Origin of the sequence: Streptomyces marokkonensis (assembly GCF_039539045.1) — a bacterium.
Taxonomy (GTDB): domain Bacteria; phylum Actinomycetota; class Actinomycetes; order Streptomycetales; family Streptomycetaceae; genus Streptomyces; species Streptomyces marokkonensis.
The window spans coordinates 1-43914 of sequence record NZ_BAABCQ010000050.1 but is presented as its reverse complement, the minus strand read 5'-3'; the positions used below and the strand labels follow the sequence as shown (position 1 = coordinate 43914).

At 72.7% G+C, this 43914-nt stretch carries 38 protein-coding genes and 1 pseudogene; 12 read left to right on the top strand and 27 right to left on the bottom strand.

Features of this window, described 5'->3' with window-relative positions; translation table 11 throughout:
• Positions 1 to 278: 278 nt before the first annotated feature.
• Positions 279 to 1157 (top strand): DUF2637 domain-containing protein, encoded by an 879-nt coding sequence (locus ABEA26_RS15085; protein ID WP_345592705.1) that lies wholly within the window; start codon positions 279 to 281, stop codon positions 1155 to 1157.
• Between the two features lie 6 nt (positions 1158 to 1163).
• On the opposite strand, the gene ABEA26_RS15080 is transcribed toward ABEA26_RS15085, so the two are convergent.
• The 4 genes from ABEA26_RS15080 to ABEA26_RS15065 form a co-directional block, all read right to left on the bottom strand.
• Positions 1164 to 1661: a DUF6299 family protein gene (locus ABEA26_RS15080; RefSeq protein ID WP_345592704.1), complete on the bottom strand. Its 498-nt coding sequence runs from the start codon at positions 1659 to 1661 to the stop codon at positions 1164 to 1166.
• Positions 1662 to 2115: 454 nt separating this feature from the next.
• Positions 2116 to 2943 (bottom strand): alpha/beta fold hydrolase, encoded by an 828-nt coding sequence (locus ABEA26_RS15075; RefSeq protein ID WP_345592703.1) that lies wholly within the window; start codon positions 2941 to 2943, stop codon positions 2116 to 2118.
• Positions 2944 to 2970: 27 nt separating this feature from the next.
• Positions 2971 to 3369, bottom strand: coding sequence for a RidA family protein (locus tag ABEA26_RS15070; RefSeq protein WP_345592702.1), 399 nt, complete (start codon positions 3367 to 3369; stop codon positions 2971 to 2973).
• A complete protein-coding gene (locus tag ABEA26_RS15065; RefSeq protein ID WP_345592700.1) occupies positions 3366 to 4526 on the bottom strand; it encodes an acyl-CoA dehydrogenase family protein in 1161 nt (386 codons plus the stop codon). Before ABEA26_RS15065 ends, ABEA26_RS15070 begins: the two co-directional genes overlap by 4 nt.
• Before the next feature lie 140 nt (positions 4527 to 4666).
• On the opposite strand from ABEA26_RS15065, the gene ABEA26_RS15060 reads away from it, so the two are divergent.
• The 3 genes from ABEA26_RS15060 (at position 4667) to ABEA26_RS15050 (ending at position 8232) form a co-directional block, all read left to right on the top strand.
• Positions 4667 to 6382, top strand: a complete 1716-nt coding sequence (locus ABEA26_RS15060; protein ID WP_425587842.1) for an AMP-binding protein — start codon at positions 4667 to 4669, stop codon at positions 6380 to 6382.
• Between the two features lie 12 nt (positions 6383 to 6394).
• Positions 6395 to 7216, top strand: a complete 822-nt coding sequence (locus tag ABEA26_RS15055) for a PaaX family transcriptional regulator (protein ID WP_345592698.1) — start codon at positions 6395 to 6397, stop codon at positions 7214 to 7216.
• Positions 7217 to 7320: 104 nt separating this feature from the next.
• Positions 7321 to 8232, top strand: a complete 912-nt coding sequence (locus ABEA26_RS15050; protein ID WP_345592696.1) for a sulfotransferase family protein — start codon at positions 7321 to 7323, stop codon at positions 8230 to 8232.
• Here the strand turns inward: ABEA26_RS15050 and ABEA26_RS15045 are convergent.
• Both ABEA26_RS15045 and ABEA26_RS15040 read right to left on the bottom strand, forming a co-directional pair.
• Positions 8199 to 10649, bottom strand: a complete 2451-nt coding sequence (locus ABEA26_RS15045; RefSeq protein WP_345592694.1) for a bifunctional salicylyl-CoA 5-hydroxylase/oxidoreductase — start codon at positions 10647 to 10649, stop codon at positions 8199 to 8201. The genes ABEA26_RS15050 and ABEA26_RS15045 overlap by 34 nt on opposite strands.
• Positions 10637 to 11479 (bottom strand): enoyl-CoA hydratase family protein, encoded by an 843-nt coding sequence (locus ABEA26_RS15040; protein ID WP_345592692.1) that lies wholly within the window; start codon positions 11477 to 11479, stop codon positions 10637 to 10639. Before ABEA26_RS15040 ends, ABEA26_RS15045 begins: the two co-directional genes overlap by 13 nt.
• Before the next feature lie 318 nt (positions 11480 to 11797).
• Between ABEA26_RS15040 and ABEA26_RS15035 the strand changes: the two genes are divergently transcribed.
• Positions 11798 to 12232: an ATP-binding protein gene (locus ABEA26_RS15035; RefSeq protein WP_345592691.1), complete on the top strand. Its 435-nt coding sequence runs from the start codon at positions 11798 to 11800 to the stop codon at positions 12230 to 12232.
• Here ABEA26_RS15035 and ABEA26_RS15030 read toward each other — a convergent pair.
• The 11 genes from ABEA26_RS15030 to ABEA26_RS14980 all read right to left on the bottom strand — a co-directional run bounded on the left by ABEA26_RS15030 (position 12189) and on the right by ABEA26_RS14980 (position 25191).
• Positions 12189 to 13637, bottom strand: a complete 1449-nt coding sequence (locus ABEA26_RS15030; RefSeq protein ID WP_345592690.1) for an amino acid permease — start codon at positions 13635 to 13637, stop codon at positions 12189 to 12191. The two genes, ABEA26_RS15035 and ABEA26_RS15030, sit on opposite strands and share 44 nt — an antisense overlap.
• A 213-nt stretch (positions 13638 to 13850) precedes the next feature.
• Positions 13851 to 14858, bottom strand: a complete 1008-nt coding sequence (argF, locus tag ABEA26_RS15025; RefSeq protein WP_345592689.1) for an ornithine carbamoyltransferase — start codon at positions 14856 to 14858, stop codon at positions 13851 to 13853.
• 61 nt (positions 14859 to 14919) lie between these two features.
• Positions 14920 to 16143, bottom strand: coding sequence for an arginine deiminase (locus tag ABEA26_RS15020; protein WP_345592688.1), 1224 nt, complete (start codon positions 16141 to 16143; stop codon positions 14920 to 14922).
• A 105-nt stretch (positions 16144 to 16248) separates the two neighbouring features.
• The gene (locus tag ABEA26_RS15015; protein ID WP_345592687.1) at positions 16249 to 17007 is read right to left on the bottom strand and encodes an effector-associated domain 2-containing protein; all 759 of its coding nucleotides are present in this window, start codon (positions 17005 to 17007) and stop codon (positions 16249 to 16251) included.
• Between the two features lie 115 nt (positions 17008 to 17122).
• The gene (locus ABEA26_RS15010) at positions 17123 to 19693 is read right to left on the bottom strand and encodes a polynucleotide kinase-phosphatase (protein ID WP_345592685.1); all 2571 of its coding nucleotides are present in this window, start codon (positions 19691 to 19693) and stop codon (positions 17123 to 17125) included.
• On the bottom strand, positions 19690 to 21192 hold the full coding sequence (locus tag ABEA26_RS15005) for a 3' terminal RNA ribose 2'-O-methyltransferase Hen1 (protein WP_345592684.1): 1503 nt from the start codon (positions 21190 to 21192) through the stop codon (positions 19690 to 19692). Before ABEA26_RS15005 ends, ABEA26_RS15010 begins: the two co-directional genes overlap by 4 nt.
• Before the next feature lie 158 nt (positions 21193 to 21350).
• Positions 21351 to 22274 (bottom strand): LLM class F420-dependent oxidoreductase, encoded by a 924-nt coding sequence (locus ABEA26_RS15000; RefSeq protein ID WP_345592683.1) that lies wholly within the window; start codon positions 22272 to 22274, stop codon positions 21351 to 21353.
• A gap of 140 nt (positions 22275 to 22414) precedes the next feature.
• Entirely contained in the window at positions 22415 to 22885 is a 471-nt protein-coding gene (locus tag ABEA26_RS14995; protein WP_345592682.1) for a DUF6099 family protein, read from the bottom strand.
• A gap of 253 nt (positions 22886 to 23138) precedes the next feature.
• Positions 23139 to 23504 carry a nucleotide pyrophosphohydrolase gene (locus ABEA26_RS14990; protein WP_345592681.1) on the bottom strand — a complete coding sequence of 122 codons (366 nt, stop codon included), beginning with the start codon at positions 23502 to 23504 and terminating at the stop codon, positions 23139 to 23141.
• Positions 23501 to 24664: an AAA family ATPase gene (locus ABEA26_RS14985; RefSeq protein WP_345592680.1), complete on the bottom strand. Its 1164-nt coding sequence runs from the start codon at positions 24662 to 24664 to the stop codon at positions 23501 to 23503. The genes ABEA26_RS14990 and ABEA26_RS14985 overlap by 4 nt, the downstream gene beginning before the upstream one ends.
• 134 nt (positions 24665 to 24798) lie before the next feature.
• Positions 24799 to 25191, bottom strand: coding sequence for a cell division protein SepF (locus tag ABEA26_RS14980; RefSeq protein ID WP_345592679.1), 393 nt, complete (start codon positions 25189 to 25191; stop codon positions 24799 to 24801).
• A 273-nt stretch (positions 25192 to 25464) separates the two neighbouring features.
• Here ABEA26_RS14980 and ABEA26_RS14975 point away from each other — a divergent pair, with 273 nt between their 5' ends.
• Positions 25465 to 28629: an FAD-binding and (Fe-S)-binding domain-containing protein gene (locus tag ABEA26_RS14975; protein ID WP_345592678.1), complete on the top strand. Its 3165-nt coding sequence runs from the start codon at positions 25465 to 25467 to the stop codon at positions 28627 to 28629.
• Positions 28630 to 28852: 223 nt separating this feature from the next.
• Here the strand turns inward: ABEA26_RS14975 and ABEA26_RS14970 are convergent, their stop codons facing one another.
• Positions 28853 to 29329: a DUF7144 family membrane protein gene (locus tag ABEA26_RS14970; RefSeq protein WP_345592677.1), complete on the bottom strand. Its 477-nt coding sequence runs from the start codon at positions 29327 to 29329 to the stop codon at positions 28853 to 28855.
• A gap of 272 nt (positions 29330 to 29601) precedes the next feature.
• Here ABEA26_RS14970 and ABEA26_RS14965 point away from each other — a divergent pair, with 272 nt between their 5' ends.
• The gene (locus ABEA26_RS14965) at positions 29602 to 30966 is read left to right on the top strand and encodes a chloride channel protein (protein ID WP_345592676.1); all 1365 of its coding nucleotides are present in this window, start codon (positions 29602 to 29604) and stop codon (positions 30964 to 30966) included.
• Positions 30967 to 31022: 56 nt separating this feature from the next.
• The gene (locus ABEA26_RS14960) at positions 31023 to 31508 is read left to right on the top strand and encodes a potassium channel family protein (RefSeq protein WP_345592706.1); all 486 of its coding nucleotides are present in this window, start codon (positions 31023 to 31025) and stop codon (positions 31506 to 31508) included.
• 219 nt (positions 31509 to 31727) lie between these two features.
• Here ABEA26_RS14960 and ABEA26_RS14955 read toward each other — a convergent pair whose 3' ends face one another.
• The 6 genes from ABEA26_RS14955 to ABEA26_RS14935 form a co-directional block, all read right to left on the bottom strand.
• Positions 31728 to 33089 (bottom strand): APC family permease, encoded by a 1362-nt coding sequence (locus ABEA26_RS14955; protein WP_345592675.1) that lies wholly within the window; start codon positions 33087 to 33089, stop codon positions 31728 to 31730.
• A gap of 119 nt (positions 33090 to 33208) precedes the next feature.
• Positions 33209 to 33286 carry a 50S ribosomal protein bL37 gene (locus ABEA26_RS36345; RefSeq protein WP_370443954.1) on the bottom strand — a complete coding sequence of 26 codons (78 nt, stop codon included), beginning with the start codon at positions 33284 to 33286 and terminating at the stop codon, positions 33209 to 33211.
• Between the two features lie 195 nt (positions 33287 to 33481).
• Positions 33482 to 34900: an Nramp family divalent metal transporter gene (locus ABEA26_RS14950; RefSeq protein WP_345592674.1), complete on the bottom strand. Its 1419-nt coding sequence runs from the start codon at positions 34898 to 34900 to the stop codon at positions 33482 to 33484.
• Positions 34901 to 35004: 104 nt separating this feature from the next.
• Positions 35005 to 35964 carry a phosphoglycerate dehydrogenase gene (locus ABEA26_RS14945; protein ID WP_345592673.1) on the bottom strand — a complete coding sequence of 320 codons (960 nt, stop codon included), beginning with the start codon at positions 35962 to 35964 and terminating at the stop codon, positions 35005 to 35007.
• Positions 35961 to 36740, bottom strand: coding sequence for an HpcH/HpaI aldolase family protein (locus tag ABEA26_RS14940; RefSeq protein WP_345592672.1), 780 nt, complete (start codon positions 36738 to 36740; stop codon positions 35961 to 35963). The genes ABEA26_RS14945 and ABEA26_RS14940 overlap by 4 nt, the downstream gene beginning before the upstream one ends.
• A gap of 161 nt (positions 36741 to 36901) precedes the next feature.
• On the bottom strand, positions 36902 to 37936 hold the full coding sequence (locus tag ABEA26_RS14935; RefSeq protein ID WP_345592671.1) for an aldo/keto reductase: 1035 nt from the start codon (positions 37934 to 37936) through the stop codon (positions 36902 to 36904).
• A gap of 231 nt (positions 37937 to 38167) precedes the next feature.
• Here ABEA26_RS14935 and ABEA26_RS14930 point away from each other — a divergent pair, with 231 nt between their 5' ends.
• From ABEA26_RS14930 to ABEA26_RS14920, 3 genes are read left to right on the top strand one after another with little or no spacing between them, the layout of a single operon-like run.
• Positions 38168 to 39790 carry a four-carbon acid sugar kinase family protein gene (locus tag ABEA26_RS14930; protein WP_345592670.1) on the top strand — a complete coding sequence of 541 codons (1623 nt, stop codon included), beginning with the start codon at positions 38168 to 38170 and terminating at the stop codon, positions 39788 to 39790.
• Positions 39787 to 40791 (top strand): 4-hydroxythreonine-4-phosphate dehydrogenase PdxA, encoded by a 1005-nt coding sequence (pdxA, locus tag ABEA26_RS14925; RefSeq protein WP_345592668.1) that lies wholly within the window; start codon positions 39787 to 39789, stop codon positions 40789 to 40791. The genes ABEA26_RS14930 and pdxA overlap by 4 nt, the downstream gene beginning before the upstream one ends.
• 25 nt (positions 40792 to 40816) lie before the next feature.
• Positions 40817 to 41599, top strand: a complete 783-nt coding sequence (locus ABEA26_RS14920; RefSeq protein ID WP_345592667.1) for a DeoR/GlpR family DNA-binding transcription regulator — start codon at positions 40817 to 40819, stop codon at positions 41597 to 41599.
• Between the two features lie 162 nt (positions 41600 to 41761).
• Here ABEA26_RS14920 and ABEA26_RS14915 read toward each other — a convergent pair whose 3' ends face one another.
• From ABEA26_RS14915 to ABEA26_RS14910, 3 genes and pseudogenes are all read right to left on the bottom strand, one after another.
• Positions 41762 to 42229 carry a GDSL-type esterase/lipase family protein gene (locus ABEA26_RS14915; RefSeq protein ID WP_425587843.1) on the bottom strand — a complete coding sequence of 156 codons (468 nt, stop codon included), beginning with the start codon at positions 42227 to 42229 and terminating at the stop codon, positions 41762 to 41764.
• Entirely contained in the window at positions 42160 to 42387 is a 228-nt protein-coding gene (locus ABEA26_RS36340; protein WP_425587841.1) for a GDSL-type esterase/lipase family protein, read from the bottom strand. The genes ABEA26_RS14915 and ABEA26_RS36340 overlap by 70 nt, the downstream gene beginning before the upstream one ends.
• Positions 42388 to 42392: 5 nt before the next feature.
• Positions 42393 to 42890, bottom strand: a pseudogene (locus tag ABEA26_RS14910) (sigma-70 family RNA polymerase sigma factor); the annotation flags it as partial.
• A 193-nt stretch (positions 42891 to 43083) separates the two neighbouring features.
• Between ABEA26_RS14910 and ABEA26_RS14905 the strand changes: the two are divergent.
• Complete coding sequence (locus ABEA26_RS14905; RefSeq protein ID WP_345592665.1) at positions 43084 to 43746, top strand: maleylpyruvate isomerase family mycothiol-dependent enzyme; 663 nt, start codon at positions 43084 to 43086, stop codon at positions 43744 to 43746.
• The last annotated feature ends 168 nt before the right edge of the window (positions 43747 to 43914 follow it).

Sequence of the window (43914 nt, the reverse complement as noted above, 5' to 3'; positions counted from 1 at the left end):
CGATATGAGCGAGGAAAACGGGGAACTGGTGACGCTTGGCCCGTATGTCTACAGGCCAGGCAGGAACCACTGTCCGTCACCGAGCGACGGAACTCTGACCAGAGGCGGGCTCCCCGTCCCACTCCGGGTGACCGAGCCTGTGCTGCAGCGCTTCCTGGACGTCATGAGCGAGCTGGAGACCGGCCTCGCCGAACGATGGGGCCGGTCCCAGGGGTCCCTGACGTACACCCGGGCGGAGTGACCCGCGCGTCGTGTACGAGGAACAGACTCACCAGCCCATGCCCTACGGCGAAGGCCCGTTCCGCTCGAGCGGGGGCGGCCGGCACCGGGCGCCCGAGAACACCTTCCAACAGAACTTCCAACAGAACTTCCAGCAGACCCTGGTCCCGCCGGAACCCGGCTGGGATCCTGCGGAAGAGCTCGCGTTTCTGCTCCAGGACGCGGTGGAACAGCAGCCCGTCGCCCCTCGCGGGATGACGACGGAAACGTCGGTGACAGCGCCCGTGCCGGGCACGCCGCTGAGCAATCTGCAGGAAATCACGGCGGAACTGCCACCGTTGAGGGAATCCCCCGCCAGTCACCGCAAGGTCCGCAAGCCGAAGGTGAGCCGGCTGCGCGCCGCGAGCCTGCTCATCGCCGCACTCGCCGCGGTCATCGCGGCCTCCGTGAGCCTCTTCGGCGGCATGGTGGCCTACGAGCCACTGCGCCTGGCCGCCGCGACCCGCACCCGCGGCAGCGTCGTGGCGTGGTGGCCGCTGCTCGTCTACGGGCCCTGGCTGGTGGCGTCGCTGGCCGTCCTGCGGTCCGCCCTGCACCAACGCCGCGCGGTCCACTCCTGGGCCGTGGTCCTGCTGTTCTCCGCCATCGCGATGCTGCTGTGCATCGCGCAGGCGCCCAGGACACTCAGCGACGCCTCGGCCGCGGCCCTGCCGGGGCTGGCCTCGCTGATCTGCTTCCAGCAGATCGTCCGCCAGATCACGCTCACCCGTCCGCCCCGGCGGGCGGTGCCGCGCCACCGGCAACGCGCCGCGTCCGCGCCCTGCGACGAGGTGAGGGGCGCGGCCGCCCCGGACCCGGTGTCCCTTCCGCAACAACGGCGGTACCCACAGCGTCCGCGCCCACCACGGCCGGGCTCCGGTCCCAGGAAACGGGCTTGAGCGGACTCAGCCCTGGACCGGCGTCATGTCCTGGACCGGCGTCACGTCCTGGACCGGCGTCACGTCCTGGACCAAGGTCACGTCCTGGACCTGACGTGCCCGGATGCTCGGCAGTGGCAGAAGGCCCATGGGACGCAGTTCCACCAGGGTGGCCTCCACCTGGGCGGCGCCCGGCTTCAGCGCCTCCGCGGAGGGCGTGTCCGTGTTGACCCAGCGGTGCTCCAGGCCGTCGCACACCGCGAGGGTGCCGCCGATGCCGTACCGGACGTTCGGGTCGCTCTGGCTCACGGAGGAGGCGACGAAGGCGGGGCCGGCGCCGGCGGTGCACCGGTAGGTGCCGGAGAGGGTCACGGAGCCGTCCGCGGCGAGGCGGCCGGTCCGGTCGACCGTCAACGACTCCGTGACGTGGCGGGCGTCGTGCGGGGCCGCCGTCGCGGTGGGGGCGGCCGACAGGAGCAGGGCGGCGCCGGCGGCCGTGGCGAGGACTGCGGATCGTACGGGCATGGGGGACCTCCCGGTTGGTCGGAATGGGGGGTTCCACTGGTACCGGGCTGACGGGCCCGGACCGGTGACCGTCACCCCTTCGGTGGCGAGTCCGCGTCGGCCGTCGTGGAACCGTCGCCGGGTTGTCCGGGTGTTGTCACGCTTCCCGTCGGGGGCCTGGCGGCGACTTACCGCCGGGCGCACGGTCTGTTCACTCGACGGTCCCGACGACGGGACGGTCTCCCGACGTGGAGGTGCTCCATGTGTACCCACCGGCCTTCCTGCCCCGCAGCCGACTCCCCCGCACCCGGCACCCTCGTGCCCGGCTCCCCCGCACCCGGCTCCCGCACCGCGGCGGGAGCCCACGGGCGCCTGGTGACGACCACGGCCGCCTGACCGCTCCCCGGCGGCGCGCTCCTCCTGCCCCGGCAGTACTCATCCCTCCCCGGCAGCGCCCATGCCTTCTCGGTAAGGCTCATCCCTTCTCGGCGATGAACTCCCGCAGCAGTGAGGAGAGCAGCTCCGGCTGGTCCTCGGCGATCAGCGTCCGGGCGTCTTCGACCTCCACCAGCCGTCCCTGCGGCAGGAGTTCGGCCAGGCGTCGACCGTGGGCTCGGGGCATCATCAGGTCCTCGGTCGCCCAGACGACGAGCGCGGGCCGGTCGAAACTCCGCAACCCCTGGGCAGCTTCGAGCAGTTCGCTGCGGCGGACGTGTGTGTTGTAGTGCCGGAAGTCGCGCCGGATCGCCGGGTCGGTGCGCAACGGGCGCAGCCAGCCGTCGACGACCGCCTCCGGCACGGGCCGCTTGGTGAGCGCGCCGATGCCGACCGGCAGCCGGCGCAGCGCTTTCAGTCCCAGGGCGCGGACCAGCAGAGACACACCGCCGGGTGCCCGGCAGGCGATCCCGATGAGCTTTCCGGGCAGTCCCGGCGGGTAGTTGTCGAACGCCTCGCACGCGACGAGCGCCAGCCGCGCGAGCCGCTCCGGGTGCCGGGCCGCCACCGTCTGCGCCCGCCCGCAGTCGTTCTCGACCAGGGTGACGTCCGTCAGGTCCAGGCGGTCGAGGAACTCCGCGATCAGCTCGTTGACGATGTCCGGGGTGGGCGGCCGGGACATCGGCCTGCGATGGGCGCCGTAGGGCAGGGTCGGCGCGATCACCCGGTGGTCGGTGCGCAGGTCGGCGACGACCTCGCGCCAGACGGTGGCGTCGTGGACGAGGCCGTGGAGGAGGACGACGACGGGCCCGTCGCCGCCGGTGTCCTCGTACTCGATGGTTCCCGCGCTCAGTTCGATGTCCGGCATATTGGAATGCTAGATGCGCCGGGTCGGCTACGGCAGTACGGCGAACCCGTCCAGTTCCACCAACGCCCGCTCGTCCCACAGGCGTACGACTTCCACGACCGCCATCGCCGGGTAGTCGCGGCCGGCCAGCTCGCGCCAGGTGCGGCCGAGGTCGGCGCCGTGGGTGCGGTAGGCGGCGACATCCGTGGCGTAGACGGTGACGCGGGCGAGGTCCGCGGGAGTGCCGCCGACGGCACGCAGGGCGGTCAGGAGATTGGTGAGAGCCAGCTCGAACTGGGCGGGGAAGGTGTCGCCGGTGACCTTGCCGTCGGTGTCGAGGGCGGTCTGGCCGGCCAGGAACACGACGCGGCTTCCGGTGGCGACGACGGCGTGGGAGAAGCCGGTGGGCGGGGAGAGCTGAGGCGGGTTCACCCGTTCGGCGGTCATGTGCCGGCCTCCTTGTTCGTTTCGGCTGCCCGCGTGCGGTACAGCTCCTTGGCGATGATGCCGCGTTGCACCTCGCTCGCGCCCTCGTAGACGCGGGGGGCGCGCACCTCGCGGTAGAGGTGTTCGAGGAGGTGGCCCCGGCGAAGGGCGCGGGCACCGTGCAGTTGGACTGCCTTGTCGACGACGTACTGGGCGGTCTCGGTGGCGAGGAGTTTCGCCATCGCGGCGCGGCGTGGGACGTCCGGGGCGCCCTCGTCGTACGCCGTCGCCGCCGCGTACACCATCAGGCGGGCAGCCTCGGTGCGCAGGGCCATCTCGGCGACCTGGTGGGCGACGGTCTGGAGGTCGCGCAGCTTGCCGCCGAAGGCGTCGCGGGCGGTGGTGTGCGTGAGGGTGGCGTCCAGGGCGGCCTGCGCCATGCCGACGGCGAAGGCGCCGACGCTGGGGCGGAACAGGTTGAGGGTGTCCATGGCGACGCGGAAGCCCCGGTCCGGCTCGCCGAGCACGTCGTCCGCCGTCACGGGTACGGCGTCGAAGTCGAGGGCGCCGATGGGGTGCTGGGAGAGCATGTCGAGGGGGGTGCCGGTGAGGCCGGGGCGGTCGGCGGGGACGAGGAAGGCGGTGACGCCGCGGGCGCCGGCGCCGGGGGCGGTACGGGCGAAGACGGTGTAGAAGTCGGCCTCGGGGGCGTTGGAGATCCAGCACTTCTCGCCGGTGAGCCGCCAGCCGGAGGGCCCGTCGGACCGCGTGTCCGGGTGGGCGGCCAGTGTCAGTGCCGCCGCGTCCGAGCCGGCGTCGGGCTCGCTGAGCGCGAAGGCGGCCACCGCGCTGCCGTCGCTCACGCGGGGCAGCCAGCGGGCGCGCTGGGCCTCGGTGCCGTGGGCGTGCACCGGGTGGGCGCCGAGGCCCTGGAGGGCGAGGGCGGTCTCCGCCTCGGTGCAGGCGTGGGCGAGGGACTCGCGCATCAGGCACAGGTCCAGCGCGCCCGAGGTGAACAGGCGGGGCAGCAGGCCGAGGGTGCCGAGCTCGGCGAGGAGGGCGCGGTCGACGCGGCCCGGTTCGCCCTTCTCCGCGAGCGGGCGCAGCCGATCGGCGGCCAGGGCGCGCAGCTCGGCACACCAGGCGAGTTGTGCCGGTTCGAGCGAGAATGCGGTCATCGCCGGTCCCTTCCCCTGCTCCCCTGCCCTGCGCCCCCGCCCGCTGGGCCACGTCCGAGACTATCGCGTGCCGTTGACTGTCGTCACCAACACGATACGCTCGGGGCGCGAGCCCACCACGACAAAGGGGGCGAACCGCCATGGCAGATCCGCACCGCGCAGAACCGCACCGCGGGGACCCGCACCGTTCCGCCCACGTCGACACCTTCGCGCGCGAGCACCTGCCGCCACCCGACCAGTGGCCCGATCTCCGCTTCGACCTCCCGGAACTGCGCTACCCCGCCCGGCTGAACTGCGCCGTCGAGCTGCTCACCGGCCCGCCCGACGACCGCCCGGTCTTCCGCACCGCGTCCGGGGACAGCTGGACCTACGGACAGCTGCGGGCCCTCGTCGACCGGCTGGCCCATCTCCTCACCGGCGACCTCGGCGTCGTACCGGGCAACCGGGTGCTGCTGCGCGGCCCCACGACCCCCTGGCTGGCGGCCTGCTGGCTCGCGGTGCTGAAGGCGGGTGCGGTGGCGGTGACCGTACTGGCCCAGCAGCGCCCGCACGAGCTGCGCGCCATCTGCGAGATCGCCCGGGTGCGGCACGCCCTGTGCGACGTCCGGGCCGTCGACGACCTCGCCAAGGCGGAGATCCCCGGGCTGCGGATCACGACGTACGGCGGGGAGGCACCCGGCGACCTGCTGATCCGTACGGAGGCCGATGCCCAGGCCCGTACCGCGGCGGGCACGGCGCCCGCCACCCCGCGCCCGGCGGTGGACACCCCGTACCCGGCGGTGGACACCGCGGCCGAGGACGTGGCACTGATCGCCTTCACCTCGGGCACCACCGGGCGCCCCAAGGGATGTATGCACTTCCACCGGGACGTGCTGGCGATCGCCGACACCTTCTCCCGGCACGTGCTCAAGCCGCGCGCGGACGACGTCTTCGCGGGCAGTCCCCCACTCGGCTTCACCTTCGGGCTCGGTGGGCTGGTGATCTTCCCGATGCGGGCCGGGGCGAGCGCGCTGCTGCTGGAACAGGCGGGCCCCGGGCAACTGCTGCCCGCCGTCGCCGAGCACCGGGTGTCGGTGCTGTTCACCGCGCCGACGGCGTACCGCGCGATGCTCGACGAGCTGGACGCGTACGACGTGACGTGCCTGCGGCGCTGCGTCTCGGCCGGCGAGAACCTGCCCGCGGCCACCTGGCGTGCCTGGCACGAGCGCACCGGCCTGCGCATCATCAACGGCATCGGCGCCACCGAGCTGCTGCACATCTTCGTCTCCGCGGCGGACGGCGACATCAGGCCGGGCACGACGGGCGTACCGGTGCCGGGATGGCACGCGCGCGTGCAGGACGGATCCGGCGCTCCCGTCCCCGACGGGGAGCCGGGGCTGCTGGCGGTGCGGGGGCCGGTGGGCTGCCGGTACCTCGCCGATCCGCGGCAGCGGGAGTACGTGCGCGGCGGCTGGAACGTCACCGGCGACACCTACGTCCGCGAACCCGACGGCTACTTCCGGTACGTGGCACGCGCCGACGACATGATCATCTCCGCCGGTTACAACATCGCCGGGCCGGAGGTGGAGGACGCGCTGCTGCGGCATCCGGACGTGGTGGAAGCGGCGGTGGTGGGCCGGCCCGACGCGAACCGCGGGCAGGTCGTGGTGGCCCACGCCGTACTGAAGGAGGGTGCCGAGCGGGACTCGGACGCCCTGCGCGCGTTCCTCAGGTCCGAGCTGGCGCCGTACAAGTGCCCGCGCGAGTTCGTCTTCCTGGACGCGCTGCCGCGCACGGCGACCGGCAAGCTCCAGCGCCACCGGCTCCTGGCGGCACCGGGCCGCGAACGCGATCCCCAGGGCGACCGGGCGGAATGACGACAACCTAAGATGATCAACGTGTCCGACCCGCACGCGCAACACACCCCGAGATCCCTGATCGTCACGCTCTACGGCGCGTACGGCCGTTTCGTGCCGGGGCCGCTCCCCGTCGCCGAACTGATCCGGCTGCTGGCCGCGGTCGGGGTGGACGCCCCCTCCGTGCGCTCCTCGGTGTCCCGGTTGAAGCGGCGCGGGCTGCTGCTGCCCGCCCGTACCGCCCGGGGCGCGGCCGGCTACGAACTCTCCGCCGAGGCCCGCGAGCTACTGAGGGACGGGGACCGGCGCATCTACGCCACGGCGCCCTACGAGGACCAGGGCTGGGTGCTCGCCGTGTTCTCCGTGCCGGAGTCGGAGCGGCAGAAGCGGCACGTGCTGCGGACCCGCCTGGCAGGCCTCGGCTTCGGCACCGCCGCCCCCGGCGTGTGGATCGCCCCGGCCCGCCTGTACGAGGAGACCCGGCACGCGCTGGGCCGGCTGGGCCTGGACTCGTACGTGGACTTCTTCCGCGGTGAGCACCTGGGCTTCACGCCGACCGCCGAGGCGGCGGCACGCTGGTGGGACCTGGCCGCGGTCGCCAAGGAGCACGAGGCGTTCCTCGACCGCCACGCGCGCGTGCTGCACGACTGGGAGCGCCGAACGGACACCCCGCCCGAGGATGCCTACCGCGACTACCTCCTCGCCCTGGACTCCTGGCGCCACCTGCCCTACGCCGACCCCGGACTGCCCCCCCGGCTGCTGCCCGGGGACTGGCCCGGTACGCGCTCGGCGGCCGTCTTCCGGGCCCTGCACGAGCGGCTGCGCGACGCGGGCGCGGCCTACGCGACGCCCTGAACCCACATCCCCGGCACGTGATGTGCATCACATTTCTCCGCGATGAGGGAACCCTCAGCCTTCTCAGACCCTCTTCTCAGGTTTCTCACCTACCGTGCGGACACATGAGTCTCGCGCGTAACTTGAACCGGGCCCTGACCGTCACGACCGGCCTCCAGGTACGGAGAGCTCCCCGGGTGGCGAGGGGGAAGACCTCCGCCGCGCCACAAGCCGCGGAGCGGCCCGCTGCCACCTACCGATGCCCGTCGACCGAGGAGCTGGCGACCGAGCGGCTGCTGCGGCAGCCCGTCTTCATCATCTCGTCCATCCGCTCCGGCTCCACCCTGCTGCGCATGATGGTGGGCGCCCACCCGCGGCTGCACACCGCGCACGAACTGCATCTCGGGCGGGTGAACGTCGACTGCGACAACTGGCACTCCGAGCAGGCCATGAGCGCCCTCGGCCTGGCCCGCGGCGATCTGGAGCACCTGCTCTGGGACCGCGTCATGCACCGCGAACTGGTCAGGGCCGGCAAGGACTTCATCGTCGAGAAGACCCCGGCCAACGCGTACATGTACCGGCGCCTGAAGGACTGCTGGCCCGACGCGCGCTTCGTCTTCCTGCTGCGCCATCCGGAGTCGATCGCCCGCTCCTGGCACGAGAGCGACCCCGTCAAGCGGCCGTACGACAAGGCCGTCACCGACGTCCTGCGCTACATGACGGCCGTCGAGGAGGCCCGCACGGCCGACGCCGACGGCTTCACCGTGCGCTACGAGGACATCACCGCCGATCCCGGGCGGGAGATGCGCCGCCTGTGCGCGTTCCTCGGCGTCGACTACGCGCCGACCATGCTGAACTACGGCAAGAAGAGCGGCGGTGAGCTGGTCAGGGGGCTCGGCGACTGGCGCGACAACATTCGCACCGGCACCGTGCAGCCGGGCCGCGCACTGCCGAAGGAGGACGAGATCCCAAAACGGCTGCGCGCGATGTGCGCGGCCTGGGGCTACACGTCGGACTCCACGGCGGACTTGGCGTAGGACTTGTCGCAGGTCTTCTCGTTGGACTTCTTGTTGGGCTTCTCGTCGGGCTCCCGATCCGACTTCTTGTCGGGCTCCAGGCCGGGCTTCTCGTCGGATCCCGGGGCCGGCTCCCCGTCCTGACGCCGGCCGCGCAGCGTGAGCCTGGGCTTGGCGGCGTCGGTGCGTCCGGTCACCGGCCGTCGGCTGCCCGCCCGGTACGGCACCGGCCATACGGCACCGGGCCCCTCGTAGCCCTGCTCGGCCGCCGCGTGCAGCGTCCAGTGCGGGTCGTAGAGGTGGGGGCGGGCGAGGGCGCACAGGTCGGTGCGGCCGGCCAGGACGAGCGAGTTGACGTCGTCCCACGAGGAGATCGCGCCGACGGCGATCACCGGGACGCCCGCCTCGTGCCGGACGCGGTCCGCGTACGGCGTCTGGTACGAGCGCCCGAACTCCGGCCGCTCGTCGGCCACGACCTGCCCCGTGGACACGTCGATGGCGTCGGCGCCGTGCGCCGCGAAGGCGCGGGCGATCGCCACGGCCTCCTCGGCGCTCGTGCCGCCCTCGGCCCAGTCGGTCGCGGAGACACGCACGGTCAGGGGCCGCTCGGGAGGCCAGACGGCGCGTACGGCGTCGAAGACCTCCAGCGGGAAGCGGAGCCGACCGTCCAGTGAGCCGCCGTAGGCATCGGTGCGGTGGTTGGTGAGCGGGGAGAGGAAGCCGGAGAGCAGGTAGCCGTGGGCGCAGTGCAGTTCGAGCAGGTCGAAACCGGCTCGGGCGGCCCGCGCGGCGGCGGTCGTGAACTGCTCCCGGATCGCCGCCAGTTCCTCCCGGGACAGCTCATGCGGCGTCTGACTGCCCGGTTTGTACGGCAGCGGGGAGGCGGCGGACAGGGGCCAGTTGCCCTCGGGGAGCGGTTCGTCCATGCCCTCCCACATCAGCCGGGTCGAGCCCTTGCGCCCGCTGTGCCCGAGCTGCACGCCGATCGCGGTGCCGGGCGCCCGGGCGTGCGCGAAGTCCGTGATCCGCCGCCACGCCTCGCCCTGCGCGTCGGTGTACAGGCCCGCGCAGCCGGGGGTGATGCGGCCCTCCTCACTGACGCACACCATCTCTGTCATCACCAGCCCGGCACCGCCGAGAGCCCTGGCTCCCAGGTGGACCAGGTGGAAGTCGCCGGGGATGCCGTCGGTGGCCGAGTACATGTCCATCGGGGAGACAACAACACGGTTGCGCAGGGTCAGGCCGCGCAGCCGGAACGGGGTGAACATCGGGGGCGTGCCGGCCGGGCAGCCGAACTCGCGCTCCACGGATCCGGTGAAGGCGGCGTCGCGCAGCCGCAGGTTCCCGTGGGTGACGCGGCGGCTGCGGGTGAGCAGGTTGAAGGCGAACTGGCGGGGCGGCTGGTCGAGGTGGCGGGACACCTCCTCGAACCACTCCAGGCTGGCCCGGGCCGCCCGCTGGGTGGAGGCGACGACGGGGCGACGCTCCTCCTCGTAGGCGGTGAGTGCCGCCCGGAGAGTGGGCTGTTCCTCCAGGCAGGCGGCGAGCGCGAGGGCGTCCTCCACGGCGAGTTTGGTGCCGGAGCCGATGGAGAAGTGGGCGGTGTGGGCGGCGTCGCCGAGGAGGACGACGTTGCCGTGCGACCAGCGTTCGTTGACGACCGTGCGGAAGGTGGTCCACGCCGACTTGCCGGACCTCGACGTGTTGGACCTCAGCGGCCGGCCGCCGAGGGCGTCGGCGAAGATCCTGGCGCAGCGGGCGGTGGACTCGGCTTCGTCCAGTTCGTCGAAACCGGCCGCCCGCCAGACCTCCTCGCGCATCTCCACGATGACGGTCGAGGCGTCGGCCGCGAACGGGTAGCCGTGCAGCTGCATCGCGCCGTGCTCGGTCTCGGCGATCTCGAAGCGGAAGGCGTCGAAGGCGAAGTCGGCGGCCAGCCAGATGTAGCGGCAGCGGTGGTTGGTGAGGGTGGGCCGGAACGCGTCGCGGTAGGCCTCGCGGGTGGTGCTGTGCACGCCGTCGGCGGCGACGACGAGGCCGTACGTCCGAGACAGCGTGGCCGGGTCCGGGGCCTCGGCGCGGAAGCGCAGCTCGACGCCGAGGGCGTGGCAGCGCTCGTGCAGGATCTCCAGGAGGCGGCGGCGGCCGAGGGCGGCGAAGCCGTGCCCCCCGGAGGTCTGGCGGGTTCCCCGGTGGACGATGTGGATGTCGTCCCAGCGGACGAAGTCGGCACCGAGGGCCGCGTAGACGACCGGGTCGGCGTGTTCGATGCCGCCGAGGGTCTCGTCGGACAGGACGACTCCGAAACCGAAGGTGTCGTCCGGGGCGTTGCGTTCCCAGACGGTGACCCGGCGGCCGGGGTCGAGGCGTTTGAGGAGGGCGGCGGTGTAGAGGCCGCCGGGGCCGCCGCCGACGATCGCCGCGCTCAGGGGGCGCATGCCTGGCGTCCGTTCCACTTCGGCGGGCGCTTCTCCGTGAACGAGGCGTGGAACTCCGCGTAGTCCTCGCCGTTCATCAGCAGGGCCTGGGTGGAGGCGTCCAGTTCCACCGATGCCGCCAGCGGCATGTCCAGTTCGGCGGTGAGGAGGGCCTTGGTCTGGGCGTGGGCCAGGGCCGGGCCGTCGGCGAGGCGGCGGGCGAGGGACCGGGCGGCCTCGTCGGCGCGGCCCTCGTCGGTCAGCTCGCTGATCAGGCCGATCCTCTCGGCCTCGGGCGTCCGCACCGGTTCGCCGAGCATCAGCAGCCGGGTGGCGTGACCGAGGCCGACGACGCGGGGCAGCAGGTAGGCGGCGCCCATGTCGCCGCCGGACAGGCCTACGCGGGTGAAGAGGAAGGCGAAGCGGGTGGACGGGTCGGCGACGCGGAAGTCCGCGGCCAGGGCGAGGACCGCGCCCGCGCCGGCCGCGACGCCGTGCAGAGCGGCGATCACCGGGAACGGACACTCCCGTACGGCCCGCACCACCTGGCCCGTCATCCGGTTGAAGTCCAGCAGCTGGGCGGTGTCCATGGACAGGGTCGCGCCGATGATCTCGTCGACGTCGCCGCCGGAGCAGAAGCCACGTCCCTCACCGGCCAGCACCAGGGCCCGTACGGACCGCTCCCGGGACAGCTCGGCGAGCAGGTCTCGCAGGTCGGCGTAGGCCTCGAAGGTCAGCGCGTTGAGTTTGTCGGGGCGGGCGAGGGTGACGGTGGCGACACCGTCGGTGAGATCGACGCGCAGGTGCCGCCACTCGGGCGTGCGCGCGGCGGAGCCGGTGAAGGGACTCATGACGGGCGGCCTCCTAGCCGGGGCGGGCGCGGCCCCAGTGAGCGCTGGGTCTCACGGTCGTCCGAAGCTATCACCCCTCTGTGACTGTCGTCACCAAGACGCGACAACGGTCGGTCGTGGCCGTAGCGGGCGGGTCTCCCGGTGCCCGGGTCGAAGGTCCCGCGTGATGCCCGTCGAACGGCTCTGCCGGGTGGCGCCGTACCATTCATAAGGTTGAAAGCAGGACAGGACGACAGCCTGCTCCGGAACGGACTCGCCGTGCACGATCGCTCCCCAGCCCACCCCCCGCCCGGCCGCGACCCCTCACGGAGGCACTTCGTGCCGCCCCGGCCTTCGGCATCCTGGCGCATCGCGCTGCCGCACTCCGCCGCGGCCGTGCCGGTGGCCCGTGCCCTGGTCCGTACGGCGCTGGCGGAGCTGGAGCACACGGCCGACGGCGACACGGCGGAGCTGCTCACGGCGGAGCTGGTCGCCAACGCCGTCGAGCACACCCTGGGCGGGGCGCCGATAGAGCTGGTGGTGGAACTGATGCCGACCGGCTGCCAGGTCGAGGTGCACGACCCGGACCCGGAGCCGCCCGCCGACCTCACCCGCCCCGGTGTCGAGCCGCCCGACCCCTGGCAGGAACACGGGCGCGGTCTACTGCTGATCCGCGCCCTGAGCTCGTCCTGTGGTCACCGGCCCACCGGATCCGGCAAGGCGGTCTGGTTCAGGCTTCCCGCGATACCCGCTCAGCGTCGCCCTCCGGCGTGACCTCCGCGCCGGCCCGGGCGAGGCGGGAGTGCCGGCGCCCGTAGGCCGTGTACACGAGCAGGCCCACCGCGAGGAACACCGCGAACTGGAGCCAGGTCGCCGCACCCGTCTCGTAGATCAGGTACAGGCAGAAGCCGACCCCGAGGAGCGGCGTCACCGGGTACAGCGGCACCCGGAAGGTGCGGGCGAGGCCCGGCTCGCGGCGGCGCAGCGCGATCACGGCGATGTTGACGGCGGCCATGGTCGCGAGGGTGCCGATGGTGCACAGGTTGACCACCGCGTCCAACGGGGCGAAGGCCGCGGGCAGCGCGAAGACCGCGCCGACGATCAGCGTGCCGGCGACGGGGGTCGCCGTACGCGGCGAGATCTTCTCGAAGACCCGCGGGATCAGTCCGTCGCGGGACATCGACATGAGGATGCGGGTCTGGCCGTACATCACGGCGAGCACCACCGAGGCGATGGCCACGACCGCGCCGAACGCGACGACACCGCCGCCGATCGTGGAGCCGGTGACCTCGTTGACGACGTACGACAGCGCGGCGGGCCGGTCGCCGACCGCGTCGCCGCCGATGGCGCCGATCGCGGCGACGGCGACCGCGCAGTACAGCAGGGTGACCAGGCCGATGCAGACCAGGATCGCGATGGGGATGTCGCGACGGGGGTTCTTGGCCTCCTCACCGGCCGTGGTGATCGCGTCGAAGCCGATGTACGAGAAGAAGGCGGCCGTGGTGCCGGCGCCGATGCCCCCGAGGCCGGCCGGGGAGAACGGGGTGAGGTTGCCGTCCTCGAAGGCGTGGAAGCCGATGGCGCAGAAGGCGACGAGGACGGCCAGCTTGAGCACGGCCATCGCGGCCGTGGCCCGGGCGCTCTCCCGCACGCCGCGCACCAGGAGCACGCACGCCAGCGCGATGACGATCACCGCGGGCAGGTTGACCGCGCCGCCGTCGCCGGGGCCCGCGGAGAGCGCGTGCGGCAGCTGGAGGCCGAGGACGCTGTCCAGCAGTTCGTTGACGTACTGGCTCCAGCCGACCGCGACCGCGGAGACAGACACGCCGTACTCCAGGAGCAGGCACCAGCCGACCAGGAAGGCGGTCCGTTCGCCGAGTCCGGCGTAGGCGAAGGAGTACGAGGAACCGGACACCGGGATCGCGCCGCCCAGCTCGGCGAAGGCGAACGCGGTGAACACGCAGGTGATCGCGGCCAGCACGAAGGAGACGACGACGGCCGGACCGGCCTCGGCGACCGAGTCGGACAGGCCGACGAAGATGCCGGTGCCGACGATCGCGCCGACGCCGAAGCAAACGAGCTGGAAGAGTCCCATCGTGCGCTTCAGGCCGTGGCCTTCGCGGTCGGCGCCGGATTCGGCGACGAGGAGGTGGGGGGACTTGACGCGGGAAGCGGGCATTGCGGGTGGTGCTCGTTTCTGGTGGTGCGGGGGGGGCGCGACGGTGGTCGCGGCCGGTGGCATCGGAAGGGGTGGCTCCGGGGCCGCCGGTCAGAATAACGGGCTGCGCGGGTCTGGCCGGTCGCCCCGTCAGAACGGCAGCGTCCGTGCCGGTCAGGACCGCGCGGCGTCGGCCGCAGGCCAGGACCGCGACGTCGGTCGCAGGGTTGCCGGTCAGGCCAGCGTGGCGACCAGGACCGCCTTGATGGTGTGCAGACGGTTCTCCGCCTCGTCGAAGACGACCGAGTGCGCGGACTCGAAGACCTCGTCCGTGACCTCCAGGGAGTCGAGGCCGTGGGCCTCGAAGATCTCCTGGCCGACCTTGGTGCCCAGGTCGTGGAAGGCGGGCAGGCAGTGCAGGAACTTGACGTCCGGGTTGCCGGTGGCGCGCAGGACGTCCATGGTCACGGCGTACGGGGCCAGAGACCTGATCCGCTCGTCCCAGACCTCCTTGGGCTCGCCCATGGAGACCCAGACGTCGGTGACGACGAAGTCGGCGCCGCGCACGCCCTCGTCCACGGTCTCGGTGAGCGTGACGCGCGCCCCGCTCGACTCGGCGAGCTCCCTCGCCCGGTCGACGACCTCCTGGGCGGGCCAGTAGGACTTCGGGGCGACGATGCGTACGTCCATGCCGAGCAGGGCGCCGGTGACCAGGTAGGAGTTGCCCATGTTGAAGCGGGCGTCACCGAGGTAGGCGAAGGCGATCTCACTCAGGGGCCGGTCGCTGTGCTCGGTCATGGTCAGGACGTCGGCGAGCATCTGGGTGGGGTGCCAGTCGTCGGTCAGGCCGTTGTAGACGGGCACCCCGGCGAAGGCTGCCAGTTCCTCGACCTTCCGCTGGCTGTCGCCCCGGTACTCGATCCCGTCGAACATGCGACCCAGCACGCGCCCGGTGTCCTTCACGGACTCCTTGTGGCCGATCTGCGAGCCGGCAGGGTCGAGGTACGTCGTCGAGGCACCCTGGTCGGCGGCGGCGACCTCGAACGCGCACCGGGTGCGCGTCGACGTCTTCTCGAAGATCAGCGCGATGTTCTTCCCCCGCAGGTACCGCGTCTCGGCCCCGGCCTTCTTGGCGGCCTTCAGTTCCGCGGCCAGCTCGACCAGGCCACGGAACTCCTCCGCGGTGAAGTCGAGCTCCTTGAGGAAGTGGCGGCCGGAGAGGGCGATCGGGACTGTCGCCATGGGGGCGCTCCAGAGGTACGGGGACGGGTCTCTGTGGAATTGTATACGAGACTTTGAATCTTTATACGGCCTGTCGTTCCACCGGGCAGCTCATGCACCGCGGCCCGCCCCTGCCCCGGCCCAGCTCACTGCCCGGGATCTCGATCACCTCGATGCCCCGCTTGCGCAGGTGGGTGTTGGTGGTGGAGTTCCGTTCGTAGGCGACGACGACGCCGGGCTCGACGGCCAGGACGTTGCAGCCGTCGTCCCACTGCTCGCGTTCCGCGGCGTGGACGTCCTGGGTCGCGGTGAGCACCCGGATCTCGTTCAGCCCCAGGGCGGCGGCCATCGCGCGGTGCATGTGCTCCGGCGGATGGTCGCTGACCTTCAGCTCCTTGTCGCCCACGCCCGGCTCGATGGTGTAGGAGCGCAGCATGCCGAGCCCGGCGTACTGGGTGAAGGTGTCGCCGTCGACCATCGTCATCACGGTGTCGAGGTGCATGAAGGCCCGCCGCTTGGGCATGTCGAGCGCCACGATGGTGCGCGCGGAGCCCGCCGCGAACAGCTTGTACGCGAGCATCTCGACGGCCTGGGGCGTGGTCCGCTCACTCATGCCGATGAGCACGGCACCGTTGCCGATGACGAGGACGTCGCCGCCCTCGATGGTGGAGGGGTAGTCGGCCTGCCCCTCGGACCAGAGGTGGAACGTCTCGTCACGGAACAGCGGGTGATGCCGGTAGATCGCCTCGAAGTGGACCGTCTCGCGCTGCCGGGCGGGCCAGCGCATGGCGTTGATGGAGACGCCGTCGTAGATCCAGGCCGAGGTGTCCCGGGTGAAGAGGTGGTTGGGCAGCGGTCCGAGCACGAAGTCGTCCAGCTCCATGGCGTGGAAGCGCACGGAGGCCGGCTCCGGGTGGGCGTCCAGGAACTCGCGCTTGGTCATGCCGCCGACGAGGACCTCGGCGAGCTCGTGGGCGGGCAGGGTCTCGAAGGCGGCCCGGAGGTGATCCGTGGCCAGCACTCCGTACTCCTTCTCGTCGAAGACCCGGTCCAGGACGAGCCGGCGGGCCGCCGGAAGACCCAGCGTCTCGGTGAGCAGGTCGCCGAAGAGGTGCACGGCGACCCCGCGGTCGCGGAGCACGTCGGCGAACCCGTCGTGCTCGGCGCGCGCCCGGCGCACCCACAGCACGTCGTCGAAGAGAAGGGCGTCCTTGTTGCTGGGGGTGAGCCTTTTGAGCTCGAGATCCGGCCGGTGCAGGATGACGCGGGTGAGCCGCCCGGCTTCGGAGTCGACTTGGAATCCCATGCCTCCATCCTGACCATTCGGGCGCCTGTTCACCCCCCGGTCGCGCAGACCCGTGCCCGGCTTGCACAGCCCCGTACCTTACGGGTCGGCCCCGCGTCCGACGGGTCAGCCGCCCGGCCGCGGCCGGAGCAGCTCCGGGCGGGCGAGGGGGCGGCGGGTGGAGCGGCCCGGGTCCAGGACCGCGCGGGCGACGATCCAGCCGGACAGTGCCTGGGGGTCGGCCGGGTCACGGGCCAGGTCCTCGGCGTAGCCGTCCAGCGCGGTGGCCGGATCGCCGGGTTTCGTACTCTTCGCCGGTCTCCCCCCGGCGGAGAATGCCCAGTGCGTCGTCGAACGTCTCCTGCCAGGCGGCGGCCTCGTCGGCGTCGAGCCGTTCGGGAGGGACGGGTTCGTCGAGGTCCCGATAGGGATCGAGGTCGTCCAGGGGAATCGCCAACGCCCCAGCCCCGTTCCCGGGAGCTGTTCCTCGACGGCCTCCAGCAGTGCCAGCGCGGAGCGCAGGTCACGCGTGGTCAGAGGACCGGGAGGCGCGGGAGGGGGGTGTGTCGTCCCCGCCTCGACAAGCAGGTGTTCGATCCCGGTGGCGATCGACTCTCCTTCGAAGACGCGGACGACTGTGACGAGCTGTCGCTCGCCCGACGGTACGCCGAGCGCCGCTCGCACCAGAGCGATCACGTCCTCGCGCCGCTTGGTGCCGCGCAGTTCCACGCGGAGTTCAAGGTGGTCCGAGAGGACGCTCGCGAAGAAGGCGCGGCCGGCCTGGTCTTCCATGCAGCTCAGACCGCACAACGTCTCTGTCAGGCGGAACAGCAGGTCCTCCCCCGGCTCGCGCCTGCCCTCGCCCCGTCCCGCCGCTGCCCTCACCGACCTTCCCCCATGAGCCGGTACCCTGACCGGCCAGCGAAAGTAGCACGTCAACTCCCGTGATTCCAGAGCGACTCGGCAACATCAGACACAAGAGCGCCGCAGTGGCCGAGGTTCACAGCCGCGGGTCCACCGGCTCCGACTCCAGCGCCAGGACTCCGAACACCGCCTCGTGCACCCGCCACAGCGGCTCGCCGTCCGCGAGGCGGTCCAGGGCCTCCAGGCCCAGGGCGTACTCGCGGATCGCCAGGGACCGCTTGTGGTTCAGGAACCGCTGCCGCAGCCGGGCGAGGTTGTCCGGGCGCGTGTACTCGGGGCCGTAGATGATCCGCAGGTACTCGCGGCCGCGGCACTTGATGCCCGGCTGCACCAGGCGGCCCTTGTCGTCCCGCACGAGGGCGCCGATCGGCTTGACCACCATGCCCTCGCTGCCGCGGCCGGTCATCTCCAGCCACCAGTCGGTGCCCGCCGAGACCGACTCGGGGTCGCCGGTGTCGACGTACAGGCGTCGGGTGGTCCGGAGCAGGCCGCTGCCGTCGTGCTCGACGAGCCGGTCGATGAGGCCGAGCTGCTCGTCGTGCGGCAGTGCGGCCAGGCTGCGGCCCTGGGCGGCCAGGATCTGGAACGGGGCCAGGCGGACGCCGTCCAGGCCGTCGGTGGTCCAGCAGTAGCGGCGGTAGGCGTCCGTGAAGGCGGCGGCGTCGGCGGACCGGGCGCGCTGGCGGTCGAGGAGGTCCTCGACCTCGACGCCGCGCGCGGCGGCGCCCTCGAGCGCGGCGAGCGCGCCCGGGAACACCGCGCCGGAGGCGGCGCCCACGGCCGCGTACTGGGAGCGCAGCAGCCCGGCGGCCTTCAGCGACCACGGCATCAGCTCGGTGTCCAGCAGCAGCCAGTCGGTGGACAGTTCGTCCCACAGGCCGGCCTCGCCGATCGCGGTGCGCAGCCGGCCGAGGATCGCCCCGGTGACGGCCGCGTCGTCGAGGAAGGGGCGGCCGGTGCGGGTGTAGAGAGAGCCGGTGGGTCCGCCGTCCACTCCGAAGCGGGTGCGGGCCGCCTCGGCGTCGCGGCAGACCAGGGCCACCGCCCGTGATCCCATGTGCTTCTCCTCGCACACGACCCGCGCGACGCCGTCGGCCGCGTACTGGGCGAAGGCCTCCTTCGGGTGCTCCAGGTAGCCGTCCACCCCCGAAGTGGCGGTCGGTGCCATGGTGGGCGGGAGGTACGGCAGCAGGCGCGGGTCGGTGGCGAAGCGGCTCATGACCTCCAGGGCCGCCGCCCCGTTCTCCTCGCGTACGGTGATCCGCCCGGCGTGCCGGGTCTCCACCACCCGGCGGCCCCGCACGTCGGCCAGGTCCAGCGGGCGGCCGTCGTGTCCGCCGGGTGCCCCGGTGCGCAGCGGCCTGGCCGGCTCGTACCAGACCCGCTCGGCCGGTACGTCGACCAGTTCGCGCTCCGGCCAGCGCAGCGCGGTGAGCTTGCCGCCGAAGACGGCGCCGGTGTCCAGGCAGATGGTGTTGTTGAGCCAGGTGGCCTCGGGTACCGGGGTGTGGCCGTAGACGACGGCCGCGCGACCCCGGTAGTCCTCGGCCCACGGGTAGCGCACGGGCAGCCCGAACTCGTCGGTCTCGCCGGTGGTGTCGCCGTACAGGGCGTGCGAGCGGACCCGGCCGGAGGTGCGGCCGTGGTACTTCTCGGGCAGACCCGCGTGGCAGACCACGAGCCGGCCGCCGTCGAGGACGTAGTGGCTGACCAGGCCGTCGATGAACTCCCGTACCTCGGCGCGGAACTCGTCGCTCTCGCCGTCCATTTGCTCGATCGTCTCGGCGAGTCCGTGGGTGTGCTGGACCTTTCGGCCCTTCAGGAAGCGGCCGTACTTGTTCTCGTGGTTGCCGGGGACGCACAGGGCGTTGCCCGACTTGACCATCGACATCACGCGGCGCAGTACGCCGGGGCTGTCCGGGCCCCGGTCGACCAGGTCGCCGACGAGGACGGCGGTGCGGCCCTCGGGGTGGACGCCGTCGGTGTAGCCGAGCCTGCCGAGCAGGGTCTCCAGTTCGGCGGCGCAGCCGTGGATGTCGCCGATGATGTCGAAGGGGCCGGTGAGGTGGGTGAGGTCGTTGAACCGCTTCTCGGTGACGACGGTGGCCTGCTCGGTCTCCGCCACGCCGCGCAGGACGTGCACCTTGCGGAAGCCCTCGCGCTCCAGGTGGCGCAGGGAGCGGCGGAGTTCGCGGGTGTGGCGCTGGATGACCCGGCGGGGCATGTCGGCCCGGTCGGTGCGGGTCGAGTTCCGCTCGGCGCACACCTCCTCGGGGACATCGAGGACGATGGCGATCGGCAGGACGTCGTGCTTCCTGGCCAGTTCGATGAGCTGGCGCCGGGCGTCCTGCTGCACGTTGGTCGCGTCGACGACGGTGCGGCGGCCGGCGGCGAGCCGCTTGCCCGCGATGTAGTGCAGGACGTCGAAGGCGTCCCGGCTCGCGCTCTGGTCGTTCTCGTCGTCGGCGACCAGGCCCCGACAGAAGTCGGAGGAGATGACCTCGGTCGGCTTGAAGTGGCGCCGGGCGAAGGTGGACTTGCCGGAGCCGGAGGCGCCGATCAGCACGACGAGGGAGAGGTCGGTGACGGGCAGGGCGCGGGCCCGTCCGGTGCGGTCGGTGGTGCCGGTGGTGCCGGTGGTGGTCATGCGGCCTTCGCCTCCTTCTCGGTCGTGGTCGTGGGCGTGGGCGTGCTGGTGGTCGTGGGCGTGGTCAGGGTGAACACGGCCATCTGGGTGGGCGGGCCCACCTCGGGGTCGTCGGGGCCGACGGGGCGGAACCCGACGTCGTAGCCGTGCCGTTCGGCGACCGCCCCCGCCCAGGTGCGGAACTCCTCGCGGGTCCACTCGAAGCGGTGGTCGCGGTGGCGGACGTGGCCGGCCGGGAGGGTCTCCCAGCGCACGTTGTACTCGACGTTGGGGGTGGTGACGACGACGGTGCGGGGGCGCGCCGAGCCGAAAACGGCGTACTCCAGGGCAGGCAGCTTCGGCAGGTCGAGGTGCTCGATCACCTCGCTGAGCACGGCTGCGTCGTAGCCCTTCAGGCGCTTGTCCGTGTAGGCGAGGGAGCCCTGGAAAAGGTTCACCCGCGCGGCCTGCCGCTCGCCCATGCGGTCCAGCTTGAGGCGCCGGGAGGCGATGGTGAGGGCGCGCACGGACACGTCCACGCCGACGATCTCGGTGAACCGCGGCTCTTTGAGCAGCTGCCGCAGCAGGTGCCCCTCGCCGCAGCCGAGGTCGAGGACGCGGGCGGCGGCGTTGTCGCGGAGCGCGGTGAGGATCGCCTCGCGGCGGTGCACGGCCAGCGGCGTGGGCTTCTCCTCCTGCTCGGCCTCGGCCTCGACCGCGTTGTCTATCTCGGCGACGTCGCTGTCGTCGGTCTCGGCCAGCCGGATCAGCTCCAGCCGGTCCATCGCCTCGCGGGTCAGGGACCAGCGGCGGGACAGATAGCGGCTGGTGATCAGCTTCTGCTCCGGGTGGCCGGGCAGCCAGCCCTCGCCGGCCCGCAGCAGCTTGTCGACCTCGTCCGGGGACACCCAGTAGTGCTTGGCGTCGTCGAGCACCGGGAGGAGGACGTAGAGGTGGCGCAGGGCCTCGGCGAGGGTCAGGGTCGCTGATTCGAGGACGAGGCGGACGTAGCGCGAGTCACCCCATTCGGGGAACTCGGTGTCCAGCGGGACGGACTCGGCGGTGACCGCCCAGCCGAGCGGCTCGAAGAGGCGTCGTACGAGGTCGGGGCCGCCGCGGGCGGGCAGCGCCGGAACCTCGACACGCAGCGGCAGCGGGGTGTTCGCGCGCTCGGGGCGGGTCTTGCACACGCCGCGCATGGCACTGGAGAAGACGTTGCTCAACGCGACGGCGAGGAGCGAGGAGGCCGCGTAGGGGCGGTCGTTGACGTACTGCGCGAGCGCCGCGTCGGGCGCGCCGCCCCGGCCCTTGCCCCTGCCGCGCCTCACCAGCGCCACCGCGTCGACCTCCAGCAGCAGCGCCGCCGTGCAGCGCTGTTCCTCCGCCTCCGGGTAGAGCACGTGGGCCGTGCCGAAGGAGGTGGAGAACGCCTGCGCCTTGTCCGGATGCTTGTGCAGCAGAAAGCCGAGGTCGGTCGCGGGGTGCTCGGGGGTACCGGTGGTGGTGATGGTCAGGAACATGCGGAGGGCCTCTCCGGCCGGCGGATGGTTACGAGGCGCCGTACGCGCGGGAGCCCCCGGGGTGGTTGAACCCGGGGGCTCCGGCGTGACGACGGTCATACCATCGCACGGGGCGGGTGACCGGCGCCTTCTGTTATTAGAGGGCCGGTGTCACGGCATCACGACAGCTGGGACTGCACCTGCGAGGAGATCAGTTCCAGGTGGTCCAGGTCGTCGAGGTCGAGGATCTGGAGGTAGACCCGCTGCGCGCCGACCTCGGCGTAGCGGCCGATCTTCTCGACGACCTCGGCCGGGGAACCAGCCAGGCCGTTGGCCTTCAGCTCCTCCACCTCGCGGCCGATCACGGCGGCCCGGCGGGCGACCTCGGCGTCGTCCTTGCCGACGCAGACGACGAGCGCGTTGGAGTAGGTGAGCGCGTCGGCCCCGCGCCCGGCCTCCTCGGCGGCGGCCCGCACCCGGCCGAACTGGCGCTCGGTGTCCTCGATCGAGGCGAACGGGATGTTGAACTCGTCGGCGTACTGGGCGGCCAGGCGGGGAGTGCGGGTGGCACCGTGGCCGCCGATGAGCACGGGGACCTTCGCCTGCGCGGGCTTGGGCAGCGCGGGCGACTCGGCGAGGTCGTAGAACTTTCCGTGGAAGTCGAAGGTCTTGCCCGTCTCCGTGGCCCACAGACCGGTGACGATCGCCAGCTGCTCTTCCAGGCGGGCGAACTTCTCCTTGGGGAAGGGGATGCCGTAGGCCTTGTGCTCCTCCTCGAACCAGCCGGCACCCAGGCCCAGCTCGACCCGGCCGCCCGACATCTGGTCGACCTGTGCGACCTGGATGGCGAGGACGCCGGGCAGCCGGAAGGTGCCGGCGGTCATGAGCGTGCCGAGCCGGATGCGCTTGGTCTCGCGGGCGAGTCCGGCCAGGGTGATCCAGGCGTCGGTGGGGCCGGGGAGGCCGTCCACAGAGCCCATGCGGAGGTAGTGGTCGCTGCGAAAGAAGGCGTCGAAGCCGAGGTCCTCGGTGGCCTTGGCCACAGTGAGCAAGGTGTCGTAGGTGGCCCCCTGCTGGGGCTCGGTGAAGATACGGAGATCCATGCCTCCATCCTGCCCGCTCCGTGCGGCTGCGCCGCACAGGGGCCTGGTGACCCGGCGCGTTCCCGGACGCTGCGGCGGGCGGGGCGGGGATGCGGTCGGCGGCTCGCGGGGTCCCGGCCGGCCAGGGGGTGTCGTTCGGATCAGCTCGCCTCCCGCTCCGGTAACTCCGCGTCCCGGTCCGCCAGTCTCCGGAGCATTTCCAGGACGCGGTCCCGCGACTCGTCCGCCGCGTCGATCGCCTCCATGCACTGCCAGTACGTCGCCTCGTCGTCCGCGGCGCAGGCGATACCGATGAGGGCGATGCCGGTCTCGCCGAGCAGGGAGCCGAGGCGCATCAGGGCCTGCCGGGTGTCACCCAGCTCGGTGAGCTGGGCGGCGCGCGGCTCACCCGGGGCCGGCGCCGGGGTGTGCAGCACCCCGCAGCCGCGGCCCGCGAGCTCGGCCAGTCCCAGTGCCTCGCCGCGCAGTTCCGGTGGCCCGGAGACCGCCAGTCGGCTGCCGATCGCCTGCGCCAGTGCCTGCACCTGCCACACCTCCGTCAGGATGTCCGGCACCTCGCCGCCGGCCGCCAGGGCACGCCCACTCGTCACGATGAGCCGCACAGCGTCCATGCGCTGCCCCCGTCTGTCTCCGACGCGCCATTGACGCGTCCGCCCGAACTCCATTGTCCACTACCCAGAGTGAAGGCATGTGGGACGAAAAGCCAGAGGAAGGTGGAAATCTTCGGACACTACATCGCTTTCCGGCCGGTTACCGACTGCGGAGCGTGATAGCGGAGTTCGCCGCTCCTGACCGTTCAGCGCCGAGGGCTCAGCCTCCGCGCTCGGCGGTCGCGGTCTTCCCGCTCCACCTGACTCCCCTGTTCTACCTGCCCCGCATGCCCTCCTCCTGCCCCGCACGCCCTCCTCGCACGGGGAACCGCGACTCGTTCCGCTCGATCTTCGCCTCCAGCGCGGCCAGCGGATCGACACCGAGCACCTCGCAGAACTGGAGCAGATACGCCAGTACGTCGGCGACCTCGTCCCGGACCCGGTGCGCGGAGTCCGGGTCGGTCATGACGCGGGCCGACTGCTCGGGCGTCAGCCACTGGAAGATCTCGACGAGTTCGGAGGTCTCCACGCTGAGCGCGGCGACGAGGTTCTTGGGGGTGTGGTACGGCTGCCAGTTCCGCGCGGCGGCGAACTCGGCCAGCCTGCGCTGCAACGCCTCGAGGTCGGGGTGATCGGTCACGGGATCAGGTGTACCACCGTGACGCCTCCCGCCCCGGCCGTCCAGGAGGCGTCTGCGACCGCCGCGACGAGGCGGATGTGCCCGCGGTCGCACATCCGGGCCGCCAGCCCGAGGAGTTCCGCGCGCTGCCGCGCGTCCAGGCCGCGGTCGAAGCCGTCGGCGAGGACGGTGAGCGTCTGCAACGCGGCGGGCACCTCGCCGGCCGGGTCGACCTCCAGCACACCGGGGCCGGTGAACAGCACCAGCGCGAGGGCGAGGTAGCGCAGCTCGCCGTAGCCGAGTCGCGCGAGGGCGGTACGGGTGCCGTCGCCCCGATCCAGCAGCGCGCGGACCACGCCGTCGACGCCCGGCTCGGCCAGGACGTCCGCGACGGGGCCGGCGCAACCGCCGCGTACCGCCGCGACGAACTGCGCGTGCCGCCTCCCGCACTCGGCGCGGGTGCGCCACAGCACGTCGGCGAGGTTGTCGCAGCCGCCGAGCAGACGGCCGAAGCCGGTGGGCACGGGCTCCCGCATCCGGCCGGGCCGTGGATCGCAGTTGAAGACGGAGCGCAGGGCCACCACCATCTGCTCGGCCGCGGCCAGCACCCTGCGCTGCCCGTCCGTCTTGCCCGCCACCCGCAGCGGCAGCAGTGGGGTGCCGAGCCGGTCGTCCGGCAGCGGGGCGCGGGTCACGGGCGCCGACCCGGCCGTGTGCCAGGCCGCCTGCACGGCGCGGCGGCCGGGATCGCGCAGGGCGGTCTCCAGCAGTACGACGCCGTCCGCGGTCAACCGCTCCCCCACGATGCGCAGCTCGGGCTCGGCCTGCACGGCGACATCGAGGCGGACCGGGCCGGCCGGCCCGTCGGCCGTGCAGCCGATGCGGAAGCCGCGGCGGTGCTGCGCGTCGGGCCGGGCCCGCTCGGGCACGCAGGCGACCGGGTCGGGGAAGACCGCGCCGAGTTCGGCACCGCCCCCGAGCCGCGCCAGGGCGTCGTACGCCCTGAGTGCGCTGGTCTTGCCGCAGCCGCTGGGCCCGGCGAGTACGGTGAGCGGCCCGAACCGCAGCACGGCGCGCCGGTGCCCGGCGAAGGCGGACAGCCGCAGCTCCGTGACGTGGGGCCGGGCCGGGTGGAGCGCGGCGGGGGTTGCGGACTCCGTTGACGCAGTTGACACGGCCATAAGCGGACCGTAGGGAGTCCGCCTCGTGGCGAACCGTGGCGAACCGTTCCGCCCGGACGACGTTCCCACGAACGGGGGACGGGACCGTCAGGACCGGGAGGGCCGTCACACCTGGGGGCGATCCCGTCGCCCGGTCACACCCCGGGAACCTCCGCCGCGCTCTCCATCAGCCCGTTCACCTCGGTCCCGGCCGGTGTCAGCAGGAAGACGTTGCGGTCGACGCGGTGCATGCCGCTGGCCAGGCCGAAGACGACGCCCGTGCTGAAGTCCAGGACCCGCTTGGCGACATCGGTCTCGGCACTGGTCAGGTCCAGGAGGACCGGAATGCCCGCCATCAGTATCTCCGCGACCTCCCGGGCGTCCGCGAACACGTTGACCCGCAGGACGACGAATCGCCGACGCGTCTCCGTCTCCGCCTCCGGCATCGCCCGGTGGCCGACCGCGGACGGCCATGCGTCGCGCCCGCGCAACGGAACGACCTGGGCGAGCCCTTCCCACTGTTCATCGGTGACGTCGTGGCTGTTCACCGGCTCCCCCGATTTCACTCGCCTTCATTGCCTGCACCAGCCAATTCTTACGCCAAGTCACCCGTTCGGCCCAACACCGACACGGTTCGCCACGCTCCGTGTCCGTTGGTTGCCCCGCGGCGGCCGGGGTACTCAGCGACGGCCGCTCCGCTCGCGCGGGCGCCGTCGCTCACACGCACGGGCGCCGCCGTCCGCACGCACGGGCGCCATTGTCCCGCAATTGTTCCGCACGTGCGGGCGCCGTCGTACGCGCCGACACCCGAAGGAGACCCCATGGGTGCGCTGGACCTGCCCGAACCCGTCACTCGTGAAGGGGCACCCCCGCCGGTCGACACCGCCTCACTCCGAGCCGCCCTGCGCGAACGGGTCGACGGCGAGGTCCGCTTCGACGCAGGCAGCCGGGCCGCGTACTCCACGGACGCCTCGAACTTCCGGCAGACACCCATCGGTGTGGTCGTCCCGCGCACCCCCGAGGCCGGTGCCGAGGCGGTGGCCGTGGCGCGGGAGTTCGGCGCGCCGGTACTGTCCCGGGGCGGCGGGACCAGTCTGGCCGGGCAGTGCACCAACACCGGGGTGGTCCTCGACTGGTCGAAGTACTGCACGCGGGTGGAGTCCGTGGACGCCGACGCCCGCACCTGCGTCGTGCAGCCCGGGATCGTGCTGGACGACCTCAACCGGCAGCTCGCGCCGCACGGCCTGCGCTACGGGCCCGAGCCGGCCACCCACGCCAACTGCACCATCGGCGGCATGATCGGCAACAACTCCTGCGGCGCCACCGCACAGGCGCACGGCAAGGTCGTCGACAACATCGCCCGCCTGGAGGTGCTGCTCTACGACGGCACCCGTTTCTGGTGCGGGAAGACCGGCGACGAGGAGTACGCCGAGATCGAGCGGCAGGGTGACCTGCGGGCGACCGTCTACCGGCGGCTGCGCGCCCTGCGCGACACCTACGCGGACGAGATCCGCCGCAGGTTCCCGGACGTCCCGCGCCGGGTCTCCGGCTACAACCTGGACTCGCTGCTCCCGGAGTACGGCTTCGACGTCGCCGGGCTGCTGGTGGGCAGCGAGTCGACGCTGGTCACCGTCCTGCGGGCAGAGCTGGAACTGGTGCCGGTGGTGAGGGAACGGACCCTGGTGGTGCTGGGTTTCGACACCATCGACAAGGCCGCCGACGCGGTGCCCGACGTCCTGCCGTACGAGCCGATCGCGCTGGAGGGCGTCGACGCCCGGCTGATCCGCGACGAGCGGATCAAGCGCCTCAACGAGAAGGCCCTCGCGGAGCTGCCCGACGGGAACGCCTACCTGCTGGTGCAGTTCGGCGGGGACACCGTCGAGGAGGCCGGCGCGCGGGCCCACCGGATGCTCCGCGCGGTGCACCGCTCCGAGCACGACGCCGACTGCGCCTTCATGGACGACCCGGCGAACGAGCGGCAACTGTGGCAGGTGCGCGAGGCCGGCCTCGGCGCCACCGCGCACATCCCGGGCAAGCCCGACACCTTCGAGGGCTGGGAGGACTCGGCGGTCGCCCCGGGGAAACTGGGCGACTACCTGCGGCGGCTTCGCGCGCTGTTCGAGGAGTTCGGCTACCAGAGCGACACCGGGCCCAGCCTGTACGGCCACTTCGGACAGGGTTGCGTGCACACCCGGATCCCCTTCGACCTCTACACCGCGGAAGGTGTCGCCACGTACCGGAGGTTCATGGAACGGGCCGCCGATCTCGTCGTCGAGTTCGGCGGGTCGCTGTCCGGCGAGCACGGTGACGGACAGAGCCGGGGCGAGCTGCTGCCACGCATGTTCGGCCAGGAGCTGGTGAGGGCGTTCGGGCGGCTGAAGGCCGTCTTCGACCCGCTGGACCGGATGAACCCGGGGAAGGTCGTCGCGCCGTACGGCCTGGACGAGAACCTGCGCCTGGGCGGGGACTGGGCCCCGCACGAGCCCCACGACCTGCACTTCCGCTTTCCGCACGACGGCGGGTCGTTCTCCCAGGCGGCCAACCGCTGCGTCGGTGTCGGCAAGTGCCGACAGCACACCAGCGACGGCACGGTGATGTGTCCGTCGTACCAGGTGACGCGGGAGGAGGAGCACTCCACCCGGGGCCGGGCCCGGCTGCTGTTCGAGATGCTCGACGGGCACGGGGACGGCGCGATCCAGGACGGCTGGCGGTCGGAGGCGGTCAAGGACGCCCTTGATCTGTGCCTGGCCTGCAAGGGGTGCAAGAAGGACTGTCCGGCGGACGTGGACATGGCCACCTACAAGGCCGAGTTCCTGTCCCACCACTACGCGGGACGGCCGTGGCGCAGGCCGCGCTCCGACTGGTCGATGGGCTGGCTGCCCGCGCTCACGCGGGTCGTGGGCCGGACTCGCCTCGCGCCGGTCGTCAACGCGCTCACCCACGCCCCGCTGCTCTCGAAGGCCGCGGTGGCCGTCGCGGGGGTGGCGGACCGGGAGGTGCCGCTGTTCGCGGAGGAGACCTTCGAGCAGTGGTTCGCACGCCACGAGCCGTACGGCGACGGGGAGCGCGGGAGCGTGCTGCTGTGGCCGGACACCTTCACCAACCATTTCCACCCGCACATCGGACGGGCCGCGGTACGGGTGCTGGAGCATGCCGGCTGGCGGGTGGAGCTGCCGGCCGAGCCGCTGTGCTGCGGGCTGACCTGGATTTCCACCGGACAGCTCGGGACGGCGCGGAAGGTCCTGACCCGGACCGTGCGCGGCCTGGCCGAGCATGTGCGGGCGGGCGGTCTGGTGGTGGCGCTGGAGCCGAGCTGCACGGCGGTGTTCCGGGCGGACGCGGCGGAGATGTTCCCCGGCGACCACGACGTGCGCCGGCTGCGCGACCGGACGGTGACGCTGTCGGAGCTGCTGACCGAGCACTCCCCCGGTTACGAACCGCCGCGGGTGCCCGAGCGGTCCGCGCGGGCGGTGGCCCAGGTGCACTGCCACCAGCACGCGGTGCTCGGCTGGGAGGCCGACCGGGAACTGCTGCGCCGGGCCGGGGTGGATGCCGAGCGACTGGACTCCGGCTGCTGCGGGCTGGCCGGCAACTTCGGTTTCGAGCGCGGCCATCTCGACGTCAGCGAGGCCTGCGCGGAGCGGGTGCTGCTGCCGCGGCTGCGGGAGGAGGACGAGGCGACCGTCGTACTCGCCGACGGCTTCAGCTGCCGGACGCAGATCCACGAGTTCGACAGCGGCGGCCACGAGGGCGTGCACCTGGCGGAGCTGCTGGCCTCGGCGCTCCCCGGCGCCGCGGCCTACGCGGCCGACGCGGACGTGCCGGGCAGCGCGTACGGGACGGCGCCGGGTGCCCGGCCTTCGCCTCCGGGGCGGCGGGCGAGGGCCCTGGCCCTCGCGGGCACGGGCGCCGCCGCGGTCGGAGCTGCGGTCGGCGCCGCGGCGGCGTCGGCGTGGAGGCGGGGGCGCGGGTCGCGCCGCCGCTGAGCCGCAGAGCCGCAGAGCCGCAGAGCCGCTGAGTCGTCAGCCGCCCTCCGACGGCAGCCGGGCGGAGGACGGCTGGCGGAGGACGAAGGGCGGCTGGCGGCTCGCGGAGGGCGAAGGGCGGCTGGCGGAGGCCAGCTGGCGAAGGGGGGCTGGCGGAGGACGGCTGGCGGAGGGGGGCTGGCGGCTGGCGGAGGGCGAAGGGCGGCTGACCGGCGGGCGGTGCTCAGACCCGCTGGTCCGACTGCCCCACCTGGTCCTGGCGGCTGGCCAGCGCCCAGATCACGAACACGTCGATCGCCATCATGATCACCGCCCAGACGGGCGCGTACGGCAGGAACAGGAACTGGGAGACGAGGCTCAGCGAGGCCAGGAAGATGCCCGCGAAGCGCGCCCAGGCCATGTCCTTGAGCAGGCCGTAGCCGGTGACGAGGACCAGGACGCCCAGGATGACGTGGATGACGCCCCAGCCGGTGAGACTGAGTTCGTAGACGTAGCTGCCGACGCGGGCGTACACGTCGTCCTCGGCGATGGCCGCGATGCCCTGGAGGACGGCGAGGGCGCCGTTCAGCAGCATCAGTACGCCCGCGAAGACGATACCGCCGGTCACCCAGCCGCTGGAGCGGTCGGTGGATCGCGGGGGCCACGGGCCCTCGGCACCCTGGGACGGCCTGCCGGGAGAAGGTGCGGCGTGCTGGCTCATGAGCGGAGTCCTTTCTTCGTGTCCCCGTACGGGCCTCGGCCCACCGGGCGCCTCGAGGCACCGACAGGTCACTCCGAGCCTGGGGCCGGTCGCCGCGTGCGGCCATTCGGGTCCGCCGAACAGTCGAATTTGGCTCGACCGCGCCGCACCGCCCGGCTCTCCGGAACGGAACCGTGCGCGTGCGACCCGCCCCCGCCTCACGTTTACTGGAGCGCACATGCGAACGCGCGTTACGTGGAACGCGCGTTGCGCAGGCGGACGGAGGAGGGCCGGTGACCGCTCAGGCCGCCCCGGCGAACGCGGAACCGGCCCGGGCCGAGCAGTCCCTGCGGGACGCCCTGCTCAGTCCCGGCTATCTGCGGCTGTTGCCGCTGTGCGTGCTGCTGGGCGTTCCCATCGCGCTGGCCTGCTTCTTCTTCGTCGGCCTCCAGCACGAGTTCCAGCACTGGGTGTGGACGTCGCTGCCCGAGGCGGCCGGTTACGACGCCCCGCCCTGGTGGTGGCCGCTGCCCGCGTTGCTCCTGGCCGGGCTGCTCCTGGCGCCGATCGTCACCCGGATGCCGGGCGGCGGTGGTCACCTGCCGGTGAACGGGCTGGGCGGCGCGCCCGTCGGCCCCCGCGCTCTGCCCGGCACCGTCCTGGCGGCACTCGCCACGCTGCCGCTCGGCGTGGTGCTGGGACCGGAGGCTCCCCTGATGGCCGTCGGCAGCGGGCTCGCCCTGCTGGCGGTGCGGCGGGCGGGCGCGGCCGGGGACCCGAGGGCGAGCGCGATCCTGGCCACGGCCGGCTCGACCGCCGCGATCTCCACCATCCTCGGTGGGCCCGTGGCGGCGGCGGTGCTCCTCATCGAGGGGGCGGGGCTCGGCGGGGCGCAGTTGGTCGTGCTGCTGCTGCCCTGTCTGCTGGCCGGCGCGACGGGCGCCCTGGTCTTCACCGGGTTCGGGGAGTGGACCGGCCTGAAGATCGGCGCCCTCGCCCTGCCCGACGTACCGCCGGGCGCCAACCCGGACGTGGGCGACTTCCTGTGGGGCATCCCGACGGCGGCGCTGGTCGCGGTGTTGATCACGCTCGCCCGCGGGCTGGGCCACCGCACCGTTTCCTGGACGCGGCACCGCACGGCGCTGCGGACCGTCGCCTGCGCCACCGCGGTCGGCGCCTGCCTCACCGCGTACGCCGTGATCACCGGCCGCTCCCCGGCGGAGGCGGCCCTGTCCGGTCAGGCCACCCTCGCGCTGCTCGCCGCGCACCCGCACGCCTGGTCCGTGGGCGCGCTGGTGGCACTCGTCGCCTGCAAGGGAGTGGCCTGGGGCATCGCGCTGGGCAGTCTGCGCGGTGGCCCGATCTTCCCGGCCGTACTGCTCGGCACGGCGACGTCCATGGCCTGCTCCGGCCTCCCGGGCTTCGGCGCGACCCCCGCCCTCGCCCTCGGCATCAGTGCCGCGTCGGCCGCGGTGACCGGGCTGCCGCTGGCCAGCGCGGTGCTGGCGGTGCTGCTGGTGGGCGAAGACGCGTACGACCAGACGCCGCTGATCGTCACCGCGTCGGTGGTCTCCTTCGTCGTCACCCAGCTCGTACGGCGGCCGGAGACGGAGACGGGCAAGGACCCGACGACGGGGACGACGGGGACGACACAGTGACGGAACGCCGAGTCGGGCCACCGCCCGCCGCTTGGCGCGCGGCCCGGCCGTGGCTCGTGCGGATCGGTTTCGCGGCGGGCACGGTCGTCGCCTACTTCCTCCTCCCCCTCGACTACCTGGGCCCGCGGCGGCCCGCGCTGAGCTGGCTGCTGTTCACCGTGGTGCTGGCCGTCGTGGCCACGCTGCTGCTCCGGCAGATCCGTCATGTGCTCACCGACCGTCCGGACACCCGGCCCGGTGTGGTCATCCCGCTGCTGATCATCCTGTCCGTGCACGTCTTCTCGGCCACCTACTACGCCCTCGCCAAACAGCCGGGCGAGTTCTCCGGCCTGCGCACCCGCGTCGACGCGCTGTACTTCACCGTGGTCACGCTCGCCACCGTCGGGTACGGGGACATCACCCCGCTGGGGCAGGCCTCGCGGGTGGTGACCGTCCTGCAGATCGCCTACAGCTTCGTGTTCCTCACCGCCGCCGCGACGGCGCTGACCACACGGGCGCGCGACATGGTGGTCCGAAGGACCGAGCGGGGCCGGCGCGACTGACTGGCGGCGGCCCGGCTGCTGCGCGCGCAGAGGCTGCCGACGGAATCGGCCACGGGTCCGCGTACGGCGGAGGAGCCGGCACACCGGCCGCACCGGCCGGCAGACGGGGCTCAGGGGTGCCAGGGCGCCGGGGTGCCTGGCGGGTCGCCCGCACTCACCGAGCCGAGCCGCTGTACTCCGCCTCCCGAGCCTCCGTTCTGGGAGGCAGGCCGCGCGCGCTCACCCGCGTCCGGCCCGGTCCGCGCCCCCGCCCGCCCGCCGCACGGCGGCGAGCGCGGCGAGCACCGTCCCCACGGCCACGACCAGCAGCCCGCGCAGCCACACCTCGGCCTCGATCTGCGTGGCGAGCACGACGCAGGACGCGGCACCCAGCACGGGAAGCACGGTCGGGGCCCTGAAATGGCCGGCTTCCTTGTCAGCCTCGCCCGGGTCACGACGTAGCACGAGCACCGCCGTGTTGACGATGAGGAAGACCACGAGCAGCAGCAGGACCAGGGTGGACGCCAGGGTGGCGACACTGCCGGTGAGCGCGAGGAGCATCGACAGCACGGTAGTGACCGCGATCGCGGCCCACGGCGTACGGCGGCCGGGCAGCACCCTGGTCAGCGCGGCAGGCAGCAGCCCGTCCCGGGCCATGCCGTAGGCCAGGCGGGAGGACATGATGCCGGTGAGCAGCGCGCCGTTCGCCACGGCGACCAGCGCGATGGCACTGAACAGCCGGGTCGGCACGCCGCCGGCCTCCTCGACGACCTCCAACAGCGGCCCGCTCGACCCGGCCAGCCGGTCCGTCGGTACCGCCACGGACGCGGCGACGCCCACCAGCACGTACACGGCGCCCGCCGTGGCAAGGGCACCGAACAGTGCGCGCGGGTAGGAACGCCGGGGGTCGCGGGTCTCCTCGGCGACGTTCACCGACGTCTCGAACCCGACGAACGAGTAGTACGCCAGCACGGACCCGCTCAGTACGGCCGCCGCGGCTCCCTTCTCCGGCGTACCGAGCTGCCCCAGCCGCGCCACGTCACCGTCCCCGCGCAGCAGCAGCCACGCGCCGAGGACGACGATGACGAGGAGGCCGCCGACCTCGACGACGGTGGCGACGACGTTGGCGCGGGTCGACTCCTTGATGCCCCGCGCGTTGACCAGTGCGAGCAGGGCGAGGAACAGCACGGCGACGAGCCCGACCGGCAGCGTCACGAAGGCCGACAGGTAGTCGCCCCCGAAGCCCCGGGCCAGTGCCGCCACGGAGACGATGCCCGCGGCGAGCATGCAGAAGCCCGCGACGAAGCCGACGAACGGCCCGAAGGCGCGGGTGGCGTAGTGGGAGGCGCCGCCCGCCCGCGGGTACTTCGTGGCCAGCTCGGCGTAGGAGGCGGCGGTGAGCATCGCCAGCAGCAGGGCGACGGCCAACGGCACCCACACCGCGCCCCCGGCGTCGGCGGCCACCTGCCCCACCAGGACGTACACGCCGGCGCCGAGCACGTCACCCAGGATGAAGAAGTACAGCAGCGGGGTGGTCAGCGCCCGCTTGAGCGCCGGGCCGCCCAGCGTGTCGGCCGGTGGCCGTTTTCCGAGTCTCGCCATGGCGCCTCAGGTTTCCCGCCGGACGAGCAGCACACCGCGATCTTCGTACTCGCCGCGCCGGGAAAGCGCTCGGGTGGGCGGCACGTGCGTGCCACCCACCCGATGCGTCGACGCGTCCCCTAGCTCTGCGGACGGCTGCCGTGGTTCGCGCCGTTCTTGCGGCGAGCCTTCTTCTTACGACGTCGCTTCGAGGACATCGAACCCTCCTCTTCCTGTGCTTTCACGTACTATCCACCGGATTGTGGCCCCGGAGATCACGGAGCGCCTTTCCCACCTGCGCGACGGCAAACACCCGACCCTGGAATTCACACGGGTGGCCTACGTCACAGGACGCGGGGACGCGCCGGACGCGCAGCGGAAGGCCGAGCGAGCGGCCGTGACGCGCTTCGCGGTTACTCCGGGACCGCGCCCAGCGTTTCGAGGACGCCGTAGACGCCGACGCACAGGATGGCGACACTGCTGACGAGCAGGGCCGCGGTCAGCCAGGGGTTGTTGCGGAAGCGGGGCGGTACTCCGGTGTAGCGCAGCCGCCAGACGGCGACGACCACGGCGAGCAGGAAGATCCCGCCGCCGATGCCGCCGATCTGCACCATCAGCACGGGCGACTGCACCCACAGGAAGAAGACCGTCCACAGCAGGGGCAGGCACCAGGTGAGGATGCGGATGGTGCGGGTGCGGGAGCGGACGTCGCTCCAGTCGATGACGCCGAGCAGGCCGAGCGTGTTGGTCCACAGCCGGGGCACGGAGGCCGTGGAGCCGATGAGGGTGGAGAAGAGGACGGCGAGGGCGCCGAAGAGGAACAGGTACTCCGCCCAGGGGCCCATGGTGTCGGTGTAGATCCGCGAGAGGGTCGTGATCATCTCGTTGCCCTCGGGCACGAGGGCCTGCGGGTGCAGCACGGACGCGCCGATGACGTAGAAGGACAGGGTGCACAGCACGCAGACGGCCAGGCCGGCCAGCGCGTCCAGGCGCATCACCTTGATCCAGCCCTCGGCACGGCGGGCCCGCTCCTCGCTGCCGTCGTCGGGACCGGTCCAGCGGGCGTAGCCCTTCTCCAGGCACCAGTAGGTGTACGTCGTCATCTCGTCGGCGCCGACACCGGTGATGCCGAAGACCGCGAGGGCGATGCCGACGGTACCGGCCGGGATCTCGAAGCCGAAGCCGCTGCCCAGGTCGTCGGTGCCGTAGCCGAACTCGGTGCCGGGCAGACCGACCGCGAGGCTGACCGTGACGAGGGTGAAGACGACGACGGAGACCAGACAGGCGCGTTCCACGAGGCTGTACTTGCCGGACTGCAGCAGCAGGATGGCGGCGATGGTGACGACCACGGCCCACAGGGCCAGGGAGCCCCAGCTGAGGGACTCGCCGACTATCGGCCACAGCACCGAGCACGCCGCCGCCGTACCGCCGATGATGCCTCCGCGCTGGAACATCTTGGCGAAGTCCATGCCGATCCACAGCCAGTTGATCCAGCTCAGCCGGCCGATGCGCGGGCCGACCTCGCTGTAGCCCTCCAGCGCGGTGCGCCCGTTGAGTATGGTCCAGCGGGCCAGTTCCATCTGGACCCAGACCTTGACCGCGGTCGAGACGATCACCAGCCACAGCAGTGCGAAGCCCGCTTCGGCGCCGAGGGCGGTGGTGGTGATCAGTTCTCCGGAGCCGACGACTGCGGCCGACAGTACGAAGCCGGGACCGAGATGACGGAGCCGGTCACGGAAGACCGTGGGTGCCGGTCGGACATCCTCGGGGCGCAGGGCGTACGGATCGGCCTGCGCGTGCTCCGCCTTCGCGGCGGTGGCGGTGGTCGACATGGCGGTGTTCCTTTGCTGGATCCGGCGTCGTCGCCGGAGCGGAAGGCAGAAGGGGCTGGTGGGGCGGTGAGGCCGAGGGGGGTGGCTTGGATCGGGGGCCGGGGTCAGCCGGCCGCGTGGCGCGGGGGCTCGCCGGCGAGGACACGGAGGATGTCCTCGGCGACCATCACACCCATCGCGCGGTTGGCCTCCGGCGTGCAGGCGGCCATGTGGGACGTGAGGGTCAGCCGGGGGGCCGCGCGCAGGGCGTGGTCGTCCGGGAGTGGCTCGACGGCGAAGGCGTCGAGTGCGGCGGCGGCCAGGTGACCGGAGTGCAGGGCGGCGGCCAGCGCGGCGTCGTCGACCAGGCCGCCGCGGGCGGCGTTGACGAGGACCGCGCCGGGCTTCATGGCGGCCAGCCGGGCGGCGTCCAGCAGCGGCTCGCCGGCCGGCGGCAGGTGCAGGGTGACGACGTCCGCGTGGCCGAGGAGCGCGTCGAGCGTGACGGGTTCCGCGCCCGCCGCGCTCACCGCGTCGTCGGCGACGTACGGGTCGTGGGCGAGCACCCGCATGCCGAAGGCGCTCGCGTAGCCGGCGACGAGCCGGCCGATCCGGCCGAAGCCGACCACCCCGATCGTCCTGCCGTGCAGCTCCGGGCCGAACAGCTTGGGCCAGCCGCCCTCGACGACGGCGATGTGGGAGGCGCTGATCCGGCGGGTGGCGTCGAGGACGAGCCCGAAGGTGAACTCGGCGACGGCCCGCGAGTTCGAGCCGGGCGCGCAGACGACGGGGATGCCGCGGTCGCGAGCGGCGGCCAGGTCGATGGTGTCGGTGCCGACGCCGTGCTTGGCGATGACCTTCAGGCGCGGGGCCGCGTCCATGACCTCGGCGGTGACCGGGTCCATGCCGGCGACCAGCGCGTCGGCGATGGCGATCCGCCGCAGCAGCTCGTCGTGCGGCAGGGCGCGGTCCTCGTACGGGCGGACCGGGCCCGCGCCGCCGTCCGCGAGGAGGGTCCAGGGGTCCGGCGAGTGCCGGGCGAACGTGGGGGTGGTGATGAGCGTGGTGCGGCCCGGCGTACTCATTTCCGGCCCTCCTCGCGCGCGGCGTCGAGGTGCGCGGCGGCGACCTGCTGGAGGTGGACCACGTCTGCGGCGACGGAGGCGAAGGTGAAGCCCTCGGCGAGCCGGCGGGCGGCGCTCGCACCGTCGCCGTTGTGGATGCCCGCGGCGATGCCGGCGGCCTCGGCGGCCTTGCGGATCCGGGTCAGGGCCTGCTCGAACTCCTCGGCGACGTCCGGGTCGGTGGAGGTCTTGCCGCCGATGGCCAGACGCAGGTCGGACGGGCCGACGTAGACGCCGTCGAGGCCCGGGGTGGCGCAGATCTCCTCGACGTTCGCGAGGCCGTCCGCGGTCTCGATCATGGCGAGGACCGCGGTCTGCTCGTGGGTGTCGGCCGGAGCGGGGCCGATGCGCAACTGGGCGCGCATGGGACCGTAGGAGCGGCGGCCGTGCGGCGGGTACCGCACCGCGGCGACCGCGTCGGCCGCGTCCCTCGCCGTGTCGACGAGCGGCACGATGACGGCGGTGGCTCCCGCGTCGAGCGCACGGCCGATGCAGGTCGGGTCGTTGGCCTCGACGCGCACCATGCCGACGGCGGTGGAGCCGCGGGTGTCGGTGGCGATCAGGTTGTTCAGCAGGCCCTGGTAGCCGAAGAGGCCGTGCTGGGCGTCGAAGGCCAGGTAGTCGTAGCCGAGCCGGGCGAGGCGCTCGGCGGCGACGGGTGAGTCGAGCAGCGACCAGTAGCCGATGAGGCGCTGACGGTCGCGCAGTGCGGCGGTGAAATGCGCGGCGGTGGTCATGAGGGGTCTCCGGACTGCTGGGGGCGGTGGGTCAGCGGCTGGGGGCGCGTCGGCTGTTGTGGGTGTCGTCAGCGACTTTGGGCACGTCAACGGCTGTAGACGGCGTCAACGGCTGTAGGCGTCGCCAACCGCTGTAGGCGTCGCCAACGGCTGTGGGCACGTCAGCGGTTGTAGGCGGGCATCGGGCCGCGCAGCGCGGCGCCCACGGCGTCGCAGGCGGCGGTCACGTCCGCGGGCAGCGGGCCCGCCTGCGCGGCGGCGATGTTGGCCCGCAGGTGTTCCGGCCGTGAGCCGCCGAGCAGCAGCGCGTCGGTGGAGGGGCGGTCCAGCAGCCAGCGCAGGGCGAGCTCGGTGAGGGGGAGGCCCGCCTCGTCGGCGATCGCGGCGAGTTCACCGACGGCGGCGAAGAGGTCCTCGTTCCAGTAGCGCTGCCGGTACATCGCGGCGAGCTTCGAGTCGCCGAAGCGGCCGGTGGCGGGGTCGGCACCGAAGTGGTGCCGACCGGTGAGGAGGCCGCCGCCGAGGGGGTTGTAGACCATGGTGCGCAGACCGCTCACCGCCGCGTACTCGACGTACTCCTCCTCGATCCGGCGGGCGAGGAGGTTGTGCAACTGCTGGGCGACGACGGGCTGAGGAGCGCCGACCTCGTCGGCGGTGCGGGACAGCTCGGCGACCTGCCAGGCGGCGTGGTTGGACACACCGAGTGCGCGGATCTTCCCCTCCGCGACGAACTCCGCCACGGTCGCGAGGGTCTCGGCGAGCGGTGTACGGCGGTCCGGCTGGTGCAGGTAGAAGAGGTCCACGTGGTCGGTGCCGAGCCTCTTGAGGCTGCCCTCGAGCGCGTCGCGGAGGCCGGCCGGGGAGAGCGGGGCGTGCTCACCCTGGTCGGGGTGCGGGATGCCGGCCTTCGTGGCCAGCACGATCCGGTCCCGGCGCCCGGGCAGCAGTCCGGCGAGGATCCGCTCGCTCTCGCCCCCCGCGTAGCCGTTGGCGGTGTCCACGCCGGTGAGGCCCGCGTCGAGCGCGGTGTCCAGCATGGCGGCGGCGCCCGCGTGGTCGACGGTGTCGCCGAAGGTCATGGTGCCCAGCACCAGGCGGGAGAGGGGGACAGGGACCTGGGGGAGCTCGATCCCCTCTGTCCCCTGCGGGCCGAGGCCGGGGCTGGGGCCGGGGCTGGTGCCGGTGCCGGTGCTCACGAGCGGTTCCTTCCGGGGCGGATGCCGTGCCGTGGCGCCTTCGAGAAGCGGCGGTGCGGGGCGACGGCCGTTGGTCGCGGTGGAGGAACGCTCGCACGACTGCGTGTTCTACGCAAGAGTCTCGCGCGAATCACGCAAGCTGTGCCATCATCGGAGCACTGCGGACGCCCAGGCCACGGGTGCCGCGCGACCGCCCGTGCGCACCGGCGCCGGGCTGCGGAGGAGGTTCGCGTGTGCCGTCGGGACGACATCCCAGTCGTCGCGCTCGCCGATGATCTGTCGGGGGCGGCGGAGGTGGCCGCGCTGTTGCGGCTGCCCGGACGACTGACACTGCACCCCGCCGACCTCGCGGTATCGGTCGCCGCGGGCGAGTCGGTGGTGGTGGACCTCGACTCCCGGTATCTGGACGACGCCGCCGCGGCCGCCGCCGTACGCGGCGCACTGCGCGGGACGCGCATGGCGGCCGGAACGCCACGCGTGGCCGGAACGCCACGCGTGGCCGGGGCGGCAGGTGCCACCGGCGACCGGGTGGGCGACCTCACGGTGCCCGGTACGGCGCTGCCTCCGGGCTCGCGCAGCGAAGACTCCAGCGAGGCTTCCCGCGCGTTTCGCGCAGCCAACCGCGTTTCGCCGCCCGGTCGTACGCTCTGGTTCAAGAAGTGCGACTCGCTGCTGCGTGGATCGGTGGGCGCGGAGGCCGCCGCCTTCGCCGAGGGGGCCGAGGTCCTGGTGATCGCGACGGCTCTGCCCGCCGCGGGGCGCGTGGTGCGCGACGGCGTGGTCCTCGTCGACGGGGTGCCGCTGCACTCCTGCGCGGCCTGGCGGGTCGAGGAGCGCCCGGCTCCCCGTTCCGTCACCGAGGCCCTGGCACCGCTGCCGACCGAGGGTGTGCCGGTGGCGGCCGTACGCCTCGGGCCCCACGCACTCGCGGGACGGTTCCGGGCAGCGGCGGCGCGTGGGCGGCATCCCGTGTGCGACGCGGAGACCGACGCCGACCTGTCGGTGATCGCCGCGGCGGCGGTGCTGCTCGGGCCGGGGTGCCGGCTCCTGGGCAGCGGCGGTCTGGCGGACGCGCTGGGCCGGCGCATCGGCTCACGCCCGCCGACACGGGACGGGAGGATGGTGCCCGCGCCACCGGAAACGGCTACGGGGCGGGAAACGGTCAGCCGACGGGCAACGCCCGCGGCGCCGCGGGCGGGCGCGGCACCGGAGACCCCCGCGGCGCCGCGGGCGGGCGCGGCACCGCATACGCCCGCCACGCCGACAGCCGCCGGACTGCCGGAAGCCGCGCTCCACGAGCGGCCCCTCCTCATCGTCGCCGGGAGCGCGGAGCCCGGCGTGGCGGCGCAGGTCGCGCGACTCGTGGCGGTCGGCGCCCGCCATGTGGCGCTGGCACCCGAGGAGTTGGCGGGGCCGGACCCCGTCTCGCTGCCGGATCTCGACGCCGGCACGGTCACCGTGGTGTCCGTCGACGGGTCCGGCGGCGTCCGGTCCGGTGCGGCACGCTCGATCGTGGCGGGTCTGGCCCGCACCGTGGCGGCGCTGCCGACCCGCCCGGACCTCGTCCTGACCGGAGGCGAGACGGCCCGCCGAGTGCTCGACTCCATGGGCGTGACCGTGCTGTGGCCCGTCGGTGAGATCCACCCCGGTGCCGTGCACTGCCGGACCGCCGACGGCCGGTCGGTCGTCACCCGTCCCGGGAGCTTCGGCGGTCCCGACTCGTTCCACCGCATCGCGGCGGCGCTCCGCCCCCACCTGCTGCCGCCGCCCGCACCCCCGTCACCGCACGCGTCCCCGGCGCCGGCCTCATCCGTCATGCCGTCCCCTCCCTCTCAACAAGGAGTCACCCAGTGAACGCGCAGCAGCCCCTCCCCCTGATCGGTCTCACCATGGGCGACGGCGCCGGTATCGGACCCGAGGTGATCGTGTCCGCCGTACTGGACCCCGTGACGCTGGGCCGGTGCCGGCCGGTGGTGATCGGTGACGCCGCGCGGCTGCGGGAGGCAGCCCGGATCCTCGGGACCGACTGCGAGATCGTGACCGTACCGACGCCGGCCGCCGCCGAGTTCGCGCCCGGCCTGATCAACGTCATCGACCTCGGACTGCTGCCCGCGGGCCTGCCCTGGGGCGAGCTGTCCCCCGAGGCGGGCAACGCCGCCTACGAGTACGTCAAGCTGGCCGCGGAACTGGCTCTCGCGGGAGAGATCGACGGCATCTGCACCGCCCCCCTCAACAAGGAGGCGCTGCACGCCGCCGGTCACGTCTTCCCCGGCCACACCGAACTGCTCGCCCACTTCACCGGGGTCGAGGAAGTGTCGATGATGCTCTCCACCGAGAAGGTGAAAGTCATTCACGTCACCACCCACATCGGCCTGATCGACGCGGTCAACCGGATCGAGCCCGGCCTGGTCGAGCGGACCGTGCGCCGCGGGCACGACGCACTGGTCCGCACGGGACTGGCCGAACCCGTCATCGGCGTCTGCGGCATCAACCCGCACGCGGGCGAGAACGGGCTGTTCGGGTACGGCGAGGAGGAGGAGAAGATCATCCCCGCCCTGGAGAAGGTGCGCCGCGACGGCATCGACGCCCGCGGTCCCCTCCCCGCCGACACGGCCTTCTTCCTGGCCTCCCGCGGCGACTACGACCTCATCGTGGCGATGTACCACGACCAGGGACACGGCCCCGTCAAGGTGCTCGGCATCGAGGCGGGCGTCAACCTCACCGTGGGCCTCCCCGTGATCCGCACCTCCGTCGACCACGGCACGGCCTTCGACATCGCCGGTACGGGGAAGGCGGAGGCCGGTAGCATGATCGAGGCGCTGCGGCAGGCCGCCGAGATGTCCACCGCCCGCTGAACCGACGTACCGCTAAGGACACTTGATGCCGCCCACCGCCTCCCAGGACCGGCGCGAAGAGATCCTGCGACTCGCCACCACCTCCGGCCTGGCCAGCGTCGAAGAACTCTCACAGCACTTCGGCGTGACCGCCTCCACCATCCGCCGCGACCTCGCCCGGCTCACCGCCGACGGCCGGCTCGCCCGCACCTACGGCGGGGCGATGGCGCTGAACGCGCACCCGGAGGCGTCACTGCGCCAGCGCACGACGGAGGCGTACGCGCAGAAGCGTGCCATAGCCCGATGGGCGGCGGCCCAGGTCCAGCCGGGCGAGACCGTGCTGCTGGACGCCGGGTCGACGGTCGGGGCACTGGCACACGAGCTGCGTACGGCGAACGACCTCACGGTCGCCACCACGGGCCTGACGGCGCTGCATGAGCTGGCGGACGTCGAGTCCGTGCATGTGGAGTGCCTCGGCGGGACGTTGCGCCCGCTCAGCCAGGCCTTCGTCGGCCCGCTGACGGAGGCGGCGCTGGAACGGATGACGTTCGACCGGGTCTTCCTGTCCGCGGACGGCGTGACGGCGGACGGCGGGATCTGCGAGGCGGATCTGCGGCAGACCAGGCTGAAGGAACTGATGGCCCGCCGGGCCACCCGCGTCTACGTCCTGGCCCATGCGGCCAAGCTGGGCCGCGCCCCGTTCCACGCCTGGGCCGCGCTGCCGCACGGCTGGACCCTGGTCACGGACGCCTCGGCGACGGACGCCGACGTGTCGGCGTTCACCGAGCGTGGGACGCGGGTGGTGCTGACCGATTCGGTGGCGGGTTGAAGCGGCGGCGGCCCGGTCCGACGAGGACGAGCAGGGCCGCCGCGCTGTCGCGGCTGGAAGCCATGGAAGCGAACCCGCCGACCACCGACTACACGATGACGAAGCAGGACTGAACCTCCGCGAGCCGAGGAGTTGGTGTGCGCGGCTCAGGGGGCCCACTGGTCACGAGAGGGTGTCGAGGTCGATCGCGTCGGCCATGGCCCGGTACCCGGCGGGGCTGGGGTGCAGGTGGTCGCCCATGTGCAGCCCGTCCGGCAGCCGACCGGTGCCCTCGGGGTCGAGCGCGCGGTCGAAGTCGGCCACGGCGTCGTACTCACCGCCGGCCCGGATCCACTCGTTGACCTCGTCGCGGATCGCCTCGCCCTCCGCGGTCCAGTTCGCCGATCCGCTCCAGGGGAGCAGAGTGGCCCCGACTGTTCCGACCCCTCGGACGTGCGCGGCGCGGATCAGTGTCCGGTGGCCGGCGATGAGCCGTTCCGCCGTCACCGACGGGTCGTCGCGGTCCGCCCCGCACATCCGGTCGTCGGGCAGTTGTATGTCGTTGATGCCGATCAGGACGATCACGGTGCCGGTCCGGGCTGTCGGAGCACGTCGCGGGCGAATCGGGAGACTCCCGCGTCGCCGCCGCAGGCCGAGTCGGTGAGCAGCTTGTTGGAGCCGATCCCGGCGTTCAGCACCGGACGGGGCCGGCCTGCGGCCAGGAGCCGTTCGGCGAGCACGTCGGGCCAACGGTCGTCGCCGTCGACGGTGGCCCCGAACCCGTCGGTGATCGAATCGCCGAATGCCACGACGGCGCCCGGCCGGCGAGTTTCTTCGCCGTGGCGGGCGTGCGGTCGACGATCGGCGCGATCTGGACGATCGGCGCGAGATGCTCGAACGGCAGCCCGAACAGGTCGTGCAGGACGAACGCCAGCCGTTCCGCCGGGCCGAGCGATTCCAGCACCACCAGCAGCGCCAGCCCGACCGAGTCGGCCATCAGCGCCTGCTGCTCGGGGTCGGCCACGTCCTCACGGCTGACCACCGGGTCGGGCAGCCGCGCCTCCAGCGGCTGCTCTCCCCGGCGCTTGCGCGCACGGAGCATGTCCAGGCAGACCCGGCCGACCACAGTGGTCAGCCAGCCGCCGAGATTGTCGACCTGGCGTCCCTCGGACCGGGTCAGCCGCAACCATGTCTCCTGCGTCGCGTCGTCCCCCTCGGCCGGCGAACCGAGCATGCGGTACGCGACCGCCTTGAGGTGAGGACGGTGCTCCTCGAACTGAGCGGCCAGGAAGTCGGAGGGGTTCACGGTCACGCGGTCCTTTCCACGGAGGGTGTCGTACCCTCTGTCGGTCCGAAGCCGCCGAAGGTGACCGGACCGCGCGGTTCGGAAGTTCCCTCGCGAGCGATGACTTCGCTCCGGAACGGGAGTCCTCTCCTCAACGCCCGTGCCGGCACCGCCCGTTCCGGCTACGGGGCAGGCCTACTGTGACAGGAGACGCTCCCGCATGACCGACCCGAGAACGGCAGCAGACCACAACCGGCGTACTGACATCTGGCCCCTGATCCACGCCGAGCGGACGGCGCTGGCGGCTGATCTCGCGGACCTGGCCGACGAGCGGTGGGCGACCTCGTCGCTGTGCTCCGAACTGACGGTGCGCGAGGTGCTGGCGCACCTCACCGCGGGGGCGAGTCTCAACACCCTGCGGTGGCTGGCCGGTGTGGTCCGGTGCCGGTTCGACTTCGACAAGCAGGTGGCCATACGGCTGGCGGAGCAGCTGGGTTCCTCCCCGGCCGAGACACTGGAGAGATTCCGGCGTACGGCACTGAGTACGACCAAGCCTCCCCTCCCTCCCGTGGCCATGCTCGGCGAGACCATCGTGCACGGAGAGGACATCCGGCGTCCGTTGGGCATCGAACGGGACTACCCGATCGACGTGGTCACCCTGGTGGCCGAGTACTACCGGGGCTCGGACCTCGTGGTCGTCGCCAAGGGACGTATCGACGGCCTGGGACTCGTCGCGGACGACGGCCCCTTCAGGGCCGGCTCCGGGCCGCTCGTCTCCGGTGACACCCTGGCCCTGGTCATGGCGATGACCGGGCGCTCGACGTACTGCGACGACCTCGAAGGCGATGGTGTCGAGCTCCTCCGCCGGCGACGGGTGGCGTGACCGCGGACGAGCTGCCGACATCGGGACCCGGCCGACGAGTTGGGTTGCACCGCTTCCCCTCCTTCCCCAGAACGCCACCCGAACCGGGCCCGGCCACGGCGACCAGCCGTGGCCGGGCCCGCGTGGTTTCGCACGGACCGCATCCATTGACTCCGAAAACCGATCACA

Bases quoted from the DNA above. Each gene is read 5' to 3' on its own strand.
- ABEA26_RS15085 (WP_345592705.1), top strand. From the start codon at position 279: ATGCCCTACGGCGAAGGCCCGTTCCGCTCGAGCGGGGGCGGCCGGCAC.
- ABEA26_RS15080 (WP_345592704.1), bottom strand. From the start codon at position 1,661: ATGCCCGTACGATCCGCAGTCCTCGCCACGGCCGCCGGCGCCGCCCTG.
- ABEA26_RS15075 (WP_345592703.1), bottom strand. From the start codon at position 2,943: ATGCCGGACATCGAACTGAGCGCGGGAACCATCGAGTACGAGGACACC.
- ABEA26_RS15070 (WP_345592702.1), bottom strand. From the start codon at position 3,369: ATGACCGCCGAACGGGTGAACCCGCCTCAGCTCTCCCCGCCCACCGGC.
- ABEA26_RS15065 (WP_345592700.1), bottom strand. From the start codon at position 4,526: ATGACCGCATTCTCGCTCGAACCGGCACAACTCGCCTGGTGTGCCGAG.
- ABEA26_RS15060 (WP_425587842.1), top strand. From the start codon at position 4,667: ATGGCAGATCCGCACCGCGCAGAACCGCACCGCGGGGACCCGCACCGT.
- ABEA26_RS15055 (WP_345592698.1), top strand. From the start codon at position 6,395: ATGATCAACGTGTCCGACCCGCACGCGCAACACACCCCGAGATCCCTG.
- ABEA26_RS15050 (WP_345592696.1), top strand. From the start codon at position 7,321: ATGAGTCTCGCGCGTAACTTGAACCGGGCCCTGACCGTCACGACCGGC.
- ABEA26_RS15045 (WP_345592694.1), bottom strand. From the start codon at position 10,649: ATGCGCCCCCTGAGCGCGGCGATCGTCGGCGGCGGCCCCGGCGGCCTC.
- ABEA26_RS15040 (WP_345592692.1), bottom strand. From the start codon at position 11,479: ATGAGTCCCTTCACCGGCTCCGCCGCGCGCACGCCCGAGTGGCGGCAC.
- ABEA26_RS15030 (WP_345592690.1), bottom strand. From the start codon at position 13,637: ATGCCCGCTTCCCGCGTCAAGTCCCCCCACCTCCTCGTCGCCGAATCC.
- argF (WP_345592689.1), bottom strand. From the start codon at position 14,858: ATGGCGACAGTCCCGATCGCCCTCTCCGGCCGCCACTTCCTCAAGGAG.
- ABEA26_RS15020 (WP_345592688.1), bottom strand. From the start codon at position 16,143: ATGGGATTCCAAGTCGACTCCGAAGCCGGGCGGCTCACCCGCGTCATC.
- ABEA26_RS15010 (WP_345592685.1), bottom strand. From the start codon at position 19,693: ATGACCACCACCGGCACCACCGGCACCACCGACCGCACCGGACGGGCC.
- ABEA26_RS15005 (WP_345592684.1), bottom strand. From the start codon at position 21,192: ATGTTCCTGACCATCACCACCACCGGTACCCCCGAGCACCCCGCGACC.
- ABEA26_RS15000 (WP_345592683.1), bottom strand. From the start codon at position 22,274: ATGGATCTCCGTATCTTCACCGAGCCCCAGCAGGGGGCCACCTACGAC.
- ABEA26_RS14995 (WP_345592682.1), bottom strand. From the start codon at position 22,885: ATGGACGCTGTGCGGCTCATCGTGACGAGTGGGCGTGCCCTGGCGGCC.
- ABEA26_RS14985 (WP_345592680.1), bottom strand. From the start codon at position 24,664: ATGGCCGTGTCAACTGCGTCAACGGAGTCCGCAACCCCCGCCGCGCTC.
- ABEA26_RS14975 (WP_345592678.1), top strand. From the start codon at position 25,465: ATGGGTGCGCTGGACCTGCCCGAACCCGTCACTCGTGAAGGGGCACCC.
- ABEA26_RS14970 (WP_345592677.1), bottom strand. From the start codon at position 29,329: ATGAGCCAGCACGCCGCACCTTCTCCCGGCAGGCCGTCCCAGGGTGCC.
- ABEA26_RS14955 (WP_345592675.1), bottom strand. From the start codon at position 33,089: ATGGCGAGACTCGGAAAACGGCCACCGGCCGACACGCTGGGCGGCCCG.
- ABEA26_RS36345 (WP_370443954.1), bottom strand. From the start codon at position 33,286: ATGTCCTCGAAGCGACGTCGTAAGAAGAAGGCTCGCCGCAAGAACGGC.
- ABEA26_RS14950 (WP_345592674.1), bottom strand. From the start codon at position 34,900: ATGTCGACCACCGCCACCGCCGCGAAGGCGGAGCACGCGCAGGCCGAT.
- ABEA26_RS14945 (WP_345592673.1), bottom strand. From the start codon at position 35,964: ATGAGTACGCCGGGCCGCACCACGCTCATCACCACCCCCACGTTCGCC.
- ABEA26_RS14940 (WP_345592672.1), bottom strand. From the start codon at position 36,740: ATGACCACCGCCGCGCATTTCACCGCCGCACTGCGCGACCGTCAGCGC.
- ABEA26_RS14920 (WP_345592667.1), top strand. From the start codon at position 40,817: ATGCCGCCCACCGCCTCCCAGGACCGGCGCGAAGAGATCCTGCGACTC.
- ABEA26_RS14905 (WP_345592665.1), top strand. From the start codon at position 43,084: ATGACCGACCCGAGAACGGCAGCAGACCACAACCGGCGTACTGACATC.